This is a genomic window from Nocardia sp. AB354 (assembly GCF_049538315.1).
Classification (GTDB): Bacteria; Actinomycetota; Actinomycetes; order Mycobacteriales; family Mycobacteriaceae; genus Nocardia; species Nocardia nova.
Genome location: NZ_JBMVFU010000023.1, coordinates 54,809 through 111,502 on the forward strand (window position 1 = coordinate 54,809; position 56,694 = coordinate 111,502).

53 protein-coding genes (1 of these 53 running past the window's edge) are annotated in these 56,694 nt (G+C 68.8%); 34 read left to right on the forward strand and 19 right to left on the reverse strand.

From position 1 onward, the window contains the following. Positions 1-18 precede the first annotated feature (18 nt). On the reverse strand, positions 19-369 hold the full coding sequence (locus ACPCUW_RS27400) for a hypothetical protein (protein WP_423428023.1): 351 nt from the start codon (positions 367-369) through the stop codon (positions 19-21). A 222-nt stretch (positions 370-591) separates the two neighbouring features. Beyond that, entirely contained in the window at positions 592-2,517 is a 1,926-nt protein-coding gene (gene asnB / locus ACPCUW_RS27405) for an asparagine synthase (glutamine-hydrolyzing) (RefSeq protein ID WP_423428025.1), read from the reverse strand. Positions 2,518-2,972: 455 nt separating this feature from the next. Between asnB and ACPCUW_RS27410 the strand changes: the two genes are divergently transcribed. Together ACPCUW_RS27410 and ACPCUW_RS27415 are read left to right on the forward strand one after the other, a co-directional pair. Further along, entirely contained in the window at positions 2,973-3,971 is a 999-nt protein-coding gene (locus tag ACPCUW_RS27410; RefSeq protein ID WP_423428027.1) for a cytochrome c oxidase subunit II, read from the forward strand. Positions 3,972-3,989: 18 nt separating this feature from the next. Further along, positions 3,990-4,406, forward strand: a complete 417-nt coding sequence (locus tag ACPCUW_RS27415) for a cytochrome c oxidase subunit 4 (protein WP_030514776.1) — start codon at positions 3,990-3,992, stop codon at positions 4,404-4,406. A gap of 144 nt (positions 4,407-4,550) precedes the next feature. Here the strand turns inward: ACPCUW_RS27415 and ACPCUW_RS27420 are convergent, their stop codons facing one another. Together ACPCUW_RS27420 and ACPCUW_RS27425 are read right to left on the reverse strand one after the other, a co-directional pair. Then, positions 4,551-5,834: an FAD-binding oxidoreductase gene (locus ACPCUW_RS27420; protein WP_030514775.1), complete on the reverse strand. Its 1,284-nt coding sequence runs from the start codon at positions 5,832-5,834 to the stop codon at positions 4,551-4,553. A 28-nt stretch (positions 5,835-5,862) separates the two neighbouring features. Next, the gene (locus ACPCUW_RS27425) at positions 5,863-6,774 is read right to left on the reverse strand and encodes a lysostaphin resistance A-like protein (RefSeq protein ID WP_423428029.1); all 912 of its coding nucleotides are present in this window, start codon (positions 6,772-6,774) and stop codon (positions 5,863-5,865) included. Positions 6,775-7,162: 388 nt separating this feature from the next. Here ACPCUW_RS27425 and ACPCUW_RS27430 point away from each other — a divergent pair, with 388 nt between their 5' ends. Further along, positions 7,163-7,930: an SDR family oxidoreductase gene (locus tag ACPCUW_RS27430; protein ID WP_423428031.1), complete on the forward strand. Its 768-nt coding sequence runs from the start codon at positions 7,163-7,165 to the stop codon at positions 7,928-7,930. A 35-nt stretch (positions 7,931-7,965) separates the two neighbouring features. On the opposite strand, the gene ACPCUW_RS27435 is transcribed toward ACPCUW_RS27430, so the two are convergent. From ACPCUW_RS27435 to ACPCUW_RS27445, 3 genes are all read right to left on the reverse strand, one after another. Beyond that, positions 7,966-8,742 carry a hypothetical protein gene (locus ACPCUW_RS27435; RefSeq protein WP_423428033.1) on the reverse strand — a complete coding sequence of 259 codons (777 nt, stop codon included), beginning with the start codon at positions 8,740-8,742 and terminating at the stop codon, positions 7,966-7,968. A gap of 90 nt (positions 8,743-8,832) precedes the next feature. Next, positions 8,833-9,291, reverse strand: coding sequence for a PASTA domain-containing protein (locus ACPCUW_RS27440; protein WP_423428034.1), 459 nt, complete (start codon positions 9,289-9,291; stop codon positions 8,833-8,835). A 117-nt stretch (positions 9,292-9,408) separates the two neighbouring features. After that, positions 9,409-10,290 carry an IclR family transcriptional regulator gene (locus ACPCUW_RS27445; protein WP_423428036.1) on the reverse strand — a complete coding sequence of 294 codons (882 nt, stop codon included), beginning with the start codon at positions 10,288-10,290 and terminating at the stop codon, positions 9,409-9,411. Between the two features lie 410 nt (positions 10,291-10,700). Between ACPCUW_RS27445 and cysD the strand changes: the two genes are divergently transcribed. From cysD to ACPCUW_RS27470, 5 genes are read left to right on the forward strand one after another with little or no spacing between them, the layout of a single operon-like run. Next, entirely contained in the window at positions 10,701-11,606 is a 906-nt protein-coding gene (cysD, locus tag ACPCUW_RS27450; protein WP_030514770.1) for a sulfate adenylyltransferase subunit CysD, read from the forward strand. Then, on the forward strand, positions 11,606-13,495 hold the full coding sequence (cysC, locus tag ACPCUW_RS27455; protein ID WP_423428038.1) for an adenylyl-sulfate kinase: 1,890 nt from the start codon (positions 11,606-11,608) through the stop codon (positions 13,493-13,495). Before cysD ends, cysC begins: the two co-directional genes overlap by 1 nt. A 35-nt stretch (positions 13,496-13,530) precedes the next feature. After that, the gene (locus tag ACPCUW_RS27460) at positions 13,531-14,769 is read left to right on the forward strand and encodes a hypothetical protein (RefSeq protein ID WP_423428040.1); all 1,239 of its coding nucleotides are present in this window, start codon (positions 13,531-13,533) and stop codon (positions 14,767-14,769) included. Then, on the forward strand, positions 14,766-15,557 hold the full coding sequence (locus ACPCUW_RS27465; protein WP_063018253.1) for an SDR family oxidoreductase: 792 nt from the start codon (positions 14,766-14,768) through the stop codon (positions 15,555-15,557). The genes ACPCUW_RS27460 and ACPCUW_RS27465 overlap by 4 nt, the downstream gene beginning before the upstream one ends. A gap of 13 nt (positions 15,558-15,570) precedes the next feature. Further along, a complete protein-coding gene (locus tag ACPCUW_RS27470) occupies positions 15,571-16,710 on the forward strand; it encodes a sulfotransferase family protein (protein ID WP_063018251.1) in 1,140 nt (379 codons plus the stop codon). A gap of 70 nt (positions 16,711-16,780) precedes the next feature. Here the strand turns inward: ACPCUW_RS27470 and ACPCUW_RS27475 are convergent, their stop codons facing one another. After that, entirely contained in the window at positions 16,781-17,446 is a 666-nt protein-coding gene (locus tag ACPCUW_RS27475; RefSeq protein ID WP_036523997.1) for a TetR/AcrR family transcriptional regulator, read from the reverse strand. A 140-nt stretch (positions 17,447-17,586) separates the two neighbouring features. Here ACPCUW_RS27475 and ACPCUW_RS27480 point away from each other — a divergent pair, with 140 nt between their 5' ends. Genes ACPCUW_RS27480 through ACPCUW_RS27500 form a run of 5 tightly spaced genes read left to right on the forward strand, consistent with a single transcriptional unit; the run spans position 17,587 to position 22,675 of the window. Continuing rightward, positions 17,587-18,738: an acyl-CoA dehydrogenase family protein gene (locus ACPCUW_RS27480; RefSeq protein ID WP_423428043.1), complete on the forward strand. Its 1,152-nt coding sequence runs from the start codon at positions 17,587-17,589 to the stop codon at positions 18,736-18,738. A gap of 25 nt (positions 18,739-18,763) precedes the next feature. Beyond that, positions 18,764-19,522: a 3-oxoacyl-ACP reductase FabG gene (fabG, locus tag ACPCUW_RS27485; protein ID WP_030514763.1), complete on the forward strand. Its 759-nt coding sequence runs from the start codon at positions 18,764-18,766 to the stop codon at positions 19,520-19,522. Positions 19,523-19,542: 20 nt separating this feature from the next. Further along, positions 19,543-20,700, forward strand: coding sequence for an acyl-CoA dehydrogenase family protein (locus tag ACPCUW_RS27490; RefSeq protein WP_423428045.1), 1,158 nt, complete (start codon positions 19,543-19,545; stop codon positions 20,698-20,700). Next, the gene (locus ACPCUW_RS27495) at positions 20,697-22,181 is read left to right on the forward strand and encodes a long-chain-fatty-acid--CoA ligase (protein WP_423428047.1); all 1,485 of its coding nucleotides are present in this window, start codon (positions 20,697-20,699) and stop codon (positions 22,179-22,181) included. The genes ACPCUW_RS27490 and ACPCUW_RS27495 overlap by 4 nt, the downstream gene beginning before the upstream one ends. Positions 22,182-22,222: 41 nt before the next feature. After that, positions 22,223-22,675, forward strand: a complete 453-nt coding sequence (locus tag ACPCUW_RS27500; RefSeq protein ID WP_063017243.1) for a MaoC family dehydratase — start codon at positions 22,223-22,225, stop codon at positions 22,673-22,675. Between the two features lie 110 nt (positions 22,676-22,785). On the opposite strand, the gene trpD is transcribed toward ACPCUW_RS27500, so the two are convergent. Together trpD and ACPCUW_RS27510 are read right to left on the reverse strand one after the other, a co-directional pair. Continuing rightward, positions 22,786-23,838 (reverse strand): anthranilate phosphoribosyltransferase, encoded by a 1,053-nt coding sequence (trpD, locus tag ACPCUW_RS27505; protein ID WP_423428049.1) that lies wholly within the window; start codon positions 23,836-23,838, stop codon positions 22,786-22,788. 137 nt (positions 23,839-23,975) lie between these two features. Continuing rightward, positions 23,976-24,413: a hypothetical protein gene (locus tag ACPCUW_RS27510; RefSeq protein ID WP_063017248.1), complete on the reverse strand. Its 438-nt coding sequence runs from the start codon at positions 24,411-24,413 to the stop codon at positions 23,976-23,978. Between the two features lie 209 nt (positions 24,414-24,622). Here ACPCUW_RS27510 and ACPCUW_RS27515 point away from each other — a divergent pair, with 209 nt between their 5' ends. The 5 genes from ACPCUW_RS27515 (at position 24,623) to ACPCUW_RS27535 (ending at position 29,421) form a co-directional block, all read left to right on the forward strand. Then, positions 24,623-25,234 carry a cytochrome c oxidase subunit 3 gene (locus ACPCUW_RS27515; protein WP_082857314.1) on the forward strand — a complete coding sequence of 204 codons (612 nt, stop codon included), beginning with the start codon at positions 24,623-24,625 and terminating at the stop codon, positions 25,232-25,234. 81 nt (positions 25,235-25,315) lie between these two features. Then, positions 25,316-26,194: a cytochrome c gene (locus ACPCUW_RS27520; RefSeq protein WP_063017250.1), complete on the forward strand. Its 879-nt coding sequence runs from the start codon at positions 25,316-25,318 to the stop codon at positions 26,192-26,194. 20 nt (positions 26,195-26,214) lie between these two features. Continuing rightward, on the forward strand, positions 26,215-27,363 hold the full coding sequence (locus ACPCUW_RS27525; RefSeq protein ID WP_063017294.1) for a ubiquinol-cytochrome c reductase iron-sulfur subunit: 1,149 nt from the start codon (positions 26,215-26,217) through the stop codon (positions 27,361-27,363). Next, the gene (locus ACPCUW_RS27530) at positions 27,360-28,988 is read left to right on the forward strand and encodes a cytochrome b (RefSeq protein WP_063017252.1); all 1,629 of its coding nucleotides are present in this window, start codon (positions 27,360-27,362) and stop codon (positions 28,986-28,988) included. Before ACPCUW_RS27525 ends, ACPCUW_RS27530 begins: the two co-directional genes overlap by 4 nt. 157 nt (positions 28,989-29,145) lie before the next feature. After that, positions 29,146-29,421 carry an Lrp/AsnC family transcriptional regulator gene (locus ACPCUW_RS27535; RefSeq protein ID WP_036500227.1) on the forward strand — a complete coding sequence of 92 codons (276 nt, stop codon included), beginning with the start codon at positions 29,146-29,148 and terminating at the stop codon, positions 29,419-29,421. Between the two features lie 47 nt (positions 29,422-29,468). Here ACPCUW_RS27535 and ACPCUW_RS27540 read toward each other — a convergent pair whose 3' ends face one another. After that, complete coding sequence (locus tag ACPCUW_RS27540; protein ID WP_082976340.1) at positions 29,469-31,304, reverse strand: DEDD exonuclease domain-containing protein; 1,836 nt, start codon at positions 31,302-31,304, stop codon at positions 29,469-29,471. Positions 31,305-31,855: 551 nt separating this feature from the next. On the opposite strand from ACPCUW_RS27540, the gene ACPCUW_RS27545 reads away from it, so the two are divergent. From ACPCUW_RS27545 to ACPCUW_RS27590, 10 genes are all read left to right on the forward strand, one after another. Continuing rightward, entirely contained in the window at positions 31,856-32,449 is a 594-nt protein-coding gene (locus ACPCUW_RS27545; protein WP_063017254.1) for a C40 family peptidase, read from the forward strand. Between the two features lie 174 nt (positions 32,450-32,623). Next, positions 32,624-33,721, forward strand: a complete 1,098-nt coding sequence (locus ACPCUW_RS27550; RefSeq protein WP_030514750.1) for an NlpC/P60 family protein — start codon at positions 32,624-32,626, stop codon at positions 33,719-33,721. 53 nt (positions 33,722-33,774) lie between these two features. Continuing rightward, positions 33,775-34,776 carry a hypothetical protein gene (locus tag ACPCUW_RS27555; protein ID WP_064901523.1) on the forward strand — a complete coding sequence of 334 codons (1,002 nt, stop codon included), beginning with the start codon at positions 33,775-33,777 and terminating at the stop codon, positions 34,774-34,776. 66 nt (positions 34,777-34,842) lie between these two features. Then, positions 34,843-36,015, forward strand: a complete 1,173-nt coding sequence (locus ACPCUW_RS27560; protein ID WP_064908151.1) for a glycosyltransferase family 4 protein — start codon at positions 34,843-34,845, stop codon at positions 36,013-36,015. A 123-nt stretch (positions 36,016-36,138) separates the two neighbouring features. Continuing rightward, the gene (locus ACPCUW_RS27565; RefSeq protein WP_423428054.1) at positions 36,139-36,522 is read left to right on the forward strand and encodes a polyketide cyclase / dehydrase and lipid transport; all 384 of its coding nucleotides are present in this window, start codon (positions 36,139-36,141) and stop codon (positions 36,520-36,522) included. A gap of 23 nt (positions 36,523-36,545) precedes the next feature. Further along, on the forward strand, positions 36,546-36,983 hold the full coding sequence (locus tag ACPCUW_RS27570) for an SRPBCC family protein (RefSeq protein ID WP_423428055.1): 438 nt from the start codon (positions 36,546-36,548) through the stop codon (positions 36,981-36,983). A 47-nt stretch (positions 36,984-37,030) separates the two neighbouring features. Continuing rightward, on the forward strand, positions 37,031-38,281 hold the full coding sequence (locus ACPCUW_RS27575) for an ArsA family ATPase (RefSeq protein ID WP_063910896.1): 1,251 nt from the start codon (positions 37,031-37,033) through the stop codon (positions 38,279-38,281). Next, positions 38,278-39,021: a hypothetical protein gene (locus tag ACPCUW_RS27580; RefSeq protein ID WP_423428057.1), complete on the forward strand. Its 744-nt coding sequence runs from the start codon at positions 38,278-38,280 to the stop codon at positions 39,019-39,021. The genes ACPCUW_RS27575 and ACPCUW_RS27580 overlap by 4 nt, the downstream gene beginning before the upstream one ends. Then, on the forward strand, positions 39,018-40,079 hold the full coding sequence (locus ACPCUW_RS27585; protein WP_423428058.1) for an ROK family protein: 1,062 nt from the start codon (positions 39,018-39,020) through the stop codon (positions 40,077-40,079). Before ACPCUW_RS27580 ends, ACPCUW_RS27585 begins: the two co-directional genes overlap by 4 nt. 320 nt (positions 40,080-40,399) lie before the next feature. Beyond that, positions 40,400-41,125, forward strand: a complete 726-nt coding sequence (locus ACPCUW_RS27590; protein ID WP_030514742.1) for a lysophospholipid acyltransferase family protein — start codon at positions 40,400-40,402, stop codon at positions 41,123-41,125. Positions 41,126-41,200: 75 nt separating this feature from the next. Here ACPCUW_RS27590 and ACPCUW_RS27595 read toward each other — a convergent pair whose 3' ends face one another. Beyond that, on the reverse strand, positions 41,201-41,716 hold the full coding sequence (locus ACPCUW_RS27595; protein WP_030514741.1) for a polyadenylate-specific 3'-exoribonuclease AS: 516 nt from the start codon (positions 41,714-41,716) through the stop codon (positions 41,201-41,203). A gap of 169 nt (positions 41,717-41,885) precedes the next feature. Here ACPCUW_RS27595 and ACPCUW_RS27600 point away from each other — a divergent pair, with 169 nt between their 5' ends. The 3 genes from ACPCUW_RS27600 (at position 41,886) to ACPCUW_RS27610 (ending at position 44,138) form a co-directional block, all read left to right on the forward strand. After that, the gene (locus ACPCUW_RS27600) at positions 41,886-43,271 is read left to right on the forward strand and encodes a class II 3-deoxy-7-phosphoheptulonate synthase (protein ID WP_030514740.1); all 1,386 of its coding nucleotides are present in this window, start codon (positions 41,886-41,888) and stop codon (positions 43,269-43,271) included. A 13-nt stretch (positions 43,272-43,284) separates the two neighbouring features. Beyond that, positions 43,285-43,677: a hypothetical protein gene (locus ACPCUW_RS27605; RefSeq protein WP_030514739.1), complete on the forward strand. Its 393-nt coding sequence runs from the start codon at positions 43,285-43,287 to the stop codon at positions 43,675-43,677. A gap of 146 nt (positions 43,678-43,823) precedes the next feature. After that, positions 43,824-44,138 (forward strand): hypothetical protein, encoded by a 315-nt coding sequence (locus ACPCUW_RS27610; protein WP_146097653.1) that lies wholly within the window; start codon positions 43,824-43,826, stop codon positions 44,136-44,138. Positions 44,139-44,145: 7 nt separating this feature from the next. On the opposite strand, the gene pknB is transcribed toward ACPCUW_RS27610, so the two are convergent. Then, on the reverse strand, positions 44,146-46,128 hold the full coding sequence (gene pknB / locus ACPCUW_RS27615) for a Stk1 family PASTA domain-containing Ser/Thr kinase (protein WP_423428062.1): 1,983 nt from the start codon (positions 46,126-46,128) through the stop codon (positions 44,146-44,148). 136 nt (positions 46,129-46,264) lie between these two features. Between pknB and ACPCUW_RS27620 the strand changes: the two genes are divergently transcribed. Beyond that, the gene (locus tag ACPCUW_RS27620) at positions 46,265-46,633 is read left to right on the forward strand and encodes an Rv2175c family DNA-binding protein (RefSeq protein ID WP_423428064.1); all 369 of its coding nucleotides are present in this window, start codon (positions 46,265-46,267) and stop codon (positions 46,631-46,633) included. A 238-nt stretch (positions 46,634-46,871) separates the two neighbouring features. Here ACPCUW_RS27620 and ACPCUW_RS27625 read toward each other — a convergent pair whose 3' ends face one another. From ACPCUW_RS27625 to ACPCUW_RS27640, 4 genes are all read right to left on the reverse strand, one after another. Then, positions 46,872-48,065, reverse strand: coding sequence for a phytoene/squalene synthase family protein (locus tag ACPCUW_RS27625; RefSeq protein ID WP_423428066.1), 1,194 nt, complete (start codon positions 48,063-48,065; stop codon positions 46,872-46,874). Continuing rightward, positions 48,062-49,651, reverse strand: a complete 1,590-nt coding sequence (locus ACPCUW_RS27630) for an alpha-(1->6)-mannopyranosyltransferase A (RefSeq protein ID WP_082857320.1) — start codon at positions 49,649-49,651, stop codon at positions 48,062-48,064. Before ACPCUW_RS27630 ends, ACPCUW_RS27625 begins: the two co-directional genes overlap by 4 nt. A gap of 110 nt (positions 49,652-49,761) precedes the next feature. Beyond that, a complete protein-coding gene (crtI, locus tag ACPCUW_RS27635) occupies positions 49,762-51,339 on the reverse strand; it encodes a phytoene desaturase family protein (RefSeq protein ID WP_423428068.1) in 1,578 nt (525 codons plus the stop codon). Then, the gene (locus ACPCUW_RS27640; protein WP_423428070.1) at positions 51,336-52,448 is read right to left on the reverse strand and encodes a polyprenyl synthetase family protein; all 1,113 of its coding nucleotides are present in this window, start codon (positions 52,446-52,448) and stop codon (positions 51,336-51,338) included. The genes crtI and ACPCUW_RS27640 overlap by 4 nt, the downstream gene beginning before the upstream one ends. A gap of 479 nt (positions 52,449-52,927) precedes the next feature. Here ACPCUW_RS27640 and ACPCUW_RS27645 point away from each other — a divergent pair, with 479 nt between their 5' ends. Both ACPCUW_RS27645 and ACPCUW_RS27650 read left to right on the forward strand, forming a co-directional pair. Next, entirely contained in the window at positions 52,928-53,920 is a 993-nt protein-coding gene (locus ACPCUW_RS27645; RefSeq protein WP_063833572.1) for a methylenetetrahydrofolate reductase, read from the forward strand. Between the two features lie 150 nt (positions 53,921-54,070). Beyond that, on the forward strand, positions 54,071-54,778 hold the full coding sequence (locus ACPCUW_RS27650; protein WP_423428072.1) for a hypothetical protein: 708 nt from the start codon (positions 54,071-54,073) through the stop codon (positions 54,776-54,778). Here the strand turns inward: ACPCUW_RS27650 and ACPCUW_RS27655 are convergent. After that, positions 54,762-55,985 carry a glycosyltransferase gene (locus tag ACPCUW_RS27655; RefSeq protein ID WP_423428074.1) on the reverse strand — a complete coding sequence of 408 codons (1,224 nt, stop codon included), beginning with the start codon at positions 55,983-55,985 and terminating at the stop codon, positions 54,762-54,764. The two genes, ACPCUW_RS27650 and ACPCUW_RS27655, sit on opposite strands and share 17 nt — an antisense overlap. Positions 55,986-56,051: 66 nt before the next feature. Continuing rightward, positions 56,052-56,694, reverse strand: the 3' portion of a protein-coding gene (locus ACPCUW_RS27660; RefSeq protein ID WP_030514728.1) for an LppM family (lipo)protein. It continues 65 nt past the right edge of the window; the window shows 643 of its 708 coding nt (coding positions 66-708); its start codon lies off the right edge, out of view — the gene reads right to left on this strand; it ends in the stop codon at positions 56,052-56,054.

Genomic DNA, 56,694 nt, shown 5'->3' on the forward strand with positions numbered 1-56,694 from the left:
GAGCCGTCTGATACCGGCTCAGGCGGCGCTGCCGCTCGAGAACGGCGAATAGCCGTAGCCGTAGCCATACCCGTAACCACCGGTCCACGGGCTGTACCACCCGGGATAGCCGCCGTAGCCTCCGCGCGGGCCGCCCCAGCCGGGCATTCCCCAGCCGCCGTGATGGCCCCAGCCGTGATGGCCCCAGCCGTGGACGAACTGGATATCGGTTCCGGGTGCCTGGACTTCCTGGGACTGGGCCGGGGGCGCCGCCGGTTCGGCGAGAGCGGGGCCGGCGGCCGCCACGATCGGGGCCGCCGCGATGGCGACCGCGATCACCGTGCGGGACATGCGGGTGCGGATCTTCGAGGGCAGTTCGTTTCGAACCATCGGAATTCCTTATGTACGTGTCTCGGTCATATCCGTCCACGGCTCGAGCCGAGCCGCTCAACTTGCTTGACGCCATTTAATGTACCGCTATTTAACGGCACGTTCAAGAGCGTCGAAAAGATGACGTGACGTCTATGCACGCGTACGAAAGGAATCGATGGGGCCAGCGCCGCACCGCCGGGCCGTGATCGGCTGCGGTGCGACGCCGCCTCGCGGTAGCGGCTAGAGCCGCACGGGGTAGGTGGGCTCCTGAATATCGGGCTTGATCCGGTTCTCGACGAAGATGCCGTGCCAGATCATGAACACCAGCAGGGTCCACAGGCGACGGCTGTGGTCGCCGTTGCCGGCGCGGTGTGCCTCGAGCATCGCCTTGATCGCGGACTTGTCCAGCAGATGGTCGGTGTGCGATTCCGCGATCTGGGTGGCGGCCCAGTCGTAGAGCTCCGGGCCGCGCAGCCAGTGCCGCAGCGGCACCGGGAAGCCCAGCTTCGGCCGGTGCAGCACATGCGGCGGGACGATCGTCTCGAGTGCGCGACGCAGCGCGTACTTGGTGGTCTCCTTGGTGATCTTCTGCTGATACGGGATCCGCTCGGCGACCGCGAACACCTCGGGGTCCAGGAACGGCACCCGCAGCTCCAGCGAGTTGGCCATGGTCATCTTGTCGGCCTTGACCAGGATGTCGCCGCGCAACCAGGTGAACAGGTCCAGATGCTGCATGCGCGCCACCGGATCCCAGCCGCGTGAGCGCGCGTAGATCGGGGCCGTCACATCCTGGTGCGTCCATTCCGGACGGAATTCGCGCAGCACCGACCGCAACTGGGCGTCGTTGAAGCTGCGCGCGTTGCCGTAATAGCGCTGCTCGAGCGGCAGCGAACCGCGATGCAGCAGGCTCTTGCCGCGCGTTCCGTCCGGAATCCGGTCCGAGAGCTTGCCGGCCAGTCGCCGCACACCCTTCGGCAGGTATTCGAAGGGCTTGAGCGACAACGGTTCCCGATAGATCGTGTAGCCGCCGAACAACTCGTCGGAACCCTCACCGGAGAGCACCACCTTGACGTGCTTGCGGGCCTCCTGCGCCACGAAATACAGCGGCACCAGCGCCGGATCGGCCACCGGATCGTCGAGGTACCAGACGATCTCGGGGATCGCGCCGGCGAACTCCTCGGGGCTCACGGTGCGGATGAAATGCTTCGCGCCGATCGCCTCCGCGGTCTCGGCCGCCACGTCGGCCTCCGAATACCCCTCCCGCTCGAACGCCGAGGTGAAGGTGAGCAGATTCGGGTTGTGCCGGATCGCCAGCGCCGCGATCGCGGTGGAGTCGATGCCACCGGACAGGAAGGCGCCGACGGTGACGTCCGCGCGCATGTGCTTGGCGACCGAATCCTCGAGCACCGCCGCGATCTCGCGGTAGCGAGCCTCCTCCGAGCCGGCCGCGAACGGGCGCACCCGGAAGTTTGGCTCGAAGTAGCGGGTCACTTCCGGCGCGGCCCCGGGACGCAGCGTGGCGTAGCAGCCCGATTCCAGCCGGCGGATGTTCGCGTGCAGCGACTCCGGCTCCGGCACGTACTGCAGCACCGTGTAGTGCTCGAGCGCGCGCGGATCCAGCGCGTCCGACAGATTCAGCGCGGGCAGCAGTTCCAGCAGGCTCTTCTTCTCGCTGGCGTAGGCGGTGCCGCCCGGGCCGGTGGCCAGGAACAGCGGCTTGATGCCGAACGGGTCGCGGGCCAGCACCAGCTCCTGGGTTTCGGTGTCCCAGATGGCGAAGGCGAACATGCCGCGCAGCTTGGAGAATGCCGCGGTGCCCCAGTGGTGATAGGCCGCGACGATCGCCTCACCGTCGCCCTCGGTGGCGAACCGCGCCCCGAATTCGTCGCTCAGCTGCGCGCGCAACTCCAGGTAGTTGTAGATCTCACCGTTGAACGCCAGCGCATAACGCTGCGGATTCTCCGGCGGACCCCAGCGCAGCGGCTGATGCGAATGCTCGATGTCGATGATCGAGAGGCGGTTGAAGCCCAGGATGATGTGTTCGTCGTGCCAGGTGCCGCGCTCGTCCGGGCCGCGATGGCGCCCGCACTGCAAGGCGTCGTACACCTGCTGTACGACGGAGTCGGTGGCCACATCGGCGGTCAGAAATCCCAGCAGTCCACACACTGCGTCGAGAACCTCGTTTCCGGATCGGGTACGCGGAGAACATTCGAAACCAGTCCCCGAGTATGCCGCACCGCGGCCCGGCTCGTCGCCTCGCTGGGCGGCGGTCGCCCTCGCCTGGGATTTCGCGCCCGCGCGCGCGGGCGGCGCAACCGATCGGCCGGGATCGCACCCGGTGGCCGGTGTGTCGAAAGCGACCCGGGCACAACGCGGGAGGCGGTTTGGTCTACGCTGCGTAGTACTCGGGAACTCTCGTGGTCGGCCGTGCGTTCGGCGCGGCTCGCGAAAGGCTCCCGAACGTGCTGAAAACGCGCTGCCCGGCATCCGGGTGGCGCCGTGTCGGATGGACGACCAGGAAGGCGTTGAGCGTGGCGCACAAGGCGAGCGAAGCGATAGGGGCACGACCCGCCCGGGTACGGCGGGGCCGCATCCTTCGGCGGGCCGGGCTGGCGGTGTCCATGGGGATCACCGTGATGCTCGTCTCGGGCTGCTCGATCGACAATCCCGTGCTTCGGTTCGGCTGGCCCACGGGTGTGACCCCGCAGGCGACCCGGATGCGGGAACTGTGGACGTGGTCGGTCGTCGCCGCCCTGGCGATGGGTGTGCTGGTCTGGGGTCTGACCTTCTGGACCGTGACCTTCCACCGCAAGAAGAAGACCTCCCCGGAGTTCCCGCGGCAGACCGGGTACAACGTGCCGCTGGAGCTGACCTACACGGCGATTCCGTTCGTGATCATCGCGGTGCTGTTCTACTTCACCGTGGTCGTGCAGAACTACGTGCACGAGAAGACCTCGAACCCGGATGTGGTCGTCGACGTGACCGCGTTCCAGTGGAACTGGAAGTTCGGTTACCAGAAGGTCGTCGGCCAGAACGGCCAGGTCTACGAGGGTGTCGACCAGACCCGTCAGGCGCTGAACGAGCAGATCCAGGCCGAGTACAAGGAGCGCACCGCCGACGGCCACCCGCAGCCGGGTCCGGTGCACGGCCTGCCCGCCAACGACATCTCGTACCTGCACTACGACAAGGTCGAGACCATCGGCTCGTCCAACGAGATCCCGGTGCTGGTGCTGCCGACCAACAAGGTCGTGGAATTCCAGCTGGCCTCCGCCGACGTCATCCACTCCTTCTGGGTGCCGGAGTTCCTGTTCAAGCGCGACGTGATGCCGAACCCGAAGGAAAACCACTCCGACAACACCTTCCAGATCACCAAGATCGAGCACGAGGGTGCTTTCGTCGGCCGCTGCGCGGAGATGTGCGGTACTTTCCACTCGATGATGAACTTCGAAGTGCGTGCCGTGACGCCGGACAAGTTCGACAAGTACATCGCCGCCCGCGAAGCGGGTAAGACCAATGCCGAGGCCCTGTCGAGCATCGGCGAGTCGCCGGTCGCGACCACCACGCACCCGTTCGACACCCGTCGCACCGCGCGTGAAGCCAGCCAGGCCGAGAGCAAGTAAGAAGGGTACTGAACAGACATGAAGGTCGAAGCACGCATCTTCGAGCTGCTCACGGTGTTCTTCATCATCGTGGCCGTCGTCTACGGATTCTTCACCGGCCAGTCCCGCACCGGCGTCGAGTGGGCGGGTACCACCGCCATCGTGCTGACCGCCGGACTGACGCTGATCGTCGGCACCTACTTCCGCTTCGTGGCGCGCCGGTTGGATCTGCGCCCCGAGGACTACGAAGAGGCCGAAATCGTCGACGGTGCCGGCGACCTGGGCTTCTTCTCGCCCGGCAGCTTCTGGCCCATCCTGCTGGCCGGTTCCGCCTCGGTTACCGCGCTCGGCTTCGCGTTCTTCCAGTACTGGCTGATCGGCCTGGGCGTGCTCTGCATCCTGGCCTCGGTCGCCGGTCTGGTGTTCGAGTACCACGTGGGACCCGAGAAGCACTGAGCATCCGACGCTCGAGCGCCCCGGCTTCGGCCGGGGCGCTTCGTCGTTGATGGGGCTTTTTCGAGATATCGCCGAAAAGGGATATCTCCGGAAAAGCCGAACGCCCCGACATGTCTGCCGGGGCGTTCGGTCTTCGCCGTGGGGTCAGTCGGGGGTGTGGTAGCGGCGGGCGCGTTCGGAGCGGCAGATGTCGTCGATGCCGGAGGTGATGTCGCGCAACAGTTCCGGGGCGCCGGAGCGGCCCGAGTAGGTGCCGGTGGGGCGCAGGCGGCAGGTGAAGGTGATGAAGCCGTGGTCCTCGCCGGCGGACTCGTGCAGATACGGGGACCGCACGCCGTAGGTCATGGCGGAGATGACCGTGATGGCGCCGCTGCGCTCGCGATGCTCGGCGAACAGGTCGTGCAGGCGGTGGAAGACGGTGCTGTAGCTGCTCAGGGGCGCGAAGACCGCCACCCGGTAGGCCGGGCCGCGCTCGGAGGAGCTGATCACGGTGTCGGCGAGATATTCGGCGTCGCGCAGCGTGAGGACCTTGGGGGCGAACATCAGCGCACCGGCGGCGGCGTTGCGCACCGGCATACCGGCGCGGCCACCCGCGGCCGAGGCGATGGCGCCCAACGACTTTCGCGCCCGCGCACCCAGTTCGCGGCGGGCCCGCAGCGACGGGGTGGCGGTGGTGGGGTGCAGACTCGACCACTGGCCGAAGCGGACCGTGCCCAGCTGGATGTTCCCGGTGCCGACCGGACGCGAGACGCGCAGCGGCGCGGTGTCGACCCAGCGGCCGACCTGCAGCAGGGCATCGCCGGGGCGGGTGATCTCGGCGTGCGAGTGTTCGACGAAGGTGTCGAAGTCGAGGAAGCGGTGCGCGTCGGAGGTGAGCCAGGTGTGGTCCTTGTCGACCTCGATGGCTTGCAGCGTCAGCGCCGTGATGATGCCGGTGCGCCCGGCTCCGCCGAGGATGCGGTGGAATCGCTCGGCATGATGGGTGCGCCCGCAGGTGCCGAACCTGCCCTCGGGGTCCACGTATTCGAGGGCGACCACGTTGTCGCTGAACATGCCGTAGCGGTGCGAGGCCGCGCTGAGCCCGCCGACGGCGGCGAAACCGCCGGCGGTTATCTCGCGGTGGTCGCCGACGATCGGCAGGCCGAGGCCGTGTGCTGCCAGGGTGCGATCGATATCGGACAGCCGTGCGCCGGCCTGCACGCGCACCAGCCGCGCATCGGCGTCCACCGCCTGCACCCGGTTCATCCGGCGCAGCGACATCACGATGCGACGGTCGGGCGGGGCCGGTTCGTCGTCGAGCTGCTCGCTGCTGTGGTCGCCGCCGCGCACGGTCAGCGGTTGCGGTCGTGAATCCCGCACTGTGCGAACGACATCCGCGGTGTCGCGGGGCAGATATTCCTCCGGCAGAGCAGCGAGCGTGGTACTCATGGCCTCAAAGCTAACCACAGTAGCGGCGCTACGTCTGCACCGAAGTTCGCAGTGCAGGTGCGGGGGTTTTCGCTACCGGCGCGAAGGCGAACAATGCGGCTGCGACGGCCGCCCACAGGATCCACCCGGGGAGCCCGGAGCCGCCCACTAGCGTGTGCGCGTGCTCGCTCGAGTCGGCCGACCGCAGGGCGCCGAAGATCAACGCTCCGCTGTTCCACGACGCGTGCGCGACCGCGGCGGGCCACACGCTGGCCGACCGCAGCCGCAGCCAGCCGAGGACGGCGCCGAAACAGACGGCGAACGGGATGTAGGCCGATGCCGACCAGGCGCCGATATCGGTGAAGCCGTAACCGAGCAGTGTGAGCGGAGCGTGCCAGAGGGCCCAGACGACCCCGGTCGCGACCAGCGCCACCGGGGTGCCGTAGCGGGAGATCAATTGTGGCAACAGCCAACCGCGCCAGCCGATCTCCTCGCCGAGCGCGTTCGGCAGCGTCGCGATGACGGACGTCGTCAGTGTCTCGAACAGTATTGCGACCACCGTCGAGGTGTCGAACTTGCCCAGATCGAAATGGAACCAGCCGGGCGCCGCGCTGATCTCGTAGGCGATCCACGCGACCATTTGCGTGCCGAGCCAGGCGGCGACGATCAACCGAGCAGTGCGGGCAGGTGCCGGACCGAGGCCGAGGCCGACGTCGGCGGCGAAGCCGGGGGCCGCCGGGACGCCCGGTGCGGCGGGGCGCGCGAGCACAGGCTGCCGCATCCTCGACCGTGCGACGAGAACGGCCACTGTCGGGGCGAACATCATGAGGGCCGCGCCATCGTTCAGCCACGGGACCGATTCCAGCCCCTTCCCGTCGATCCAGGGAACCGACGCGAGCACCCACGCGAGTGCGTACGCCACCACGATGTATGTGGCGATATCCGAACGCCGAGCAATCATATGTCCGTCCTTGCGACTGAATCCGATGCCGATCGGGATCGGCCGCCACTGGTCTCGGCATTCGGCGCCCCCGGATACTTCGACGCGGGGGACGTGGAATCGGTTCCCGCGCAGTGTGGTTCGGACGGCGTGTCCGCCGATGTGCGGGCGCGCCGGACGAGGTGAGGCCGGACGTACCCTGAACTTTTCGTGCAAACCGCCACAGAAAATGCGGAAAACCGCCGAATTCGGCGAGGTTCGCACGATTGATTCACCATCATTGGATCTGCAGACGCTTACCGTCGGCGTGCGGCGGCGGTCCGATGGTGGCGCAGGGGTGTGGTGATTCGGATGTGACATCGGCTGTCGGGTGCTTGCCCGGACTCCGGATGCGGGGTTGGGTAGGGGCATGAGCACAGTGCTGGTGACCGGTGGAACGGGCGCGCTCGGGCGGCACATCGTGGATCGGCTGCGGGAACGCGGGCACGACGTGCGGGTGCTGTCGCGGCGCCCGGGTGCGGGGACGCATGTGGGGGATCTGACGACCGGTGCCGGGGTGCGCGACGCTGCCGAGGGCGCGGAGTCGATCGTGCACGCGGCTTCGGATTTCCGGCGGTTCGGTAAACCCGATATCGAGCAGACCCGGAACCTGCTCGCGGCCGCCGGGGGAGCGCGGCATCTGCTCTATGTGTCGATCGTCGGCATCGACCGCATCCCTTTCGGCTACTACCGCAATAAACTCGCCTGCGAACAACTGATCGCCGACAGCGGTGTGCCGCACACGATTCAGCGCGCCACCCAATTCCACGACCTCATCGCCGCGGTCCTGTCCGCGGTGCAGAAGCTTCCGATCGCGCCGCTGCCCTTGGATTTCCGCTTTCAACCGGTCGCCACCGAAGATGTGGCCACCCGCCTCACCGACTTGGTAGAAGGCGAACCACGCACCCGCGCGGACGATTTCGGCGGCCCACAGGTGCTCACCCTGAAGGAACTGGCGAAGATCTGGCAGCAACACCACGGCCGCCCGCGCCGCACGGTGCCGCTGCCGCTACCCGGCACGATCGCCCGCGCCTTCCGCGCCGGTGACAACACCTGCCCCGACCACGCCGACGGCACGCGCACGTGGGCGGAGTATGTGGCCTCCGATCCGGGGCGGAGCTACCACCTGCGCGGGTAGGGCGGTCGGGTGCCACGACGCCGGCCGGGTCGGGATCAGGCCAGTCGATCCGCCGGTGTCGCTCCTTCGTCGAACATCGCCGCTGGTTCGTCGGAGTAGAACAATTCGAGATCGCGTCCCCACAGCAGACCGAGATCGCGTTCGACGGCCCAGTCCACCACCGTCCAGAGCGATTCCCGTTGCGACTGCCGGTCCGCATCCGGGTCGTGACGCGGTAGCAGCGTCGCGAGTTCGTGCGTCTGCGGCGCGTTCAACCAGCCGCCGACACCTTCCCCGAAGCCGCCACCGCCGTGCACCCAGTAGCCCGAGTGCGTGTCCAGCCGCACGAGAAGCTCTTGTACCCGGAACACTTCGCTGTCCGGTTCCGGACGTGAGTCGTGCCACAGAAGTAGCGACGGGAAGATCGACCACGGGGATGGCACCCTCAACCCCAGATGTCCCCAGGCCCGCACGGCCTCGCCGGTGACGACCCACTCCACCAGTTCAACCAGTTCCCAATACCCCCAGCCCGGCTCGCCCGGGCGGCGGCCCGGCTCGGTGAGTGTGCCGCCGACGACCCGAAAGTCGCGCCCCAGGTCGCAGGTGGCGAACGACTCGTCGAGGTGGGCCACTACCGCGGCCAATCCTTCGAACCGGCACGGCTCGGGTTCGCCGAGGGGGTCGCCGTCGTCGATCATTCCGCGGCCGTGCGCGTACATGCGCTGCAATGCCCCGGTGACAACGGGATGTTCGTGCCCTGCGCGCAGCGCGGGAATCACGACATCGCGAAATCTCTGCTCGTCGAAGGCGCAGACGCCGCCCCATACACCCACTGCCACTCCCGCCGCTGTTCGATCGTGGACGCCATCATCGGTCGACCGCGGGGCCTGTGACAACCGAAAATCGCGCGGCGGTAGCCGATTTCAGCACTGGCCGCCGCCGACCTCGCCGGTGGTGAGCTCGATGGTGGCGCCGGTGGGGACCGAGACGCCCGCGTCGGGATTCTGAGTGGTGATCACGCATTGGCCGCCGCCCGGGCCGCGGCTGGTGCCGCCGGTGATGTGTGCGCGCAGGCCCGCGGCGGTGAGGAGCTGGTCGGCGAGGGCCGGGCGGTCGCCGCGGACATCCGGGACGCTGACCGTGCCGGCCGCGGGGGATGTGGTCGTGCCGGTGGGCTGTGCCGGGTTGGCGGCATTCGGTGTACCGGACGTGGCGGTGGCGGCTGCCGTGCTCGCACCGGTGGTAGACGTTGCGGGCGTGGCGGTCTCGGAATCGCAGCCGGACAAAACTGCGGTCAGTGCGAGTGCGGCGATCGAAATCCGCAGGGACAGAACGGTACGACGGTTGTGGTTGGAACGGCGTGGGAAGGTTGTGGTCGGCACATCCCGACCGTAGTTGCTCCCGCGTCGATGTGCGCGGGCCGTCGGTGAGGAGACGATTGCTGTTGCCTTCGCTCGGTTGGGGGGCGCATCTGTGTGGGGGCAGGGCATGCCGATCGGTCAGGTGCCGGTGGTGGTTCGGGTGATCTTTTCCGCGGTGGCGGTGATCGCTGCGCCGAGGGCGGTGAGGTGCTGGGCGGAGAGGCGGGTGTCGGGGCAGGCGACGACGGCGGCGATGACGCGGTCGCCGGCGAAGATGGGGGCGGCGACCGTGACTACGGCGTTTTCGGCGCCGAGTTCGTCGGGGAGGTAGTCGATGGTGATCAGGTCCGTGATCATGCTGCCCAGGCGGTTTCGGAGTGGATCGGTGACCGGGGAATTGCGCAGGGCGGCAAGGGCTTCGAGGACCGGAGCGGATTCGTCGGCGAGGCGCTCGACGGAGTAACCGCGGTCGCGCACGGCGTCGAGGACCGCGAGCAGGCGTTCGCGATGGGCGGGGTCGGCGTGGGCGATCCAGGCGGTGCGTTCGGAAGCCGGTGCCCAGGCGATGAATTCACGGGCCACCGGCGGTGCCAGGGGCAGGCGGCGGCCCTGCCGGATCCACGGGACCGACGGGGTGCCGGCGACCTCGGTGACGATGATCGAACCGTCGTCGCGCTCGGCCAGGAAAACCGGAAAGCCCTGTTCGGCAACGAATTCCCGCAGCATGTCGGCAGCCAGGCGGCGCAGCGGGAAGGCCGCCTCCGCGCGGCGTGCGACGGCGAGCAGCCCCATCCCGAGCCCGTAGTTGCCGTCGAGATCGCGCACCGTCCAGCCGTCGGTCGTGAGCTGGGTCAGCACCGCATGTGCCGTCGCCCTCGACAGTCCGGTCTCGCGCACGATCCGCGCCAGCGACAAGTGCTCGGCGGGCCGGCGCGACAGCAGGTCGATCACCCGCACCACGCGATGCGTGGGTGGTGATCCCGCGGAGGCGGTAGGAGTGACCTCGGTGCTCTCGGACATCGCGCCCTTTCTGGTCGATAGCGGTGACGAGTCGCAACGGTCCGCACCGCCGCTCACCGTACCGGTGCGAGGCGGGCCGGCTTCCCGGTCCGGAGCGCTGAATGGTCGGGGGGCCCGGTTCAGCGCGATGGAGGCCGGGGCTTCGAGGCGCTGGTCGGCTCTCGAGCCGTCGGATCTGCGTGCGCCGGATCGGAGTCGCGGCTCAGGACGATGCAGCGACTTCGCACCCGGTATGGCGGCTCCGAACATGCGCCGTCGTCGACAGCCCCTTGACCGACGCGCAGCTGTCCGCTTATCGTCGGTGTCACAATATCGAACAATAGCGTCGAATATTCGACAACGCAACTCCGAAGTGGTCGAGATTTCGGATCCGGGGAAGCGATGCGAGCGATGCGGACAAGGCGAATGTGATGCGGACGGGATACGAGCTGTCGCATCTGTCGGCCCTGGAGGCCGAATCGGTGCACATCTTCCGGGAGGTGGCGGCCACCTTCGAACGACCGGTGCTGCTGTTCTCCGGCGGTAAGGATTCGGCGGTGATGCTGGAGCTGGCCCGCAAGGCGTTCTGGCCGGCGGCGCTGCCGTTCGCGCTGCTGCACGTCGACACGGGGCACAACTTCGACGAGGTGATCGAATTCCGCGATCGCACGGCGGCCAGGCTCGGCGCGCGGCTGCTGGTGGCGCGGGTGCAGGACGATATCGACGCCGGGCGGGTCACCGAACGCCCGGGGGAGAGCCGGAATCGGTTGCAGACCACCACATTGCTGCGCGCGATCGGCGAACATCGCTTCGACGCCGTGTTCGGCGGGGCGCGCCGCGACGAGGAGAAGGCGCGCGCCAAGGAGCGGGTGTTCAGTTTCCGCGACGAATTCGGCGCCTGGGAGCCGCGGGCGCAGCGCCCGGAGGTGTGGAACCTCTACAACGGCAAACACCGTGCGGGCCAGCACATCCGGGTGTTCCCGCTGTCGAACTGGACCGAACTCGACATCTGGGAGTACATCGACCGCGAGGCGGTGGAACTGCCGCCGCTGTACTACGCGCACCGCCGCCCGGTCTTCCGCCGCGACGGAATGCTGCTGGCCGCCAATCCTTTCCTGACCCCCGGCCCGGACGAACCGGTGTTCGAGACGACGGTGCGGTTCCGCACCGTCGGTGACGCCACCTGCACCGGATGTATCGAGAGCGAGGCCGACAATCCGGCGGCCGTGATCGCCGAAACCGCGATCACCCGGCTCACCGAACGCGGCGCCACCCGCGCCGACGACCGCATCTCCGAATCCGGGATGGAAGACCGCAAGCGGGAGGGCTACTTCTGATGAGCCGCAATCTGTTACGTCTCGCGACAGCCGGCAGCGTCGACGACGGCAAGTCCACCCTCATCGGCCGCCTGCTCTACGACTCCAAGAGCCTGTTCTCCGATCAGCTGGCCGCGATCGAACGGGCCAGTGCCCAACGCGGCGACGCCGCAACGGATCTGGCGCTGGTGACCGACGGCCTGCGCGCCGAACGGGAACAGGGCATCACCATCGACGTGGCCTACCGCTACTTCACCACGCCGCGCCGCAAGTTCATCATCGCCGACACCCCGGGCCACGTGCAGTACACGCGCAATATGGTGACCGGCGCCTCCACGGCGGATCTGGCGCTGATCCTGGTCGACGCGCGCAAGGGCGTGGTCGAGCAGACCCGCCGGCACGCGTTCCTGGCCTCGCTGCTCGGGGTGCCGCACCTGGTGGTGTGTGTGAACAAGATGGATCTGGTGGACTGGTCGGCTGCGCGATTCGACGAGATCCGCGAGGAATTCGCCGATTTCGCGGCGAAGCTGACCGTCGGCGATCTGAGTTTCGTGCCGGTGTCGGCGCTGCACGGCGACAATGTGGTCACCGACTCCGAGCACACCCCGTGGTATGCGGGCCCGCCGCTGCTGAGCCACCTCGAACAGGTGCACATCGCCTCGGACCGCAATCTGATCGACGCGCGGCTGCCGGTGCAGTACGTGATCCGCCCGCACGCCGATGCCGGCACCAGCGGGGCCGGCCATCGCACCTATGCCGGGACCATCGCCGGCGGCATCTTCAAACCCGGCGACGAGGTGGTCGTGCTGCCGTCCGGGCGGTCGTCGCGGGTCGCGCGGATCTGGGGACCGGGCGGGGTGAAGGTCGACGAGGGGTTCACCGGGATGGCGGTCTCGGTGGAACTAGACGACGAAGTCGATGTCGGGCGCGGAGATATGCTGGCCCGTCCGGGAAATCGGCCGCATATCGCCGATGAGGTCGACGCCATGGTGTGCTGGTTCTCCGAGACCACCGAACTGCGGCCCGGTGCGCGCTACGCGATCCGCACCGCCGCCCAGACCACCCGCGTCCAGGTCCACGACCTCGACTACCGGCTCGACGTCAACACCCTGCACCGTGTCACGGACGCGAATGCCCTGGCGCTCAACGACATCGGCCGCCTCACCCTGCGCGGTCAGCGCCCGCTGATGGTCGACAGCTACCGCGACAACCGCCGCACCGGCAGTTTCATCCTCATCGACGAGGACACCGATCAGACCGTGGCCGCCGGGATGATCCTGGCCCGCGACACCGGGCCGGAGTCGGTGCCGGACGCCTCGGCGGCGCCGAAGGTGGTGCGCGGGGATGTCGTCTGGCACAGCTCCTCGGTGGGGCGCGGCCAGCGCCCGCACGCCGGTGCGACGGTGTGGCTGACCGGTCTGTCCGGCTCCGGAAAGTCCACGATCGCCGTGGAATTGGAGCGCCAGCTGGTGGCCGCCGGCCGCCCGGCCTATCGGCTCGACGGCGACAATCTGCGGCACGGGCTCAACGCCGACCTCGGTTTCACCGACGAGGACCGGCGCGAGAACATCCGCCGGGTGGCTCAGGTCGCCTCGTTGTTCGCCGACGCCGGCCTGATCGCCATCGTCTCGGTGATCAGCCCGTTCGCCGACCAGCGCGAGCAGGCGCGCGGCGTGCACGCCGCGAGCGGCCTGGACTTCCACGAAATCTTCGTCGACACCCCGCTGGAGGTGTGTGAGCGCCGGGATCCGAAGGGATTGTACGCCAAGGCCCGCGCGGGCCGGCTGCCGGAGTTCACCGGCATCGACTCGCCCTACGAACGCCCCGAACACGCCGAGCTCGTGATCACTCCCGATCACGGCTCACCCGCCGAAATCGCCGCGCTGATCCGCCGCGAACTGAGACTGTGAACCGCAGTTCCGCCCGCACAACACGCTAGGACGACATGAGTACATCGACAGGATCGTCACCGGGAACCGATACCGCCGCCGGAAACGGACTTCCGGGCGGCGGGTCGCTCACCGAACCGTTCACCTCGGCGATCGCCGAGGCCGAGAAGCTGATCGCGGCAGCGGATTTCATCAACGACGAGAAGGATCTCGCCGAGGGATACGACTACCTCGCGGGCAGTATCGCCGCGTGCCTGCAGCTGTCGGGCACGCACGGCACCAGCCACCCGTACTTCGTGAGCTCCACCGGCCCGCACGCGAAAATGGGCCTGGACAACCCGGATACGCTCTACTACCACGCGAATGTCGAGCCGGGTGCGGAATATCTGCTCACCGGTGTCCGCGGCAGTACCGTCGACCTCAGCTTCCAGGTGCTGCGCGGCGACTACACCGCCACCGACGTGCCCAACGGCGACGACGCCTTCGACGACCGGCGCCTGCAGATCGCCGCCGACGGCAGCTACCAGCTCCGCTTCGGACCGCCGAAAGCCGATGCCGGGCCGAACTATTTCGTCCTCGGAGAGGGGGCCTCGATGCTCGCGGTGCGCGAGGTCTACGGCGACTGGAACGCGGAGACGAAGGGCAGCATCCGCATCGAGCGCCTCGACACCGTCGGTACCGCGGCCCCCGAGCCCGGTGTCGACCAGCTGCGCAAGCGGTATCGGGCCGCGGCGCGGGCGCTGGTGCAGCGCATCCACACCTGGTTCAACTTTCCCAAGTGGTTCTACCTCGACCTGCCGGTGAACACCCTCACCGAACCGCGGCTCACCCCGGGCGGACTCAGCACGCAGTACTCCTCGGTCGGCCACTTCGATCTCGACGACGACCAGGCGCTGGTGATCACGGTGCCGAAATCCGATGCGCCCTATCAGGGATTTCAGCTCGGTAGCCGCTGGTACATCTCTCTCGACTACGTCAACCACCAGACCAGCCTCAACAGCGCTCAGGCCCAGGTCGATCCGGACGGGATGATCCGCATGGTGGTCTCGGCCCGCAACCCGGGCATCACCAATTGGATCGAGACCACCGGACGCCGCCGCGGCATCCTGCAGTTCCGATGGCAGCGCGTCGCCCGGGAGATGACCCCCGCGGACGGGCCGCGATTCGCCCTGGTGCCGTTCGACGAGGTGGCGGCGCAGCTGCCGCACTACGAATTCAACCGCATCGACGAGCAGGGCTGGCGCGCCCGCATCGCCGACCGCCAGCGCGGTTTCGCCGATCGGATGCTCGGATGAGCGCCGGAACGGGCCTGCTGGCAGACAAGGTGGTCGTGATCAGCGGAGTGGGTCCCGGACTGGGCCGCTCGCTGTGCGTGCAGGCGGCCGCGGCCGGCGCGAAGGTGGTGCTGGCCGCGCGCACCGAATCGCGGCTGCGGGAGGTGGCCGACGAGATCGACGCCGCCGGCGGGACGAGCCTGATCGTGCCGACCGACATCACCGACGACGCCGCGGTGGCGAATCTGGTCGAGCGCACGGTCGAGACCTTCGGCCGGGTCGACGCTCTGGTCAACAACGCCTTCGCGATGCCGTCGATGAAGTCGCTGGCGCGCACCGACTTCCGGCAGATCAGCGACAGCCTCGAGCTGACGGTGCTGGGCACGCTGCGGGCGACCCAGGCCTTCACCGACGAACTGGCCAAGACCCGGGGCGCGGTGGTGATGATCAATTCGTCGGTGCTGCGGCACTCCGAACCGCGCTACGGCAGCTACAAGGTCGCCAAGTCGGCGCTGCTGGCCATGTCGCAGACGCTGGCAACCGAATTGGGCGCCAAGGGAATTCGGGTCAACAGCGTGGCGCCGGGCTACATCTGGGCCGATCAGCTGAAGTGGTATTTCGGTGAGGTCGCGAAGAAGTACGGCATCACGGTCGACCAGGTGTACGAGCAGACCGCCTCCCGGTCGGATCTCAAGCGCCTGCCCGAACCGGACGAGATCGCCAGGGCCGTGGTGTTTCTCGCTTCCGAGTGGGCCAGTGCCATCACCGGCCAGACCCTGGACGTCAACTGCGGCGAATACCACGTGTGAGGAACGGAATTTCATGACCACCGCTCGTACCAACGTCGGCACCGTCGAGGATCTGCACGCATCCGCCACCAAGGCGTGCGGGCTCACCGATTTCGGCCCCGACGACTACACCGAGGCGCTCGGTGTGCTGCTCGACTCGTATCGGCGCGACGCCGACCTCACCGAACTCGGTTCCAAGATGAACCGCTATTTCCTGCGCGGCGCACTGGTCGCGCGCGCGCTGAGCGAGGCGTCCTGGAAGGCCAATCCCGGCTACGCCGAGACCGCGATCGAGCGGCCGATCTTCGTCACCGGCCTGCCCCGCACCGGCACCACCGCGCTGCATCGGCTGCTGGCCGCCGACCCGCAGCATCAGGCGCTCGAGATGTGGCTGACCGAACTGCCGCAGCCGCGTCCGCCGCGCGAGACCTGGGCCGACAATCCGGTGTTCCAGCAGATCGACGCCGGTTTCGCGCAGCATCACATCGACAATCCGGAATTCATGGGCCTGCACTACATGAGTGCCGCCGAGGTCGAGGAATGCTGGCAGCTGCTGCGCCAGACGGTGAAATCCATCGCCTACGAATCACTGGCCTATCTGCCGACCTATTCGCAGTGGTTGCAGAAGCAGGACTGGACCAACGCCTATCAGCGGCACAAGCAGAATCTGCAGCTGATCGGCCTGGGTGACACGAGGGGCTGGGTGCTGAAGAACCCGAGCCACCTGTTCGCGCTGGACGCGCTGATGGAGGTCTACCCCGACGCGCTGATCATCCAGACCCACCGCGACCCGGTGACCATCGTCGGTTCGTCGTGCAGCCTGTCCGAACAGGCCACCAAGGGCTGGTCGAACACCTTCGTCGGGGAGACGATCGGCCGCACTCAGCTCGAACTCTGGTCGCGGGGCCTGCGCGAATTCAATTCCGCGCGTGCGCGATACAACCCCGATCAGTTCCTCGACATCCAGTTCGAGGATCTGCGGGCGGATCCGTTCGGCACCGTCGAGAAGATCTATTCGACGTTCGGGCTGGATTACACCGAGGCGGCCCGGAACGCGATGCGGGCGCTCGACGAGGAGAGCAAATCGGGCGACCGCAAGCCCGCGCACAAGTATTCGCTGGCCGACTACGGGCTGACCGAAGACGAGGTGAGATCGGTCTTCGCCGACCTCTGAGATCGCCGTACCCGCCGCGGGCCGGCTCGGAATCACCGAGCCGGCCCCCGGCGTTTCCGCCGGGTGGGGGTCAGACCTCGGCGGATTTCTCGCGGCGGCGGGCGCGGCGCTGCTGGATGGCGGCGAAGCGGATCTCCAGGCCCGTGACGAACGATTCCAGCGCCAATTCGAAACTCTCCGAGTCGATTTCGTCGGCCTTGGCGCGCAGCAGGTGCGCCTGTTCCAGATGCGGGTAACGGTCGCGATAGACCTGGACGTCGTCGACGAAGCCGCGGGAGAACGAGCCGATGGTCGAACCCATCACCACGTAGCGGGTGGCCGCGCCGATCATGGTGGCCTGGCGGGGTGGCCAGCCGGCGCCGACCAGGCCGCCGTGCACGGCGTCGGCCGCGCGCAGATTCTCCTCGCGCTTACCGGGGCCCGAGGCCAGGTAGGGGACGAAGTTGGGGTGGCGGACCAGGGCGGCGCGGTAGGAACGCGCCCACGAGATCAGGCCGGTGCGCCAGTCGGCGGTTTCGAAGGCCGAGGCGTCCACATGGGACATGATGCCGGCGGCGATATCGTCGAGCAGATCGTCCTTGGTGGGGTAGTGGCCGTACAGCGAGGCCGCCTGAACGCCCAGCTCGGCGGCCAGTTTCCGCATTGAGAGCTCGGGTAGTCCGTCGCGGTCGATCAATTCCAGTGCCGTCTCGCGGATGCGTTCGCGACTCAATAGCGGTACCCGTGGCCGAGGCATCCTCGCCACCTCCTTCGCCGCGAAACCGGACCGTGCCGAGTCAACCTACACCGTCGGGCACCGGGGCCTTGAACATCCGAACGCTGTTAGTTTATCGTGACAATAGATACCTAACAACGTTCGGTTGGGAGTTTTCCGTCATGGATCTGCAACTCGGCGATGCCCACCGCGAGCTGCGCGAGGTTGCCCGCGCCTGGGTCGACAAGGAGGTCGTACCCTACGCCGCGGCCTGGGATCGCGCCGAATCGGTGGATACCGCGATCGTGCGCAAGCTCGGCGACATGGGCTTTCTCGGTATCGAGATCCCGGAGGAGTACGGCGGCTCGGGTGGTGACGCGCTGTCGTACTGCCTGCTGCTCGAGGAGCTCGGCCGCGGCGACAGCTCGGTGCGCGGCATCGTGTCGGTCTCGCTCGGGCTGGTCGGGAAATCACTCGTGAGCTACGGCAGCGAACAGCAGAAACAGCACTGGCTGCCGCGCTTGTGCGCGGGAGAGTCGCTGGGCTGCTTCGGCCTCACCGAACCGGGCACCGGGTCCGACGCGGCGAATCTGACCACCCGTGCCGTGCGCGACGGCGAGGACTGGGTGCTCTCGGGCACCAAGATGTTCATCACCAACGGCACCTGGGCCGATATCGCGCTGATCTTCGCGCGCACCGGCGAACCGGGACCCAAGGGGGTCACCGCGTTCCTCGTGCCCACGGACGCGACGGGTTTCGGCCGCACCGAGATCAAGGGCAAACTCGGTCTGCGCGGACAGGCGACCGCGGAGATCGTGCTCGACGGGGTGCGGGTGCCGGATTCGGCGCGACTCGGCGGCGAGGGGCAGGGGTTCCGGATCGCGATGGCCGCCCTCGACAAGGGGCGCATGGGCGTGGCCGCGGGATGTGTCGGGGTCGCCCGCGCCTGCCTCGAGGCCGCCGTGCGCTATGCGGGGGAACGCGAACAGTTCGGTAAACCGATCGCCTCCTACCAGCTCGTTCAAGAATTGATCGCCGATATCGCCGTCGATGTGGAGGCCGCGCGGCTGCTGGCCTGGCGGGTCGCCGACCTGGTCGATCGCGGCGAACCGTTCGGTACCGAGGCGTCGGTGGCGAAGCTGTTCGCCAGTGAGGCCGCGGTGAAGGCGGCCAACAACGCCATTCAGGTATTCGGCGGATACGGGTACATCGACGAATACCCGGTGTCGAAGTATCTGCGCGACGCGCGGGTGCTCACCCTCTACGAAGGCACCAGCCAGATCCAGAAGCTACTCATCGGCCGCGCCCTCACCGGCGTGAACGCCTTCGTGTGACAACCGATTTCGAGGAGAGAATTCGATGACAGATCAGCGCAGAGTGGCGGTGGTGACCGGGGCCGCCCGGGGTATCGGTGCGGCCACCGCGGCCCGCCTGGCCGCCGACGGTGCGGCCGTGGCCATCGCCGACCTCGACGAGAACGCCTGCAAGACAACCGCGGACGAGATCGTCGCCGCCGGTGGGGTGGCCGTCCCGCTGGCCTGCGATGTCACCGACGAGGCGAGCGTCGACGCCGCCTTCGATCGGGTCGCCGCGGAGCTGGGGTCGCTCGACATCCTGGTCAACAACGCCGGCGTGCTGCGCGACAACCTGCTGTTCAAGATGTCGGCCGACGACTGGGACACCGTGATGTCGGTACACCTGCGCGGCGCGTTCCTGTGTTCCCGTGCGGCACAACGGCATATGGTCGCCCGCCGCTACGGTAAGATCGTCAACACCTCCAGTGTCTCGGCGCTCGGCAACCGCGGCCAGGCCAACTACTCGGCCGCCAAGATGGGCATTCAGGGACTCACCCGCACCCTGGCGATCGAGCTGGGCCCCTACGGCATCAACGTCAACGCGGTCGCGCCGGGCTTCATCGTCACCGAGATGACCGCCGCCACCGCTGCCCGCGTCGGCGTGTCGGTCGAGGAGTGGCAGGCGAAATCGGCCGAGATCACTCCGGTGCGCCGGGTCGGCCGCCCCGACGACATCGCGAACACCGTCGCCTTCCTCGCCTCCGACGAGGCGTCCTTCATCACCGGCCAGACCATCTACGTCGACGGCGGCCGTCGGCTCTGAAACCGTTCCAGGAGAACATCATGCGCAGAACCAGCTTTACCGAGGACCACGACACCTTCCGCGGCACGGTCCGCAAATTCGTCGAGACCGAAGTGGTCCCGGTCTACGACACGTGGCTGGAGGCGGGCATCGTGCCCCGCGATTTCTATTACAAACTCGCCGAATTGGGCATCTTCGGCATCGAGGTGCCCGAGGAATACGGCGGCGCCGGCATCGACTCGTTCAAATTCCAGACCATCCTCATGGAGGAGACGGCACGCGCTGGTGTGTCGTTCGGCGGATCCAGCGTCCACGTCGGGCTGTGCCTGCCGTATCTGAAGAAGCTCGCCACCGAGGAACAGAAACAGCGCTGGCTGCCCGGATTCGCCGCCGGCGAGATCATGTTCGCCATCGCCATGACCGAACCCGGCACCGGGTCGGATCTGGCCGGAATGCGCACCACCGCCAAGCTTTCCGAGGACGGCACGCACTACGTGCTCAACGGCGCCAAGACCTTCATCACCGGTGGCGTGAACGCCGACCGGGTGATCGTCTGCGCCCGCACCGCGCCGCCCCGCGAGGACGACCGCCGCTTCGGCATCTCCCTGCTCGTGGTCGACACGAAGTCACCGGGCTACACGATCGGCCGCAAGCTCGACAAGCTGGGGCTGCGGGCCTCCGATACCGCCGAGCTGAACTTCACCGATGTCCGGGTGCCGGTCGAGGACCTGCTGGGCGAGGAGAACAAGGGCTTCTCCTACCTGGGCCAGAATCTGCCCCAGGAGCGGCTCTCCATCGCCGCCGGCGCCTACGCCCAGGCGGCGGCCGCGGTGCGGTTCGCGCAGGAATACACCCAGCAGCGCAACGTCTTCGGCAAACCCGTCGCCTCGTTCCAGAACACCAAGTTCGAGCTCGCCGCCTGCAAGGCCGAGGTCGACGCGGCCGAGGCCGTGGTGGACCGGGCCCTCGAGGCCCTCGACGCCGGTGAACTCAGTGCGGCCGACGCCGCCTCGGCGAAGCTGTTCTGCACCGAGGTCGCCGCGCGCGTCATCGACCGCTGCCTGCAATTGCACGGCGGCTACGGCTTCATCAACGAATATCCGATCGCCCGGCTCTATGCCGACAATCGGGTCAATCGCATCTACGGCGGGACGAACGAGGTCATGAAGATGATCATCGCCAAGGATATGGGGCTGTGAACGCGACGCTGTCGCTGGCGAGCATCCTCGCCGAACCGGCGCGGCGCCGGCCCGGGCACGTGGCGCTCATCGAGGGCGAGCATCGGCTCACCTTCGCCGAATTGTGGTGTGCGGCAAGGGAACAGGCTGGCGCGTTGATCGAGCGTGGGATCCGGCCGGGGGATCGGGTCGCGCTGATGTGCCCGAATACGGCCGACTTTCCCCGAGCCTACTACGCGATCCTCGCGGCGGGGGCGACGGTGGTGCCGGTGCATCTGCTGCTCACCGCCGACGAGGCCGAATTCGTCCTGCGCGACAGCGGGGCGACGCTGCTGATCTGCCATCCACAGGTGGAATCGGTCGGGGCGGAAGCGGCCCGCCGGGTCGGCATCGGCTGCGTGCGCCCGGACAGCCTGACGGGCGAGGCGATCGCGCTGTTCGTTCCGCGCTCGCCGCTGGATACCGCCGTGGTGTTCTACACCAGCGGGACCACCGGCCGGCCCAAGGGGGCGGAGCTGAGCCATCTCAATATGGTCATGTGCGCCACCGTGAACGCCTTCGACGCCAACGATGTGCACCGCGACGATGTGGCCCTCGGCGCGCTGCCGCTGTTCCACGTATTCGGGCAGACCGTCTCGATGAACTCCACCTGGCGGGTCGGCGCGACCCTCGTGCTGATGCCGAGATTCACCGCGCCCGAGGCGATTCGGCTCATGGTGACCGAACGCGTGAACACCTTCCACGGCGTCCCGACGATGTATCACGGACTGATCGAGGCGGCCGCCGGCGCCGCCGAACTCCCCGCACTGCGGCTGTGCATCTCCGGGGGCGCGGCACTGCCGCTGCCGGTGCTGGAACGGTTCGAGGAGGTGTTCGACGCGCGGATCCTCGAGGGGTACGGGCTTTCGGAGACCTCACCGACCGCGGCGGTGAACCAGCCGGTCTTCGGGCCGCGCGCCGGCACCGTCGGACATCCGGTGTGGGGCGTGGACGTGGAGATCGCCGATCCCGGCGTCACCGATCGCATCGAGTTGCTACCGACCGGCAGCGTCGGAGAGGTGGTGGTGCGCGGGCACAACGTGTTCAGCGGCTACACCGGCAATCCGGAGGCGAGCGTGCGGGCCGTGGTCGACGGCTGGTTCCGCACCGGCGACCTCGGCGTGCGCGACGAACAGGGATATCTGCGGATCGTCGACCGGATCAAGGAGATGATCATCCGCGGCGGATTCAACGTCTATCCCACCGAAGTGGAGGAGGCGCTGCTGCGGCATCCGAGGATCGCGCAGGTGGCGGTGATCGGAGTGCCGGACGAGAACTACGGCGAGGAGATCGTGGCGGTCGTCGTGCCGGCCGGTGAGATCAGCGCCGAGGAAGTCATCGCCTACGGCCGTGAGCATGTGGCACGGTACAAATACGCGCGGCGGGTGGAGTTCGTCTCCGAGTTGCCGCTCGGGCCGACGCACAAGGTGCTCAAACGCGAACTGAAACAACGTTTCATGTGAGCTGCCGGCGCAACGCCCCGGCAGCAGGGAAGGGACCGGACATGACCGATTTCGCCGATCTGGACGCACTCGCCGCGGCCGTGGGCACCGAACTCGGTGTCAGCGACTGGTTGCAGGTCGACCAGGACCGCATCGATACCTTCGCCGACGCCACCGGCGACCACCAGTGGATCCACGTCGACGCCGAGAAGGCCGCGCAGGGCCCCTACGGACACACCATCGCGCACGGATTCCTCACCCTGTCGCTGCTGGTGCCGCTGAGCAACCAGGCGACCACGGTGGGCGGCATCACGATGGGAATCAACTACGGGCTCAACAAGGTTCGCTTCATCACGCCGGTGCCGTCGGGCGGCCGCATCCGCGCCCGCGTCCACCTGGACTCGGTCTCCGAGATCCCCGGTGGCATCCAGGCGGTGCGGACCGTCACCATCGAACTGGACGGGGCGGACAAGCCCGCGTGCGTCGCGGAAAGCATCGTGCGCTACCTGAAGTGAGCGTGGGCCGCGGCGGGGCGGAATTCGGTCCGCTCCCGTCGCGGGGTCGTCGATCATGTCGTCTCGGGCAATGGTCTGGCACGGGCCGGATTGTCGCGCGCGCCGCGCTCTCACTCGCCGAGTTCGTTGCTCACCTTCACCCAGCGGTCCAGGAGTTGAGTGGCGGCGCCCGAATCGACCGAGGCGGCCGCCCGCTCCAGGGCGGGGCGCAGCAACTCGTGGATGTCGGTGCGGGCGGTCTCGGGGGTCAGCTCGAATGCCACGATCGCGGCGGCGGAGTTGAGCAGGACCGCGTCGCGGACGGGCCCCGGGGCGCCGTTGAACATGTCGCGGGCGATCGCGGCGTTGACGGTCGCATCGCCGCCGCGCAGTGCCGCCGGATCCACGCGGGGGATGCCCAGGAGCGTCGGATCGATGACGGTCTCGTACTTCTCACCCGCGGCGACGACCCACACATCGGTGGTATCGGCGGTGGTGATCTCGTCGAGGCCGTCGTTTCCGCGCACCACCAGCGCATTGGCGCCGCGTTCGGCGAACGCCCCGGCGATCACGGGGACGAGCTCGGCGAAGGCGCATCCGATCAGGCCCGCGCTCGGCTGCGCCGGATTGGTCAGCGGGCCGAGCACGTTGAAGACCGTCGGAATGCCGATCTCCTTGCGCGCCGGACCGGCGAACCGCAGCGCCGGATGAAACAGCGGGGCGAAGCAGAAGCCGATGCCCACCTCGCGCACACACTGGGCCACCGACTCCGGGCTCAACGCGATCCGCACACCCAGCGCCTCGAGCACGTCCGCGCCGCCGCTCTTCGACGACGCCGCCCGATTACCGTGCTTGACCACCGGAATGCCCGCCGCGGACACCACGATCGAGGACATCGTGGAGATATTGACCGTGCCGGAGCGGTCGCCGCCGGTGCCGACGATGTCGACCGCGCCCATATCGAGCGACACCCGCCGCGCGTGGCTCAACATCCCGGTCGCCAGGCCGGACAGCTCGATCGCGGTGGGGCCCTTCATTTTGATGGCCACGCCGAAGGCCGCGATCTGCGCCTGGGTGGCGTTGTCGGAGAAGATCTCGTCGATCGCCCACGCCGCCTCCTCCGCGGTCAGATCGACCCCGTCGGTCAGGGCACCGAGAATCTCGGGCCAGCTGCGCGCGCTCATCACATCTCCCGTTCGCGATCGGACACCCGCATCGCTCGTCCGCGCGGGCGTGGGGGCCGTCGGATCGTCGTCGGCCGCCCGGCTAGCAGCCTAATCGGCGGAGGCAATTTCTTTGTTCTCGGCGTTACGGAAGAAGATTACGGAGATCCCGGCTCGATTCCGCTCGGCTGTAGTGCGTCCCAGCCCACCGCCGTGCCCTCGTGCCGCTGCGCCAATCCGGCCATCCGCGACCGTTCTTGCGAGCAGTGCAGCGCGTCCAGGATCTGCACCCGCTGTAATACCAATTCGATATGACTGCCGGTCGGATCGGAAGCCTCGGACGTCGCGGCGGGGGAGTAGCCGTCCTGGGCGGCGATGTCGACGACCTCGTCCCGGGCGGTGGCCGGGATGCGCAGGTGATGGCGTAGCAGGGCCTGCTCCTCGGCGCGCCATCCGCTCGCCCGCGCGAGCGCGCTCGAGCAGGCTTCGGCATCGTCGAAACTGGACACGACGACCATCAGATCCGTTCGCGCCGGATCCAATTCCGTCGCCGCACCCCGGCCCGACAGCCGCTGCCACACCGATCGAATTCCCATGCCACCCGCCTTCCTCCGCGCGTCGACGCAGCATCGCATACTCGGGATTTCCGCTGGTCACCGTGGTCGCATCGACGCCCGACCTGCGGGTTCACCGGACACGCCGAACCGGGCTCCAGACCCGCACGCGCGCTGATGATTCCGAGTCCGACACCCCGAATTCGCACCCGGCTACGCCTGTCGTACTACGACGAGTCATACTTACCGGCGTGACGACCGCAGTAGGGACCCCAGGATCGGCCATTACTCAGCGTGTGCATTCGCTGAACCGGCCCAACATGGTCAGCGTCGGAACCATCATCTGGCTGTCGAGCGAGCTGATGTTCTTCGCCGGCCTCTTCGCCATGTACTTCGTCGCTCGTGCCCAGGCTCATGGCAACTGGCCGCCGGAACCGACCGAGCTGAACCTCAAGCTCGCCGTGCCGGTCACGGCCGTGCTGATCGCCTCCTCGTTCACCTGCCAGATGGGTGTGTTCTCGGCCGAGCGCGGCGATGTCTTCGGCCTGCGCCGCTGGTACCTGCTCACCTTCTTCATGGGCGCGTTCTTCGTGGCCGGTCAGGGCACCGAGTACCACGCGCTCTACCAAGAGGGCACCACCATCTCGAGCAGCATCTACGGCTCGGTGTTCTTCATCACCACCGGCTTCCACGGTCTGCACGTCATCGGCGGTCTCATCGCGTTCATCTTCCTGCTGATTCGCACCAAGGTCAGTAAGTTCACGCCGGCGCAGGCCACCGCGGCCATCGTCGTCTCCTACTACTGGCACTTCGTCGACATCGTCTGGATCGGGCTGTTCGCCACGATCTACTTCGTCCGCTAGCCGGGCGGCGGCCGTCACGCGCGGTCCGCGACAAATACACACTTTGCACAAGTCGGTTCCGTCTACTCCAAAGGGACACAGATGAGTTCATCTCCCCCGTCAGCGCCAGATCCCACGAGCGGGATCGGCAGCGCTGAGAACAACCAGGCCATCAAGACCCGCAAGCAGCGCCGGATGCGCCGCAAGCTCGCCGGTGGTCTGGTTCTTCTGATGGGCCTCGTCGGAGCCGGCTTCGCGGCATCGGCGCTCACCCCGCACGCACAGGTCGCGACGGCCAACGAGGATCAGTCGGCGCTGATCCGCGAGGGTAAGCAGATCTACGAGACCTCCTGCATCACCTGTCACGGCGCCAACCTCCAGGGTGTGCAGGACCGCGGCCCCAGCCTGATCGGTGTCGGCGAGGCGGCGGTCTACTTCCAGGTGTCCACCGGTCGCATGCCCGCCGCGGGTAACGGCGCGCAGATCCAGCGCAAGCCCCCGAAGTTCGACGCCCGCCAGACCGACGCGCTGGGCGCGTACGTGGCGGCCAACGGCGGCGGCCCGACCGTGGTTCGCGACCCGAACGGCGAGATCGCGCAGGATTCCCTCATCAAGGGCGCCGACCTGGGACGCGGTGGCGAGTTGTTCCGCCTCAACTGCGCTTCCTGCCACAACTTCACCGGTAAGGGCGGTGCGCTGTCCTCCGGCAAGTTCGCGCCGCCGCTGGAGCCGGCCAACGCGCAGCAGATCTACACCGCGATGCTCACCGGCCCGCAGAACATGCCGAAATTCTCCGACCGGCAGCTGTCTCCGGAGGAGAAGCGTGACATCGTGGCCTATGTGAAGGACCGCACCGAGACCAAGCCGGAGGCCGGATACGGCCTGGGCGGTTTCGGTCCCGCGACCGAGGCCATCGCCATCTGGGTCGCCGGCATCATCGTGCTGGTCGGCGCCGCGATGTGGATCGGATCGCGATCATGAGCGAACAGGAGCGAAACGAGATGAGCCGGCCTGAGGATGGCGGCGGTAAGGGCGTGAACCTGAACCCCACCGAGGAGCAGCTCGACGCGATGTCGACCGCCGAGCTGGTCGAACTCGGTACCGCGCGCGACGGCGTCGACGTCGTCTACCGCGCTCCGCGCTGGCCGGTTCCGGGCACACGCGCGGAGAAGCGCGCCGAGCGGCACGTGACGTTCTGGTTCGCCATCTCCGCCCTCGCGGCGGCCGGGCTGATCGGAGTCTTCCTGTTCTGGCCCTGGGAGTACAAGGGCCGCAACGAGGACGGCAACGGCCTGTACTCGCTGGCCACGCCGCTCTACGGCCTGCTGCTGGGTATCGCGGTGCTGGCCATCGGTGTCGCCGCCGTCATCATCCGCAAGAAGTTCGTCCCGAACGAGATCTCCATCCAGACCCGCCACGACGGTCCCTCCGACGAGGTCGACCGGCGCACCCTGGGCGCGCAGCTGTCGGACGCGCTGGAGACCTCGACGCTGGGACGTCGCAAGATGATCACCCGTACCGCCGGACTGGGCGTGGGTGTGCTGGGTATCGGCGCACTGTTCCTGTTCGTCGGCGGCATGATCAAGAACCCGTGGGCCAAGGGCATGAAGTCCCCGCTGTGGGTGTCGGGCTGGACTCCGGACTTCCCGGGCCAGACGATCTACCTGCGCAAGGACACCGGCCGGCCCGAGGACATCGTGCTGGTGCGGCCGGAGGACCTCGACGCCGGCGCCATGGAGACCGTGTTCCCGTGGAAAGAGGAGTGGCGCGGCAACGAGGAGGAGACCCTCCAGTCGCTGCGTGGCATCCGTAACGCGGTCATGTTGATCCGCCTGCGCCCGGAGGACGGGCAGAAGGCGATCAAGCGCAGGGGCCAGGAGAGCTTCAACTTCGGTGACTACTGGGCGTACTCGAAGATCTGCACTCACCTGGGCTGCCCGACCTCGCTGTTCGAGCAGCAGACCAACCGGATCCTGTGCCCGTGCCATCAGTCGCAGTTCTCGGCGACCGAGTGGGGTAAGCCGATCTTCGGTCCCGCCGCCCGCGCGCTGCCGCAGCTGCCCATCACCGTCAACACCGACGGCTACCTGGTCGCCAACGGCGACTTCATCGAGCCGCTCGGTCCGGCCTTCTGGGAGCGTCGTTCATGAGTCCGAGCAAAGTGGTCGCACAGGCCAACGAGATGGACGAGCGGTACCGTGCCGCGGCGTTCGTGAAACGGTCGATCAACAAGGTCTTCCCGACCCACTGGTCGTTCCTGCTGGGTGAGATCGCGCTCTACGCCTTCATCATCCTGATCCTGTCGGGTATCTACCTGACGCTGTTCTTCGATCCGTCGATGAGCGAGGTCGTCTACCACGGCGCCTACCAGCCGCTGCGCGGCGTCACCATGTCGCGGGCGTACGAGACGGCGCTGAACATCTCCTTCGAGGTGCGCGGCGGTCTGTTCGTCCGCCAGGTGCACCACTGGGCGGCGCTGCTGTTCGCGTGCTCGATCATCATCCACCTGTTCCGCATCTTCTTCACCGGCGCGTTCCGCAAGCCGCGTGAGGCGAACTGGGTTATCGGCTCGCTGCTGCTGATCCTGGCGATGTTCGAGGGCTTCTTCGGCTACTCGCTGCCCGACGACCTGCTGTCGGGTACCGGTCTGCGGGCCGCCTTCGGTGGTATCACCATGGGTATTCCGCTGGTCGGCACCTGGATGCACTGGCTGATCTTCGGCGGTGACTTCCCGGGCACGATCATCATCCCGCGTCTGTACATCGCGCACGTGCTGCTCTTCCCGGGCATCATGCTGGCGCTGATCGCGGCGCACGTGGCGATCGTCTGGTACCAGAAGCACACCCAGTTCCCCGGACCGGGCCGCACCGAGAACAACGTGGTCGGTGCCCGCATCGTGCCGGTGTTCGCCGCCGACCAGGGCGCGTTCTTCATGTTCACCCTGGGCGTGCTCGCCGTCATGGGTGGTGTGCTGCAGATCAACCCGATCTGGAACCTGGGTCCCTACAACCCGTCACAGGTCTCGGCCGGTTCGCAGCCCGACTTCTACATGATGTGGACCGACGGTATGGCCCGTCTGATGCCGCCGTGGGAGCTGTATCTGGGCCGCTACACCGTTCCGGCTCCGTTCTGGGTCGCGTTGATCATGGGTCTGGTGTTCGCGGTGCTGATCGCCTACCCGTGGATCGAGAAGCGCCTCACCGGCGACACGGTGCACCACAACATCCTGCAGCGTCCGCGTGACGTGCCGGTGCGCACCGCGATCGGCGCCATGGCCATCGCCTTCTACCTGGTGCTGACCCTGGCCTGTGTCAACGACATCATCGCGCTGAAGTTCGACGTGTCGCTGAACGCGACGACCTGGTTCTTCCGCATCGCCCTGCTCCTCGCGCCGCCGATCGCCTACTTCCTGGCGTACCGGTTGTGCCTGGGCCTGCAGCGCGCCGACCGCACGGTCCTCGAGCACGGCATCGAGACCGGTGTGATCAAGCGCCTGCCGCACGGTGAGTACATCGAGGTGCACCAGCCGCTGGGCCCGGTCGACGCCCACGGCCACCCGATTCCGCTGGAGTACCAGGGCGCGCCGGTGCCGAAGAAGATGAACAAGCTGGGCTGGGCCGGCAAGCCGGGTTCGGGTTCGTTCCTGCGGGCCGATCCGCCCGCCGAGGCCGAGGCGCTCACCGCGAGCGAGCACGAGGCCGAGCACAAGCAGCTGGAGGTCCTGGCCACCTACCAGGAGCAGACCAGCGGCAGCGGCGGCAAGCACAGCCACTGAGTTCGCTGTTTCGGAGCCCCGAGTCGATCATTCGGCTCGGGGCTCCGTCGTATGTGCGGCCGTGTCATGTGCGGCTGGTGCCGTGTGGCGACCGCGTTCCTGCGGCGATACGGCCACGGTGCGGGCTCGTCGGCGGCGCGCAATTAGACTCGCGCTCATGATTACCGCGATCGTTCTGATCCACGCCGAGGCGGCCCGGATTCCCGAAACCGCGCAGGCACTGGCCGATCTCGACGGCGTCGCCGAGGTCTACTCGTGCGCGGGAGACGTCGATTTGATCGCGGTGGTGCGGGTGCGCGATCACGAACAGATCGCCGAGGTGGTGACCGGCCGGGTGAACAAGACCGCCGGAGTTCTGCGCACGACGACGCATATCGCCTTCAAGTCGTATTCGAGTGCGGATGTGGAGGCGGGGTTCTCGCTGGGGGAGTGAGTGCCGCGCTTTGCGCCTGGTGTCCGGTGAAAACCGTCCGTGAGCTACTACGCGCTGGTACGCGTGAGGTATTCGCTCGCAGCCGATTCCACGCGGGTGGCCGCCTCGGCACGTTCGACCCAGGCGAGCCAGGGACCCGCGCCCAGCCGCGGTTCCCGGTAGCCGTCGCTGGTGCGGACGATGCGGGTCCCGGGTTGGTCGAGCCAGCGGGCGATCACGCCGGTCTCCTCGGGTGGGGCGCCGCGCAGCGGCGGGTGGTCGGGATCGTGCAGATCATCCGTGTCGGTGGGGATGCGCGGCTCCGCTGACGGGTTTGCTGTGATCGTGGTCGGGCGGACCGTCTCGGCGGCGGCGACCAGGCTCTCGACCACCGGCATCGGCGGGATACCGCGTGCGGCGGTTCCGGCGGCGGCGAGGCGGCCGTAGCGGATCACCGCGAACTCCCAGCCGCCGCTGCCGTCGGGGCGGGCCGCGATCAGCTCGGCGATCCGGGCGAGGGCGGCCAGGCGCTGAGTGCGCCGTAGCGCCCGCACCACGGCGCAGGTGCGATCACGCAGCCGCGCGGCGGCCTCGAAATGCTCTGCGGCGACGTACTCGTCGATGCGGGCGGCGATCGCGCGCAAAGGTGCGTCGTCGCGTCCGGTGAACAGATCCCGCACCGCCCGCGGGGCGGCCGCGTACTGTGCGGCCGGCACCCGCTCGCCGAAGATCGCCGCCGGGCACCCGCCCACGGCCGCGGGCGGACAGTCGCCGCCGTGCACCCCGCCGCGGGGGATGCGTGTCGTGCAGGTCCGCAGTCCGCTGTATTCCGCGAGGGTTGCCGCGACCTCGGTGGCGTCGGTGCGGGAATGGAAGGGCCCCAGAGCATCTGCGGTGGGAGTCCGACTCACCGCGAATCGGGGGAAGGGCTCGTCGGTCATCGTCAGCCACCAAGCGCGCTTGGGGAATTTCGAGCGCCGGTTGTAGGGCGGGGTGTGCGCCACCAGCAGGCGCAGCTCGCGCACTCCCGCTTCCAGTCCGTGCGCGCAGCGGACGTGATCGACGCGGGTGGCGAGCATGACCATTTCCCGCATGCGGGTGCGGGTTTCGGAGCCGGTGAAGTAATTGCGCACGCGCCGGCGCAGATTCACCGCCGTCCCGATATAGAGGACCTCCTCCGAGGGGCCCCGGAACAGGTACACCCCCGGTGCGGCGGGCAGATCGGCGGCGAGGATGCGCTTGGAGCGCTGGCGGCGGGTGACCTCGGGCAGATAGTCCATCAATTCGGGCAGGGTCTGGACCCCGAGATTGCCCACCCGTTCGAACAGCGCGTGCAGGACGTCGACGGTGGCGCGCGCGTCGTCGAGGGCGCGGTGGGTGGGCCGGGTGGAGGCGCCGAGGAGCTGAGCCAGCGCCGAGAGCCGCACCGTCGGCGCCTCGTCCCGATCGAGAATGCGCCGCGCCAGCTGAACCGTGCACAGCACCTGGAAGGCCGGCCATGCGGTCTCGCAGCGCTGGGCCGCCGCCTTCAGGAAGGACATGTCGAAGCGCGCGTTGTGGGCGACGAGCACTGCGCCCGACGCGAATTCGAGAAATCCGGGGAGCACGGCCTCGATTCGCGGGGCCTCCAGGACCATCGCGGTGGTGATGCCGGTGACCTGCACGATCTGCGGCGGAATCGCGCAGCCGGGATCGACCAGCGTCGCGAATTCGCCGAGTACTTCGCCGGCCCGCACCTTCACCGCACCTATTTCGGTGATGGCGTCCCCGTCGGGCCGGGTCCCGGTGGTCTCGAGGTCCACCACGACGAAGGTGACGTCGCGCAGTGCGATCTCGGGCTCGTCACCGCCGTGACCGGGAAGTTCGAGGGCCAGCTGGGCCGGTCGCGGGACGGGGGAGGGCACGGCGAGCAGCGTAGGCGCAGGGTCCGACAGGATCGTTCCGGATGTCGGCGGGCAGCCGGACCGGCGCGAGATTTGCGCTCTGCGAGGTTCGGATTGCACGAGTATGCCGAAAAGTGATCAGGGTCACGGTAATTCGGTATAGCTATGAGTTGGCGGCGAACGGGCGAGGTCTGAGACGGCGACGGCGAAGCCGGGCTTGACTGTGCGGTGCCGGTCCTCAAACGTGCGGACTGTTCGGTTGGTTTCCGGCCGACATGCTCTCGGTTACTTGCGGTTTCCCGCCCGGAGCGCCTCTCGGCTCCGGTGGTGGCTCGCCTGATCCTGGGGCGGGACGCACCTGGGTAAACGCATCCGGCGACCGGCGTCGTTATCGTTTCGTGATCACTGTGAGCTATCTCGCATGCTGTCGAGCGGGGTCCCTTACCTGAACCTGAGTCGGCGCGTCCGGGCTTTACAACGCACCGTTATGCCCTCGTAATCTTTTCGAGACCTCACGGAGTCCGACGCACCACCGGGTGCGGCGTCGTGGGGCAGATGAGGAGTACCGCATCATGGCGATCAAGCGACAGGTTCAGGGGCTGCCTCGTACCGCCCGCCGGGCCGTTGCGGCCGGAGCCGTTGGCGCAGCAACCCTCAGCGCTCTGCTGCTCCCGGCGACCACCGCCGCGGCCGCGCCGGTCACCGTACCGGGCGTCGGCACCTTCGATGTTCCCGATCAGGTCCTCGGCGCCGTTCCGCAGGGCGCCGTCCCGCCGGGCATTCAGATTCCGGGGATCGCTCCCGCGCCGTTCGCGCCGCAGCAGACCGTCGGTCAGCGCGCGGCCGATGCCGCCCTGTCCAAGGTCGGTGCCCCCTACTCGTACGGTGCCGCCGGCCCGAACGCCTTCGACTGCTCGGGCCTGGTGAAGTGGTCCTACGAGCAGGCCGGGCGCGAACTGCCGCGCACGAGCTACGAACAGCTCGAGGAGGGCGCCCCCGTCTCGCTGGACGCGCTGCAGCCCGGTGACGTGGTGTCCTTCTACGGCGGCAGCCACTCCGCGCTCTATGTCGGCGACGGCAACGTGGTGCACGCCTCGACCGCCGGTGAGCCGGTGAAGGTCGCCCCGATCTCCTCGATGCCGGTCGCGGGCGCTCGCCGCTACTGATTCGACTCGCCCGGATCGGCGCATTCCGCGCAGTTCGGACCGCCGATCCGGGCATTCGGGCTATACGGCGTGATCGTTTCGTGCCCTGCTGGACATGGACGGTCGCCGTTCCGTAACCTTATCGAGACCTTCGTGGTTTCCAGCTCGGGACGAGAGAACGGGGCACGGCAGGCCGTGACAGCGCACAAGGGCAACGCGCAACGCAACAACAGAACCAGACGCCTGGTCGGCGGCTCACTGGCAGTGGGCGCGCTCGTGTTCGGAGCGTCTTCCGGTGGTTTGGCGACGGCCGATCCGGCTCCGGCGGAACAACCGGCCACCGCCGGTGATGCGGTGCAGCGGCTCATCGAGTTGTCGCATCAGTCCGAGCAGCTCAACCAGCAGGCGCTGGCCGCGCAGGGCGATCTGGAAGCCAAACAGGGCGTGGCCCGCGACGCCGATGCCAAACTCGCGACCGCGACCCAGGCCCTCGATGCCGCCAAGGCCGAGGTGCGCAAATATCAACCGGCCGTGGACCGGACCGCGATCGCCGCCTATCAGGGCGCCCGGACCAACCGGCTGTTCTCGGTGCTGGTCTCCGATTCCCCGCAGCAGTTGCTCGACCAGATGTCGACGCTGGATGTGCTGTCCACGCAGACCGCCGATCAGCTGACGCAGTTCTCCAAGGCCACCGATTCGGCCACCGCCGCCGAAACCGCCGCCAAATCCGCCTCCGACGCCGCGCAGGCCGCCGCGCAGAAGGCCGACCAGGTGCGCGCGGACCTCGAACACAAGCGCGCCGATCTGCAGGGCGCGATGGCTCAGGTCATCCAGGCCTGGGGTGCGCTCTCGGCCGGGGAGAAATCCACCCTCGCCGGATCGCTGTTCCCGCCCGGCTTCGACCGCGACACCCTGCTGCGCGGCCTGGTCCCGGGCAGCGGTACGAGCGCGCTGGCCGCGGGATTGACCCGCGTCGGCGACCCGTACGTCTGGGGTGCGACCGGCCCCGATCAGTTCGACTGCTCCGGCCTGGTGCAGTGGGCTTTCCATCACGTGGGTATCGATCTGCCGCGCACCAGCCAGGCGCAGGCCACCGTCGGCACGCCGGTGTCGCGGGACTCGTTGCAGCCCGGCGACGTGGTGTTCTTCTATTCGGACGCCTCGCACGTCGGCATCTACGCCGGAAATGGCATGATCCTGCACGCCTCCACTTTCGGTGTGCCGGTCGCGGTGGCGCCGATGGGCAACACCCCCTTCCATTCCGCGCGCCGATACTGGATCGGAATGCCGTAAACACTGCGAGAATCTGGCGGCGAGTCATCACACCGACGTGAGGATCGTGTCGTATGAGCGGATTGTTGCGGGTCCGGACATGGCTGGCGCATCGTGGGCGCTTCGAATTCGTCGCCACCCTCGCCGTGGTGGTGGCGCTGACCGCGGCCGGCGGCGCCCTACTGCTGCTGCCGAAGACAGGCCTGCACACCGTGCCCGCCGCCGCGGAAACCGATTCCGCGCCCTCGCACGCCGATCCGCAGCTGCCCGAGTTGCGGCGCGTCATGAGTTCGTACGGACCCGTTGTCGCGCAACACGTTTCGGGTGACGACGGCAAGTTGTCGGTGGTACTGGGGCATCCGTACCAGCGCGGCGACGTCGACCAGCTCGCCCGCGAGGCCGGCCCGGCGGTCACGGCGGTCTCCCAGGTGTGGGGTACCGACTGGGCCCACGAAGCCGTGGTGGCCGTCGCGTCGAGCAGTTCCGAATTCGCGGCGCTGACCCACGCCACCGGTCCGGTGTCCGACCAGGTCGCGGCGGCCTCGGTGTCGGATCCCTTCGTACCCGGCACCCAGCCCACCGGTCAGCGGATCGTTTTCTCGCCCGATGCCGGGCGCCGGCTCGGCCCGGACGGTCTGCGCGAAACCCTGCGGCACGAACTCACCCACGTCGCCGCCCGGGCCGGGACCGTCGACGGCTCCCCGCAGTGGGTGCTGGAAGGGTTCGCCGAGTACTGCGGCCACCGCGGAGATCAGCAGCGTTTCGCGCAACTCGCGCCGACCGTCACCACCCGCGCCCGCTCCGGTGAGCTGCCCGCGGACCTGCCGTCCGATACCGCGTTCACGCCGAGCCCCGGCGCCGATGCCGCCCTGGCCTACGAACAGGCCTGGTCGGCCAACGCGTTCGTCGCCGACCGATTCGGAGAGCCGAAACTCGTGGCGCTCTACCACCGGCTCGCCACCGGCCCCCAGGACCAGGCCGCGCTGGATCGCGGCCTGCGGGAGACACTCGGCCTGGGCCGAACCGAATTCGTCTCCGCCTGGCGCGACTGGATCAAGGCCCGCGTGGCCGCCTAGGAGCCCGGACGCGGCGGCCACACCCGTTGCGCCGGACGTGGCGGCCACACCCATAGACTCGCCCCCATGGGCCGCACGCTGTTGATCACCAACGACTTTCCGCCCCGGCCGGGCGGCATCCAGTCGTATGTTCATTCGCTCGCGCTGCGGATGCCGCCGGAGGACCTCGTGGTCTACGCGCCCCGCTGGCGCGGCGACTCCCATCTGCGGTTCGATGCCCAGCAGCCGTTCCGGGTGGTGCGCCACCCGACCACCCTGATGCTGCCGACCCCGCTGGTGCTGCGCCGCGCCGCCACGCTGCTGCGTGACGAACGATGCGATACCGTCTGGTTCGGTGCGGCCGCGCCACTGGCCCTGATGTCGCCGGCGCTGCGCCGTTTCGGCGCGGATCGGATCCTCGCCAGCACCCACGGCCACGAGGTGGGCTGGTCCATGCTGCCGGGCGCCCGGCAGGTGCTGCGGGTGATCGGTGACCACACCGATGTCGTCACCTACGTCAGCAAATACACGCGCCGCCGCTTCGCCGCGGCCTTCGGCGCCCAGGCTGCCCTGGAATATCTGCCGCCGGGGGTGGACAGCACCGTCTTCCGTCCCGACCCCGCCGCGCGGGCGGAACTGCGCGCCCGGTACGGCCTGGGCGAGCGGCCCACGGTGCTGTGCCTGTCGCGGCTGGTCCCGCGCAAGGGCCAGGACATGCTGATTCTGGCGATGCGCGAGATCCGCCGCCGCATCGACGGCGCGGTGCTGGTCATTGCGGGCGGTGGCCCGTACGAGGAGAAGTTGCGCGCGCTGGTGCGCGCGCTGGACCTGGAGTCGGACGTGGTGTTCACCGGTCGCGTCCCCGCCGCCGAACTGGCCGCCCACCACACCCTCGCCGACGTCTTCGCGATGCCCTCGCGCACCCGCGGCGCCGGGCTCGACGTGGAAGGCCTCGGCATCGTCTATCTGGAGGCATCGGCCACCGGCGTGCCCGTGGTCGCCGGAAACTCCGGCGGCGCACCGGAAACCGTTCTCGAGGGCCGCACCGGCACGGTGGTCGACGGGCGCGACGAACGAGCCGTGGCCGCCGCCGTCGTCGACATCCTGTCCGATCGCGACGCCGCGGCGCGGATGGGCGCCGCCGGTCGCGAATGGGTCGCCGACCAGTGGCGCTGGGACGTTCTGGGCGGCCGGTTGCGCGGTCTGCTCGATCCCGGCGCGCATTCCGGTGTCCTGGGATCCGACGGCTCCGTCCGGTGAGCCGGCCGGCGCCCCGGCCGCGCGCGACGGCAGGTCGCGCGGGCTCGGCACTGCGTTACCGCCTCCGGGCTCCGACCCAGTAGGCTCGGGCTTCATGAGCGAGCGCAGCAGCGAGCCACAGCCGTGAGCAGCATCCAGGTGGCCGACCAGACCTTCGTCGCCGCGCCCGGCGCCGCGGTCGCCGAGGTCCTGGCCGATCGGTCGCGATGGCACCGCTGGTGGCCCGACCTCACCCTCGAGGTGCGAGAAGACCGGGGTGACAAGGGAATTCGCTGGTCGGTCAGCGGGCCGCTGACCGGCACCATGGAGGTCTGGCTGGAGCCGTCGCTGGACGGGGTGATCCTGCACTACTTCATGCATGCCGAACCGCCGGGCGCGGCCGCACTCTCGTCCCGAACCCTGATGGCCGCCAACCGTTCCCGGCGGGTCGCCGGCAAGAAGATGTCGTTCGAGGTGAAATCGCGGCTGGAGGCCGGCCGTCCGGCCGGTGTGGCGCCGTCACGCTAGGTCGAAAGGAAACGCTGTCAGTCATGGCCGACCGGACCCAGAGGTCGATCACCATCGATGCCCCCTCGGATCGGGTGATGGCCGTCATCGCCGATCTACCGTCGTATCCCGAATGGGTATCGGCGGCACGATCGGTGGACGTACTGGAGACCTTCCCCGACGGACGGGCCCGCACGGCGAAATTCGTGCTGGACGCCGGCGTCGTCAAGGACACCTACGTGCTGTCCTACACCTGGCGGGCCGACGGACGGGCGGTGAGCTGGCGACTGGTCAGCGGCGACCTGCAGAAGGCGCAGGACGGTACCTACGAGCTCATCGAGCAGCCCGACGGCACCACCCAGGTGGTGTACGAGCTGACCGTGGACCTCACCATCCCGATGATCGGGATGTTCAAACGCAAGGCCGAGAAGGTGATCACCGATACGGCCCTCAAAGAACTCAAGAAACGGGTCGAAGGCTGACCCGGCCTCCGCAGCGCGGTCGTGGTGCCGTCACGACCCGTCTCGAACTGTTCATCGGCAAGGGCGGAGTCGGTAAGACCACGCTCGCCTGCGCGGCGGCCATCGCCGCGGTGCAGGCCGGACAGCGCGTGCTGGTCGCCTCGGTCGACCAGGCTCATTCGCTCGGCGACGCACTGGGTTTCCGCTTCGCGCACGATCCCGGCACGGTTGCCGGGGTGGTGACCGTCGCCCCCGGGTTCGACGTCATCGAGATCGATTCGCTTGCGCTGCTGGAGGATCGGTTCCGCGACGTCGCGCGGATGCTGTCCGGCGCCGGCCACGATCACGGCATCGACCTCGCCGCACTCGATCCCGCCGAACTCACCGGACTGCCGGGCGTGCAGGAACTACTGGCGTTGACCGAGATCGCCCAGTTCGCGGGTGAGGACGACTGGGATCTGATCATCGTGGACTGCCCGCCCTCGGCGGATATGTTGCGCATCGTCACCGCACCCGACACCCTGCTCGGCTACCTCGAGCGAATCTGGCCCACCCATGCCCGGGTGCTGAGCGCAACCGGTACGGATATGCGGCGCGCGGTGCTGGCGGCGACGGTGGAGCGGATCGCGGCCGCGGTCACGGCGATTCGGGATCTGCTCGCCGATTCGCACCGCACCGGGGCGCGGCTGATCACCGGCGCCGAACGGGTCGCGCTGGCCGAATCCGCGCGGGTGCGTTCGGCGGCGGCGCTTCTAGGTATACGCCTGGACGCGGTGGTGGTGAACAAAGTGCTGCCGCCGGTGCCGCCGGCCGACGGTGGCGCGCACCCCGCGGTGCAGTGGTACCTGCAGCGGCGCGCGGAACAACTCGACGTGATCGCGGACCTGCGCCGCCGGATGCCCGACGTGCCCGTGGTGATCGCCCATCACAGCGGCCCGGAACCGGTCGGACCGCGGGCGTTGTCGGCGCTGGCGCAGGCATTGCCCGTTCGTGGCAACCCGCCGACTGCCGAGCCAGACCCTATGCTGGGCGACACGACGCCGGAGCCGGGCACCGCGGCAGGGGAGCCGGAGGTGCGGTGGGAGTCGGGCACCGGGCTGGATTCGGTATTCACGCTGCGGATGCGCCTGCCGGTGGTCGACCCGGGCACGCTGCGACTCGGACGAGTGGAGGACGATGTGATCGTGGGAGCGGACGGGGTCCGGCGGCGGCTACGACTGGCGCCGGTATTGCGGCGGTGCACGGTCGACAGCGCCGAACTCGACGGTGAGCAACTCATCGTGCGTTTCCGGCCCGACCCGGGGGTCTGGCCGCAATGACCCACGCCCACGAGGACAGTTTCGGCGAATTCGCCCAGGAACTGCGCGCCCTCGCCGAAACCTTGCTCGAACGAGTCGAACCCGCTCTGCGCCGCGCGGCCGCCGACGGCCGCGAATGGGACAGCTGCAGCTGGTGTCCCGTCTGCGCGACCGCGGCGCTGGTTCGCGGCGAACACCACGAGGTGGTCGCCGCGGTCGCCGACCACGGCACCGCGATCGTGACCGTGCTGCGCGAGGCGCTGGCCGGAGTGCCGGTCGAACCGCTGCTCCCGGACGACCTTCCGGACGCCGACGACGAATCCGGCGAATACGATTCCGCGGCAACGGAAGTCGGCGCCGATCCGAGTTCGGAGCGAACGGAGCACGACGGGTGGATCGCGGGCGGGGCGGCCGGCGATGTGTCGGACCGCGGTGCCGAGGTGCGCGGCAGTGGGACCGAAGCCGAAACACGCGGCAGTGATCCCAGGGCCGAAGCGCGCGGGAGTGGTCCCGGTGCCGAAGCGCGTGGCAGTGCTCCCGGTGCCGACCGCCGCGCGAAGGGTGTCCGACAGGATGCGGACGCGCCCGGAGACGAGCGCGGCGGCGCTACGGAGAAGGCCCGGGGCGCGAAGCCGGCGGCCGACGATCAGGGGAGCAAGGCGCGCCGCGGTGGCCGGCGCGCGGCCGAACGTGCTGGGCGGGGGCGGGATTCGGTCGAGCGACCCGGATACGTTCCCATCCCGGTGCGGATCAAGAAATGACCAGCAGGGTCGGAAGAGAGGCTCCGCTCACCGTCGGCATCGATGTCGGCGGGACGAATATCCGGGCGTCGGTCGTCGACGGGGACGGGGAGGTTCTCGACACCGTCCAGGCGCCGACGCCGCATTCCGCGCACGCACTCGAGGACGGCCTCGACCGCGCGGTCCGGGAACTGTGCGCGCGCCACGACATCGGCGCGGTCGGGCTGGCGGTCGCCGGATTCGTCGACGAATCCCGCTCCTCGGTGCGTTTCGCGCCGCATCTGCCGTGGGAGGACACCGCGGTCGCCGGCCGGCTCGGACGCCGGCTCGGGTTGCCGGTGATCCTCGAACATGATGCCAACGCGGCGATGTGGGCCGAATACCGGTTCGGCGCGGCCGCGGGCGCGCACAACGGCGTACTGGTCGCCATCGGCACCGGCATCGGCGCGGCGCTGCTGGTGGAGGGGCGGCTGTATCGCGGAAGTTACGGTGTCGCACCGGAATTGGGCCATCTGCAGGTGGTGCCGCACGGCCGGATCTGCCCGTGCGGCAAACGCGGCTGCTGGGAGCGCTACTGCAGCGGTACCGCTCTGGTCGACACCGCGATCGAAATGCTGGCCACCGATCCGATGCCCTCGACGATCCTGGCACGCGAGGTGGTCGGCGATCCGGGATCGCTGACCGGGCGCCGGGTCGCGGGCGCGGCCCACGACGGTGATCCGGTGGCGCTGCACGTGATGGCCGATTTCGCCCGCTGGCTCGGGCTGGGACTGGCCTTCGTCAGCGACATCTTCGATCCCGACCTGATCGTCATCGCGGGTGGCGTCAGCTCCTCGGCGCCGCTGTTCCTCGACGACGCGCGCGAGCATTACGCCGCCGCCATCACCGGCGGCCGTCATCGCCCGCTGGCTCGCATCCGCACCACGCAACTGGGTGAGGCGGCGGGGATGATCGGCGCGGCCGAACTCGCGCGCACGGCGCTCGAGACCGGGACGGCCGAAGGGCGTTCGCGGACAACCGGCAGCGGTGTCGATTCGGCGGCCGTGAGCCGACCTCGCTCCGCCGCGGGCCGGGAATAGTCTTCCTCCTCCCCGCCGATGCCGCGCGTCGGGAAGCGGATCGGCTTCTCACGCCGGGGCGTCGAACGGGCGGCCGGGTCGCACGAGGTAGGGAGCAAACGATCCGGGGCGTCGTACATCTCGCCGATTCGCTCGACGCCCGGTCGGTTTTCGCGCATGTAAGCACCTCATGTGTACCCGATTTCACCGATGTGATTGCGGGCATGTGAAATACCTCGTGTGGGGTTGGTCGCAGCAGGTCGGCGACGGTAGAGTCGGTGCCGACGGAGGTGCCTGCGACGAGGCCGGTCCCGTTCGACAATCACAGGGGAAAGGACGCAATGTTCTACTGGCTGCTCAAATTCGTGCTGGTCGGGCCCTTCATGCACATCTACAACCGGCCGAAGGTCGAGGGCGTGGAGAATATTCCCGCCGACGGAGCAGTCATCCTCGCCGGCAATCATCTGTCGTTCACCGACTGGTTGTTCACCCCGTTGCTGAGCCCGCGTCGCATCACCTATCTGGCCAAGGCCGAATACTTCACCACGCCCGGACTCAAGGGCCGGCTGCAGAAGTTCTTCTTCTCCGGCACCGGCCAGTATCCGATCGACCGCAGCGGCGCCAGCGCCGCCGAGGATGCGCTCAACACCGCTCGCAAACTGCTGAGCGAGGGCCGCATGGTGGGCCTGTACCCGGAAGGCACTCGCTCGCCCGACGGCCGCCTGTACAAGGGCAAGACCGGTGTGGCACGCCTCGCCCTGGAGACCGGTGTGCCGGTGATCCCGGTGGCGCTGATCGGGACCGACGAGGTGTGCCCTCCCGGCCCCTTCCGGTGGCGCCGCCGCCGCGTCACCGTGAAATTCGGTGCGCCGATCGACTTCTCCCGCTACGAGGGAATGGGCGGTAACCGCTTCGTCGAGCGGGCCGTCACCGACGAGATCATGTACGAGCTGATGCGGATGTCGGGTCAGGAGTACGTCGACGTCTACGCCGCCAGCCTGAAGAAGGGCGTGCCCTCCGGCAGCCGCCCCGAGGCCGAACGGATCCCGGAGACCCTGGCGAGCTGACTTTCGCCGTTACGTTCTCGGCCCCCGGACAACCGTCCGGGGGCCGAGTCGTATCGGCAGCGCGGCGCCCGCCGCCTACCGCCGATCGATACCGGTGATCGCGCCGCTGCGCCGGAACGCCTCGATGGCCTCGTACTTGGCGAGATTGTGCCGGGCGTCGGCCAGCGCGTCGTGCGCGTCGGCCGGCACCGGCGGCAACTCCGGCCGGCCGTGGTGATCCCAGTGCTGGCGCAGCTCGTTGGTGTAGCGCGGCAGGGCCGTCGGCAGATCCACCATCGACCCCCACAACTGGCAGAACGCCACATGGTCGTAGGCCCCCACCCACGCCCACAATTCCGGACGCACGGTCGGTCGCGGTACCAGGAATTGATAGAGGTCGTCGCGAATGCGCTGCCGGCTGCGCCACAGCGGCGAGGAGGGGGAGGGAAGTTTCGGCAATACATTGCGCCGCACCCACTGCCCGGCTCGCTCGGGGTCGAATTCCGTTGACACCGCGTAATATTCCCGACCGTCCTCGCAGACCACGCCGATCGAAATCAGATCGATCGTCACCCCGTCCTCGATGAATTCGCAGTCATAAAAATATTTCACGCGGTCGTGCCCTTTCCGATTCGGCGTACACCGGCGCTCGCGGTGATATCTCGGCCGAACCGCCCGACCCGGCCCGGCTCGAGGTTACGGCCCCGCCCGCGCCGACGTAATCATCGCCCCCTACCCTCCGGGTTACCCCGGGATTGCGGAAGGTCCGTATTCTGATCTGGTGAACTGGACCGTCGACGTACCGATCGATCGCTTGCCGGAACTGCCACCGTTGCCTGCCGAGCTCCGTCGGCGACTCGACGCCGCACTCGCCCGCCCCGCCCTGCAGCAGCCGTCGTGGGATCCCGAGCAGGCCGCCACCATGCGCACCGTCCTCGAGAGTGTGCCGCCGCTGTGCGTGCCCGCCGAGGTCGAGGAGTTGCGTCTGCGACTGGCCGAGGTGGCCCGTGGCGAAGCCTTCCTGATGCAGGGCGGCGACTGCGCGGAAACCTTCGCCGACAACACCGAGCCGCATATCCGCGGAAACATCCGCACCCTGCTGCAGATGGCGGTGGTGCTGACCTACGGCGCGAGCCTGCCGGTGGTGAAGGTGGCCCGGATCGCGGGCCAGTACGCCAAACCCCGCTCGGCCGACGTCGACGCACTCGGCCTCAAGTCCTATCGCGGCGACATGGTCAACGCGCTGGTCGCCGACGCGGCCCAGCGCGAGCACGACCCCTCGCGGCTGGTGCGCGCCTACGCCAACGCCAGCGCGGCGATGAACCTGGTGCGCGCGCTCACCGGCGCCGGGATGGCCGATCTGCACAAGGTGCACGACTGGAACCGCGATTTCGTCGCGCAGTCGCCGGCCGGTGCCCGCTACGAGCAGATGGCCTCCGAGATCGACCGCGGCCTGGCGTTCATGAACGCCTGCCGGGTGCAGGATCCCAGCCTTCAGTCGGCCAAGATCTACTGCAGCCACGAGGCGCTGGTCCTCGACTACGAGCGAGCGATGCTGCGGCTGTCCCACAACGCCGCCGGCGATCCGGTGCTCTACGACCTGTCCGCGCATTTCCTGTGGATCGGTGAGCGCACCAGGCAGCTCGACGGCGCCCATATCGCCTTCGCCGAACTGCTGGCCAACCCGATCGGCATCAAGATCGGCCCGACCACCACGCCGGATCAGGCGGTGGAATACGTCGAGCGGCTCGATCCCACCAACGAGCCGGGCCGGCTCACCCTGGTCGCGCGGATGAGCAACACCAAGGTCCGCGACGTGCTGCCGCCGATCATCGAGAAGGTGCAGGCCACCGGACATCAGGTGATCTGGCAGTGCGATCCCATGCACGGCAACACCCACGAATCCTCCACCGGCTACAAGACCCGCCACTTCGACCGCATCGTCGACGAGGTGCAGGGCTTCTTCGAGGTGCACCACGCGCTGGGCACCCATCCGGGCGGCCTGCACATCGAGCTCACCGGAGAGAACGTCACCGAATGCCTCGGCGGCGCCCAGGACATCTCGGATCTGGATCTGGAGGACCGCTACGAGACGGCCTGCGACCCGCGTCTCAATACCCAGCAGTCCTTGGAATTGGCATTCCTGGTCGCCGAGATGCTGCGGTGACGGATCGGCCGTAGTGGACGTCGTATTTCGCAATGACGAGGGCCCCTCGCGCGGTGACGGCCGCCCGCGCGGGGAAGGTCCGGCCAGCGCGCAGAGCGCGCTCCGGATCGGCAACGCCGATCGCACCATCCTGCGGTTGCTGCGCGATCGCGACCGCGACGGGATTCCGTCGGAGGTCGTGCTGCGCGACGGCAGCCGCCTGCTGATCTTCAACATCTGCTGGGGCTACGAGATCTCCTGGGAGTTCGACGTGTCCCACGGCTACGCGCCTGCCGCTGCCGCCGCGCAGATCACCACCAACATCAGCCCGAGTATCGGCGGGGTGCCGGTGGAGGTTTTCACCACCGCGGCGGTGGTGGCGATCAACGATCCGGAGACCGGTGATCCGTTGCTGGCGGTCGGCTGACACCGCCTGCCGGGAAATCACGCGGTCGTGACATGATCCGCAAAAGTTAGCTGTCCAGTTGCTGAACGCTCGAACCTGCACTAGGTTTCCAGGCGTGACACTGCAGCGGCAATGGGCTGTGCGGGAAATGTGCTGAGAGGATCGCTATGCAGAGCGCATCGGTAGCCAGGGGATTGCAAACTGCGAGCAGGCCGATCGCCGCCCTCGCCGAACATGTGCTCGAGATCGACGGTGTCCCGGTGACGATCGTGATCGAACGCCCGGAGGTCGACCGCGCCGGAATCGCCTGGCGCTGCCGGGTTCGGGTGGTGCGCGGCAACGGCCGGCTCGAACATTCCCAGGTGGTGGGCGCCAGTGCCAGCGCGGTGCTGCAGCAGGCGCTCGACCTGGCCAGTCGGCGGCTGGGCATCAGCGAGGCCGAACTGCTCGGCGGCGCGGATGTGGGTGGCGTGCTCGGCTGATCTCGGATCAGAACGGCAGGACGGTGAGGGTGATCGTGGATCCGGGCGCCACATTCGAACCGCCGAACGGTGACTGCACGCGGACCGTCCCGCGGTCGCCGCTGAACACCTGGTTCAGCACGACCTTGAGGCCCATCCCCTCGAGTTCGGAGCGGGCCACGGCGGCATTCTTGCCGGTGACATCGGGAACCTGGATGGCGTCGGAGACGATCAGCGTCACCGTGGCGCCGGAGAGCACCTGGGTGCCGGCGGCCGGATCGGTGCCCGCGACCTGGCCCGACTTGATCCTCGCGTCGAAGTCGGTGCGGGTGTCGCCGACGGAGAGTCCGGCGTTCTGCAGCGCCGCCTTCGCCTCCTCGACGGTCTTGCCGCGCACATCGGGCAGCTTCACCGGCTGCGAACCCTTACTGCGGTAGACCTTCACCTGCGCGCCGGTCGGCAGAACCGTGCCGGGGGCCGGATCCAGTTGCGCCACCGACCCTTTCGGGGCGGTGCTGGGTTTCTCGCCGCCGTCGACGGGGGTGAGCCCGGCATCGCGGATGAGCTGGTTCACCGTCTTCGTGTCCTGGCCGGGCTGAAACTGCGGCACGTGCGGCTGTCCGCTGGACACCAGGACGGCGACCGTCGACCCCTTCAGCACCTTCGCCCCGGCGGAGGGGTCGGTGCCGACCACCCCGCCGACCGGAATGATGTCGGAGGCCTTGTCGCGCACGGTCGTCCCGAATCCGGCGTCCTTCAACTTCGCGGTCGCCTGTTCGGTGGTCATCCCGGCGATCGCCGGCACCGACGAATAACGGCCGACGCCCAGCCACCAGCCGCCGATGCCCAGCAGCAGCGCGAGCACCACCACCACGGCCGCCCAGATCAGCACCCGGCGCCGGGATCTGCCGCGATCGGGTACGAATTCCGGCCGATGTGGCGGGGCCGGTGGCTGGTGCGGACGCTCCGGTTCGGGCTCGGGCATCGGATGGGCCGCGGTCATGACCCGGGTGCGCCCCGGCTCGGACGCGAGCCGGGTCGTCGCTTCGGTGACCGGCTGCGGGGTGTGGGCCGGTCCGGGGGCCGCGGCCGGGGTCTGCACGACGCGGTATCGCGCGGACAGGTGTTCGGCCGATTCCCGGGGGGCCGGTACCCGGTAGTCGGGCAGGTGCAGCACGGTGGCGATGCGATTGAGTTCGGCGGCCATCTCGGTGGCATCGGCGAAGCGATGCGCGGGTTCGCGGGCGGTGGCGTGCGCGACCAGATCGTCGAATTCCGGCGGCACGCCCTCGATGAACCGGCTCGGGCTCGGCACGTCCTTCTCGACCCGCTGATACGCGATCGACAGCGAGGTGTCGCCGGTGAACGGCGCACGGCCGGTGAGCATTTCGAAGATCAGGATGCCGAAGGAGTACACGTCGCTGCGGGCGTCGGCGTTCCCGGCGGTGACCTGTTCCGGCGACAGGTACGCCGCGGTGCCGAGGATGACGCTGGCCGAGGTCATATTCGAGCCGGCCACCGCCCGCACCAGGCCGAAGTCGGCGATCTTCACCTCACCGGCATCGGAGATGAGCACGTTCTCCGGTTTGACGTCGCGGTGCACGAGTCCCGCGGCATGCGCGACCCCGATCGCGCGCAGCACCGGCTCGGCGACCGCGCGCACCGCGTGCGGCGGCATCGGGCCGCGTTCGCGCAGTAGTTCGCGCAGGGTGCCGCCCTCGACGAGCTCCATGATGAGGAACGGATACTCCCCGTCGATGCCCTGGTCGTAGACCGCCACGAGCGAGGGGTGTTTCAGCTTGGCCACCGAGCGGGCTTCGAATTCGAAGCGGGTCAGGAACTGCGGGTCGCCGGCGAACTTCGGGTCCATCACCTTGATCGCCACGGGCCGGTCCAACCGGGTGTCGACTCCCCGGAACACCATCGACATCCCACCGCGCGCGATCGGCGCGTCGATGCGGTAGCGCCCGTCCAGCATCTGGCCGATCAACTGCTGTCCTCCGAATTTCACCTAGCGGTTGCCGCCCCCGTGACGGCACCCCCGATCGTATAGGCGTGCGCCGTCATGGTCGCTGATGACGTGCTAACGCCCACGTCGAAACCGGGCGTACGCCGTATCCGGATGCCGACGGACTACCGTTGTGCGGGTGAGTGCATTTCCTTGCAGCGACGATGTCGTTCCCGAATCGGTAACCCTGCTCCCGTTGCCGGATGTGGCCGAACAACTCGGTATCGCGGTGACCAGAGTGCATCAGATGCTGCGCGATCATCAATTGATCGCGATCCGCCGCGGCGGTATCGCCGGTATCCCGAAAGATTTCTTCGATTCCTCGGGCGCGGTCGTCAAGCCCCTGATCGGCCTCATCACGGTGATGCGGGATGCGAAATATACGAACGAGGAAATCCTCGAGTGGATCTACGCCGAGGACGACACCCTGCCCGGCCGCCCGATCGACGCCATCCACGGGCCGCTCGCCCGCGAGGTCGTCCGCCGGGCCGCGGCCGAACCGTTCTGAGGCGAGCGTTCGGTCCCGGATCGGGAGCGCGCCCGCTCAACGCTGCGAGTGCCGCGCGAGACAGTCGGCGGTGGCGCCGCGCAGTGGCGGTCCGCGTCGGGCAGTTCGACCGCGGTGACGCCGGTGGCAGCCCTGGTCGCGGCCTGCAGGCCGTCGTAGGTGTGCCGCGCGGTGGTCGCCGCGTACGGGTCGAGGGCGATGGCGGGGCAGAGGTCCGTCGGTGACGGTGAGTTCGGTGTCAGGCGCGGGGCGCGTTCGGCCGTGCCGTGCCGAACGCGCGGGGGGCCGCGGTGTGAGAAACGTGGGGGAGCGGGGCGCGCAGCGGCGAGGCCGGATTCGCCGGGCGGCGCAATCCGGAACCCAATTCGGTGACCGCGACCCGGAGCCGCCGTGCGGTGGGAACCGTTGCGCGGCGGTCGAATACGGCGTAGTCGTGGCGCTCGATCTCGTCGAGGATTCCCCCGTACAGCACGGCCGCGGTGCGAATGGCGGGGCGTACCCGCGGCCGGAGCAGATCGATGCCCGGCGCGGCGGTGCGATAGACCGCGCGGTTCGTCGCGATCAGATGTGCCAGGGCGCGGCGGACCCGCGGATCGGTCCGGCCGGTACGCCGGCAATGAGCGAGCAGATCGGCGTCGACGCCGAAGGCCGCAAGTTCGTCGCCCGGCAGGTAGATGCGCCCGCGATCGAGATCTTCGGCGACATCCCGCAGAAAGTTGGTGAGCTGGAACGCCTCACCCAGCGCGGCGGCCGCCGGTTCGGCCTCGGCCACCGGCACCACCGTGCCGAGGATCGGGAGTAGTTGCAGTCCGATCGCCGCGGCCGAACCGCGCATGTACTCCCGCAATTCGCCCATATCCGCATACCGGTTCCGGAACAGCGGGCTACCCGGCACATCCATCCGCATGGCATCGAGGAACACCCGGAAGTGGTCGGGCGCAATGCGATACCGGGCGACGGTGTCGACGAGGGCGGCGAGTACCGGGGCGTCGATCGCTACGCTTTCCGCGAGCGGGGTCTCGGCCTCCGTTGTGCCGGCAGCGGTCCACCACATCTCGGCGAGGAGCCCCGCATCCTTCAGTGCGGTACGGAGTTGCGTGTCGATTCGGTCCAGCCGCAATGCCGCCGCGAGGTCGGCGTTTCCGGAATCGGGCGCGGCCTGACTGCTCGTGCGAACGGAGGCGCGATCCCGTGCCGCGGCGGAGCGCTGGGCGCCGAGCGCACCGAAACCGGCCGCGTCGCAAGTGCTTTCGGCGCAATCGACAACATCGTCGACGGTACGGGCGAACGCGTAGAGCGCGTGCACCGCCGACCGCTGCGGCGGTGACAGTAACCGGGTGGCCAGGAAATAGGTGCGGCCGTGTTCCGCCGCGATGGCTCTGCAATGCCGGTATGCGGCCGCCAGTTCGGCGTCGGCGCCGCGGCCGGTCATTGCTTGGGTCTGCCCGAATCGGCGCGCAGCCGCAGCGGATCCACCTTGCGCAGCGACAGCGCCGCCACCACGGCGACGAAGGTGGCCGCCGCGACGTGCCAGACGTTGTAGAGGCCGATCGAGCCGCCCGGCTGGAACACCAGCATCAGCCAGGTGCACAACCCCACCAGGATCATCAGGGTGGTGGTCGACATGGCGAATCCGGCGGCCAGCGCCAGCGGCCACGAGTAGTACCAGGGCAGCGCCGCCGGCGACAGGATCACGATCGCGACGAAGGCGATGAGAATGCCCATCACCGCATCGCGTTCCGAGCTCTTGTAGCGCCACCAGGTCCACGCCAGGATGGCGACCAGTGCGAGCGCGCAGAGTCCGCGCGTCCACACCAGCACCTCGCCGAGATTCAGCGGCGTCACCCAGGTGACCATGTGCGCCATGATCGTCGGCAGCGAGAGCCAGTTGATGATCTTCTTCGACCCCGACAGCGCGGTCAGCCAGCCGATACCGACACCCGCGGCCGCGGAGGCGGCCACGAAGACCACCGCGAACACCGACACGCCGAGGCCCGCGATCTTGACGAAGGTCCGAATCGGGTGCGGCAGCGGCCCCTTGTTCTCCGCGGCTCGCCGCTCGCGTTCGTGAATCATCCAGATCCACACCAGGAACGGCAGCGCCACCCCGGCAGTCGCCTTGATCGCGACACCGATCGCGACCACCACGATGCCGGCCGCGTGGTGGCGCTCCAGCACCAGGGCGATGCCGGCCGCCATCAGGCCGACCATGAGCATCTCGTTGTGCACGCCGCCGATCAGATGGATCAGCACCAGCGGGTTGAGCACCGCCAGCCACAGCGCCACCGTCGGCTTACCGCCGAGGTGTTTGGTCATATGGGGGACGGCCCACATCATCAGGGCCAGTCCCGGCAGCATGACCAGGCGCATCGCGATGGTGCCGGCCACCACGTTGTCACCGGTGATACTGGTGATGGCCTGCCCCATGAGCAGGAAGATCGGGCCGTAGGGTGCGGTGGTGGTGGTCCAGACCGGGCTCACATTGTCCAGCAGCACACCGGGATTCACCACCGGCCCGACCTTGTACGGGTCGAAACCGTCGCGCAACAGCGCGCCCTGCGCCAGATACGAGTACACGTCCTGGCTGAACATGGGCACCGCGAACAGCAGCGGCAGAATCCAGATGCCGACGATCACCCGCAGTTCGTTCAGCGTCACGGTGCTGCCCGGGCCGCGGCGGGCGCCGGTGCCGATGGTGATGCGTCCCAACCGGACCCACGCGATGATCATCGACAGCACACCCAGCCACACCACGATGGTGGCCAGCGCGTAGCCGTGCCCGAATCGCAGCCAGGACAGGTGGGCCGCTTCCAGCAGGGGATCGCTGCGGCGCACCGCGCCGGCGCCCAAGCCGCCGAAGGTGATCAGAACCGCGCCCCAGAAGCCGAGCAGGGCGGCGTGGCCCTCGGGGCTGCGGAAGAAGTCGCCCGCCCAGCGCACCCACCAGCGCACGGTGTGCACGGCCGGCTCGGGGACCGGCACGGTGGTCACCGGCACCGTGGTAACGGTGCTGGTCATCGGCGCTGTCGCGGGGGCAGTGTCCATATCGGGGGTCGGCATGGTTCGTCTTCCCCCCGGGAATGTCGGTGCGGTGCGGAACCGCGGGAGTGGTCAGTTCGCGGGCCAGTTTAATGGGTTGTCGGCAACCCTAGCGCGCCGGTCGGCGCCGTGGCGCCGTCGGCGTGCCGGAAGGGGCCGGTAATGCGTTCGGCGGCCAGTTTTCCCGACAGCAGCGCGGTCGGCACGCCGACCCCCGGCGTGGTCCCGCATCCGGCCAGCACCACGTTGGCCGGGGTGCGAGCGAGATTGCGGGTGCGGAACGGTCCGGTCTGGCGGAACAGGTGCGCGGCCGAGAACGGAGTTCCGGCGATCATTCCGTGCTCATGCCACGTCTGCGGCGTGTCGAGGTGATCGACGGTGAAATGTCCGGCGATACCCCGGTATCCGCGCTGCTCCAGTACGGCCAGCAGTTCTCGCAGGTACGCCGGTCCCAGACGCGGCCAATCCAGGGGCGCGGCATCGAGATTCGGGCACGGCGCCAGCACCGACAGCGGTTCGTAGCGTCCGGTGGGCCGTTCGACGAATTGGCCGGGATCGCTGAGCGCGGGCCGGGTGATCAGCAGCGACGGATCGCTCATCAGTCGCCCGCGGCCGCGCCGGGCGGCGATTTCGGCGAACGTCTCCTCCCAGGCCCGGCCGAAATCGATGGTGTGGTGGGCCTGTAGCGGCCACCGCGCCGCCACCTCGGCCGGGATGGTGCCGTGCGCGACCACCGCGGAAGGTGCCGCCCGCAACGGACGGTGCCGGCGAATGCCGAAACGGCTCAGCGAGCCGAGATCGGCGGTCAGGACCACCGCATCGCAGTCGAAGTCGCGCCCGTCGGCGGTGCGGACCCGCCGTGCGCGCCCGGCGTGGTAATCGATACCGCTGACCTCGCAGTTCAGTTCCAGCTGCCCACCGGCGCCGGTGAACGCGGCCGCCAGCGTCGCGGTGATCGCCCGCATGCCGCCGACCGGGTAGTAGACGCCCAGCGAGGTGTCCATATGCGGAATCGCGCCGTAGACGGCCAACGCCTGCGCGGGTGCAGTCCCGGCGTAGAGAGCCTGAAAGGTGAACAGCCGCGCCAGCTTCGGATCGCCCAGGATGCGCTCGACCCGCGGGCCCAGCCGGCCGAACGCGCCCAGCCGCACCAGTTCCCACAGCGCCGCGCGCTTCTCGGGTATGCGGACCATATCGAGCGGGGAATCGAAATTGGTGTCCATGAACTGGTCGTAGGCGCCGGCGTAGATCCGGGCCAGCCAGTCCCGCAGGTTCCGATAGCGTTGTGCTTGTGCGTCTCCGCATGCGCGGCGCACCTCGGCCGCCATTCGCTCCGGATCCGGATACACCCCGATCACGCTGTCGTCGGCGAAATGCGCCTGGTAGGCGGGATCGAGTCGGTGGATCCGCAGTCCGTGGGCGGCGGTGTCGGTGCCGACCGCGGCCAGCGCCTCGTCGATGAGCCCGGGCAGGGTGAGAACCGTTGCGCCGGAATCGATCTCGTAGTCCGGCCCGCGATAGAGGCCGACTCGCCCGCCCGGATGATCGGCGCGTTCGAGCAGGGTCACCCGGCGCCCGGCTCCGGTCAGATACAGCGCCGCCGCCAGCCCGGACAGGCCGGCGCCCACGACGACGATCCGATCGCACCGTCCGGCAACGGTTTTCACGACACCCGCCTGGTCGCGGCCAGCGCCATCGCGCGCAGCCGATCGCCGGCCTCGGGGGTGACCGAGCTGGCCGCCAGCGCGCCGAGGCCGCGGTCGGTCAGTTCGGTGATGCGGCGCTCGACATCGTCGACGGCGCCGAGCCCGGTGATGAGGTCGCGCAACCGGGTGACCTGATCGGGAGCGAGGTCGGTGCCCAGCGACGAGCGCAACAGCCGCGCCGCGGCGGGATCGGTGGCGTCGGCGCGGCGCAGCGCCTCGGCGACCAGGACCGTGCGCTTTCCCTCGCGCAGGTCGTCACCCGACGGTTTGCCGGTGACGGCCGGATCGCCGAAGACGCCGAGCAGGTCGTCACGCAACTGGAACGCGATGCCGATATCGGTGCCGAACTCCCGGTAGGCGGCAATCAGCTCCGGATCGGCCCCGGCCAGCGCGGCGCCCAGATGCAGCGGCCGCTCCACGGTGTAGGCGGCGGTCTTGTACCGGTTGATCCGCAGCGCGGCGGCCACGGAATCGTCGGCGCCGGCCTCACCGTGCACGTCGAGCAGCTGGCCGCCCATCACCTCGGTGCGCATCGCTGCCCACACCGGCGCGAACCGCGCCCGGGCCGCGGCGTCCAGGCCGGCGGCGGCGATCATGTCGTCGGCCCACGTCAGCGCCAAATCGCCGATCAGGATCGCCACGCTCACTCCGAAATGCGCCGAATCGCCACCCCAGCCGTGGTCGCGGTGGCGATCTTCGAAGTCCACGTGCACGGTCGGGAAGCCGCGCCGGGTGCGCGAGGAGTCGATGATGTCGTCGTGGATCAGCGCGCACGCCTGCACCAGTTCCAGGGCCGCGCACGCGGTGAGCACCGATTCGGCCTGATCACCGGATGGATCGCCGCCCGCGCCGAGCCATCCGGTCCAGGCGAACGCCGGTCGGGTCCGTTTGCCGCCGCGCAGCACGAAATCCTCGAGGGCGGCCGTCGCGGAGATGACCACCGGCCCCAGTTCGGCGACCAGTTCGCGGCGGTCGGCGAAGAATCCGGTCAGCGCCTGTTCGACCGCGCGCACCAGCGACGCGGAGTCGTTCGGCGCCGGACGTGCCGGGCTGGCCGGACCAACGGACAACGCAACCTCCAGGTAGTTCGTCGTATCGGCGAGCCGATGCCGGGTACGCCGGGGCGGCTCCGGCGTGCCGAGGATGTGGCCGGGGCGAGACCCTGTGTATGCACCGGCGACGGCTGCGGCGGTCCCGGCCGGTCGTCGCGGGGAAGTCGTATCGCGGCGTCCAGCGGCCCACCGTGAACCTTACTGCGTCGGTTCCGTCGCCCGACAGCGCCGTAGCCGGTGCGTGACCGGCACCGCATCGCATCGGACGGGAGACATCGCGGCCGGTCGGCCGGTCCGTGCGCGACCGTCTCGTGGCGCTCGGGGTGGTCGGTCGACGGATCGCAGGCGGGTGGGGACCGCCGGCCCGGCGCCGTCGGGGCGGACGGTGGGCCGCGACGCCGATGCACAGCTCCGGCCGCAGGCGCACCGGCCGCTGGACCGGCGCGGATCCGGGCCGGGCGGCCCGTCCGAAGAGGTCGTCCTACTACACTGGACCGGTGAGTTTCGACAATGTACGGGGACGATCGACCCCAGGCCGACCTTCCCGGACGCCGTCCGGAACTCCCTCCGTGGTGGGGCAGCTGGGCCGCCGCCCCGACGGCACCATCCCGTTCTCGGTGGAATTCAATCCGCCGCGCGATGCCGCGGCCGAGGCGCGGCTGTGGCGCGCCGCCCGCGAATTCGAGCGGATGCATCCGGCGTTCGTATCGATGACCTACGGGGCGGGCGGATCCACCCGCGATCGCACCGCGCGCATCACCGGGCAGCTGGCCCGCGAAACCACACTGCTGACCGTCGCGCATCTGACCGCGGTCGGGCACAGCGTGGCCGAACTGCGGTCCATCGTCGGCAGCTACGCCGATGCCGGCATCCGCAACATGCTCGTACTGCGCGGCGACCCGCCGGGCGATCCGCTGGGGGAGTGGCGCAAACATCCCGACGGTGTCGAATACGCCGAGGAACTGGTCCGCATGGTCTGCGAGCTCGGCGACTTCCACGTGGGAGTGGCGTCGTTCCCGCAGGGCCACTACCGGTCTCCCGACCTGGAGCACGACACTCGCTACCTGGTCTCGAAACTGCGTGCGGGAGCGGAGTATTCGATCACGCAGATGTTCTTCGACGTGGAACACTATCTGCGCCTACGGGATCGGGTCGCGGCCTACGACGCCGAACAGGGCGCCAAGCCCATCATTCCCGAGCTGATGCCGATCACCTCGCTGCGCACCGTGCAGCGGGCCGAGGAGTTGTCGGGCCGGCCGCTGCCCGCGCGGGTCATGCAGCGGCTCGAGCAGGCGGCCGGAAACGATCCGGAGGCCAATCGCAACGCCGTGCGCGCGGTGGGCATCGAGATCGCCACCGAGATCGGGCAGCGACTGATCGACGAGGGTGCGCCCTGCCTGCATTTCATCACCTTGAACTTCGCCAAGGCGACCACCGAGGTGCTCACCAACCTCGGCTATACGGTGACCCCGGCGGCCGTCAGCGCCTGATCGGCGTTTCGCGGGCGAGTTGCCGCGCATTCGCCGCCACCGGCGGTACCCTCTCGTGCACCGTGACGACGCGGAGGTCCCCGAGTCATGCTGTGCGGCCCGGCGGACCGACCCTGGTGCGGATGTTCCGCCGAACTCAGGAGAACCCCGATGGCCGTGGTGACCAGTCTCGTCCGTCTTTCCGCAGCGCTCACCGTGACCGGTGCGCTGACCTTCGCCGGCGCCGCCGCCGCGACCGCCGCCCCGCCCGACCCTGCCGCCACCATCGCTGCCGTGGGCCAGAACCCGGCGGCGGCGACGGATTTGCTGACCGCCTATCAGACCGCGGTCGAATCGCTGAAACAGCTGGGCATCCAGCCGTTCCTGTATCCGTCCGGGTCGGCGTTCTGCCAGGACGGCAGCACCCTCGGACTCGTCCCGGCGCTGGCCGGTGCGGTACCCGGGCCGTGGCCCAAGCTGGCGGTGCCGGTGCCCGGGCTGGATCTGTCCGCGGTGAAGGCCGGGCAGACGATGTTCGCCTTCGTCCCCTACGGCATGGGCCCCGACGGCGCCGACACCACCGGTATGCAGGTGGCCTGGTTCAACGTGTCCAACGGCCGCGGCGGATTCGCCGCGATGGGCCCGCTGTCCCAGGTCGTCGGCTCGATGGTGCCGCCGAATCTGCCGCCGGAGGTGCGCCCGGCGTTCGAGCAGGCGATCCGCAACTTCTTCCTGGCGGCGCTGCCGGTCGGCGGCGTGCGCGCGGTGCCGGTGGACACCGGCTCAGGAATGGTGCTGGCGGCGGTGTTCGGCACGGTCCGCAACGGCGCCAACACCTGCGCGTTCCTGCCGACGGTCGGCGTTACCTCGGTGCCCTGAGTTCGGCGCGCCCGGGCCGGGAACGGTCCGGGCCGTCCGGCACCGGGCGGCCCTTCCAGCGCAGCGCCCCGCGCCGATGCAACAGCCACGACCGGCCCGACAGGCGCAGATACGCGCCGATCGACACCGGATGTGCCAGCGCCGCACCGATATCGGCGCCGCGCGGCAGCGTCCCGGATTCCAGTGAGCGGGCCAGCAGCCGGCTCGCGACACCCGCGCCGTAGCCGGCGACACCGATCCGCCGGATCCGGCCGCGACCGAACAGCGCGGCGAGGGCGGGCAGCACGTACGCGACCGCGGCCACCGTATCCACCGCCAGGGTGCCGGCCGGGCCGCCGTAGGCCGACCACAGCCAGCGGGTGTAGCCGCCCTCGACTTCGGCCGCGCCGCGGTACATGCGGGTACTCGCCAGTGTCCCCGCCGCCGCCAGCACGGTGCGATGTCCGGCGCGGCGCAGCACCCGCGCCAGCGCCAGATCCTCGGTGATCGAACCGGCCACCGCCGCATGCCCGCCCACCGCGCGATAGACCGCGGTGTCGAAGACGAGGAACTGCCCGCAAGCCACCGCGGTCGACGGCCGCAGGCCGCGATCGGCGAGCCGTACCGGCAGCGTCGTGGCCCACGACCAGCACAGCAGCGGCTGCACCAGCGCCTCCGCGAGCGATCCCGCCCGCTGATACGGCCAGGGAGACACCGAACCCGCACCGCTGCGGCGCAATTCGCTCACCGCCGCGGCGATCGCCTGCGGGCGCAGCCGTACGTCGGCGTCGAGGAAGATCAGGACGCCGGGCGGCGGGTCGGCGGTGACACCCGCGAGTTCGGCCAGCCGCGCGCAGGCCGCGTTCTTGCCGGTCCATCCGGGTTCGGGGTCGGTGTCGGCGGCGACCACGGTGAATCGATCGTCGTCACCGATCGCCTCGACGGCGGCCGCGAAGGTGCCGTCGGTGGATCCGTCGTCGAGGATCCAGATCCGCATGCGCGAAACACCTTGCTGGGCACGCAGATCCGCGATCAGCCGCGGTAGTCGTGGTGCTTCGTCGCGGGCCGGGATCGCGATGATCACCGGCTCGATCGCGGGGGTGGCATCGGCCCGCAGCCGCCGCATGCCGAGCCGGTTCACCAGTGCCATCGCACATCCCGCGCCGGCCACGATCGCGCCCGCCGTGACGAGCGGCTCGACGACCGACCGCGCACCGAGCCGTGTCATGTGGCCGTTCCCGGCTGGGCCGAGACGGCGGAGACGGTGCTCACGGACGCCCATCGTGGTCCCTGATCAGGCGTCCTGCTTCACCCGCGGACGCCACGGCGGCGTGGGGTTGCGATTCAGATACGCCAGCACCGCGACCATGGCGGCCACCGCGAGGGTGATGCCACCGACGATGCCAGCCCATCCGGCGAAGGAGCGGGTGTTCGGGTCGGCGTAGTTGACCTCGGCGCGCACGGTGCTCACATCGCCGGCCGGCAGCTTCCACGAGACCGTCGAATCGCCCTGGCGAGTGCCGTTGGTGGTGGCCACCCGGGCCGGGAAGGCGACGGTGAACTGCACGTCGGAACCCTGCGGCGGAACGGATTTCAGGTCGACCCGGCCGGTGAGAGTGACCTTGTCGCCGGTGCGGATGAACTGCAGGTTGAACATGCCCTGCGTCTGATCCGACAGCGCGCCCAGCTGCTGCACCTCGCCGAAGGTCAGGTCGTCGAAGTAGACCTGGCTGCCGACGTAGCCGTCCTGGCTGTAGGGCTCGACCCGGATCTTCGCGGCCAGGGTTTCGGGGGCCTTCAGCTCGGGGCCCTTGTCCTTGTCGTTGGCCGGGATCACGGCGGCCACCAGATGGCCGGACACGCGGTCGTTGGAGGACACGCCCATCGATACCTGGACCCGCAGGCAGCCGGTCAGCAGCGGCGCCAGCAGCAGCGCC

Excerpts from the sequence above, each read along its gene's own strand:
- ACPCUW_RS27400 (WP_423428023.1), bottom strand. The coding sequence starts at position 369 with ATGGTTCGAAACGAACTGCCCTCGAAGATCCGCACCCGCATGTCCCGC.
- ACPCUW_RS27410 (WP_423428027.1), top strand. The coding sequence starts at position 2,973 with ATGGGGATCACCGTGATGCTCGTCTCGGGCTGCTCGATCGACAATCCC.
- ACPCUW_RS27415 (WP_030514776.1), top strand. The coding sequence starts at position 3,990 with ATGAAGGTCGAAGCACGCATCTTCGAGCTGCTCACGGTGTTCTTCATC.
- ACPCUW_RS27420 (WP_030514775.1), bottom strand. The coding sequence starts at position 5,834 with ATGAGTACCACGCTCGCTGCTCTGCCGGAGGAATATCTGCCCCGCGAC.
- ACPCUW_RS27425 (WP_423428029.1), bottom strand. The coding sequence starts at position 6,774 with ATGATTGCTCGGCGTTCGGATATCGCCACATACATCGTGGTGGCGTAC.
- ACPCUW_RS27430 (WP_423428031.1), top strand. The coding sequence starts at position 7,163 with ATGAGCACAGTGCTGGTGACCGGTGGAACGGGCGCGCTCGGGCGGCAC.
- ACPCUW_RS27445 (WP_423428036.1), bottom strand. The coding sequence starts at position 10,290 with ATGTCCGAGAGCACCGAGGTCACTCCTACCGCCTCCGCGGGATCACCA.
- cysD (WP_030514770.1), top strand. The coding sequence starts at position 10,701 with ATGCGGACGGGATACGAGCTGTCGCATCTGTCGGCCCTGGAGGCCGAA.
- cysC (WP_423428038.1), top strand. The coding sequence starts at position 11,606 with ATGAGCCGCAATCTGTTACGTCTCGCGACAGCCGGCAGCGTCGACGAC.
- ACPCUW_RS27460 (WP_423428040.1), top strand. The coding sequence starts at position 13,531 with ATGAGTACATCGACAGGATCGTCACCGGGAACCGATACCGCCGCCGGA.
- ACPCUW_RS27465 (WP_063018253.1), top strand. The coding sequence starts at position 14,766 with ATGAGCGCCGGAACGGGCCTGCTGGCAGACAAGGTGGTCGTGATCAGC.
- ACPCUW_RS27470 (WP_063018251.1), top strand. The coding sequence starts at position 15,571 with ATGACCACCGCTCGTACCAACGTCGGCACCGTCGAGGATCTGCACGCA.
- ACPCUW_RS27475 (WP_036523997.1), bottom strand. The coding sequence starts at position 17,446 with ATGCCTCGGCCACGGGTACCGCTATTGAGTCGCGAACGCATCCGCGAG.
- ACPCUW_RS27480 (WP_423428043.1), top strand. The coding sequence starts at position 17,587 with ATGGATCTGCAACTCGGCGATGCCCACCGCGAGCTGCGCGAGGTTGCC.
- fabG (WP_030514763.1), top strand. The coding sequence starts at position 18,764 with ATGACAGATCAGCGCAGAGTGGCGGTGGTGACCGGGGCCGCCCGGGGT.
- ACPCUW_RS27490 (WP_423428045.1), top strand. The coding sequence starts at position 19,543 with ATGCGCAGAACCAGCTTTACCGAGGACCACGACACCTTCCGCGGCACG.
- ACPCUW_RS27500 (WP_063017243.1), top strand. The coding sequence starts at position 22,223 with ATGACCGATTTCGCCGATCTGGACGCACTCGCCGCGGCCGTGGGCACC.
- trpD (WP_423428049.1), bottom strand. The coding sequence starts at position 23,838 with ATGAGCGCGCGCAGCTGGCCCGAGATTCTCGGTGCCCTGACCGACGGG.
- ACPCUW_RS27510 (WP_063017248.1), bottom strand. The coding sequence starts at position 24,413 with ATGGGAATTCGATCGGTGTGGCAGCGGCTGTCGGGCCGGGGTGCGGCG.
- ACPCUW_RS27520 (WP_063017250.1), top strand. The coding sequence starts at position 25,316 with ATGAGTTCATCTCCCCCGTCAGCGCCAGATCCCACGAGCGGGATCGGC.
- ACPCUW_RS27525 (WP_063017294.1), top strand. The coding sequence starts at position 26,215 with ATGAGCCGGCCTGAGGATGGCGGCGGTAAGGGCGTGAACCTGAACCCC.
- ACPCUW_RS27530 (WP_063017252.1), top strand. The coding sequence starts at position 27,360 with ATGAGTCCGAGCAAAGTGGTCGCACAGGCCAACGAGATGGACGAGCGG.
- ACPCUW_RS27535 (WP_036500227.1), top strand. The coding sequence starts at position 29,146 with ATGATTACCGCGATCGTTCTGATCCACGCCGAGGCGGCCCGGATTCCC.
- ACPCUW_RS27545 (WP_063017254.1), top strand. The coding sequence starts at position 31,856 with ATGGCGATCAAGCGACAGGTTCAGGGGCTGCCTCGTACCGCCCGCCGG.
- ACPCUW_RS27555 (WP_064901523.1), top strand. The coding sequence starts at position 33,775 with ATGAGCGGATTGTTGCGGGTCCGGACATGGCTGGCGCATCGTGGGCGC.
- ACPCUW_RS27560 (WP_064908151.1), top strand. The coding sequence starts at position 34,843 with ATGGGCCGCACGCTGTTGATCACCAACGACTTTCCGCCCCGGCCGGGC.
- ACPCUW_RS27570 (WP_423428055.1), top strand. The coding sequence starts at position 36,546 with ATGGCCGACCGGACCCAGAGGTCGATCACCATCGATGCCCCCTCGGAT.
- ACPCUW_RS27580 (WP_423428057.1), top strand. The coding sequence starts at position 38,278 with ATGACCCACGCCCACGAGGACAGTTTCGGCGAATTCGCCCAGGAACTG.
- ACPCUW_RS27585 (WP_423428058.1), top strand. The coding sequence starts at position 39,018 with ATGACCAGCAGGGTCGGAAGAGAGGCTCCGCTCACCGTCGGCATCGAT.
- ACPCUW_RS27590 (WP_030514742.1), top strand. The coding sequence starts at position 40,400 with ATGTTCTACTGGCTGCTCAAATTCGTGCTGGTCGGGCCCTTCATGCAC.
- ACPCUW_RS27610 (WP_146097653.1), top strand. The coding sequence starts at position 43,824 with ATGCAGAGCGCATCGGTAGCCAGGGGATTGCAAACTGCGAGCAGGCCG.
- ACPCUW_RS27625 (WP_423428066.1), bottom strand. The coding sequence starts at position 48,065 with ATGACCGGCCGCGGCGCCGACGCCGAACTGGCGGCCGCATACCGGCAT.
- ACPCUW_RS27630 (WP_082857320.1), bottom strand. The coding sequence starts at position 49,651 with ATGACCAGCACCGTTACCACGGTGCCGGTGACCACCGTGCCGGTCCCC.
- ACPCUW_RS27650 (WP_423428072.1), top strand. The coding sequence starts at position 54,071 with ATGGCCGTGGTGACCAGTCTCGTCCGTCTTTCCGCAGCGCTCACCGTG.
- ACPCUW_RS27655 (WP_423428074.1), bottom strand. The coding sequence starts at position 55,985 with ATGACACGGCTCGGTGCGCGGTCGGTCGTCGAGCCGCTCGTCACGGCG.